The organism is Sphingopyxis sp. (assembly GCF_965227415.1).
GTDB lineage: Bacteria > Pseudomonadota > Alphaproteobacteria > Sphingomonadales > Sphingomonadaceae > Sphingopyxis.
Window position 1 is genome coordinate 3,982,053 of sequence record NZ_OZ245749.1, and the last position, 57,671, is coordinate 4,039,723.

Consider the following 57,671-nt stretch of genomic DNA (forward strand, 5'->3'; position numbering starts at 1 on the left):
ATCCCGCGCAAATCGTTGACGGTAGCGACGCTCTCCCGTTCCAGCCTATCGATTGCATTCCGATGCCATTCCAGCGCGGTCGTTCTTTTCCGGCTTTCGGGAACGTGCCGATCCAGCGTTTCGATGCTGGCGGCGAGTTTGCGTGTCACAAGACCGATAGCAAAGGCTTTGCGTTTGTCGTCATTATCCCGTCGCTCGATCTGCCTGTCAAACGGCGTTCAAACGGGACCCCCGATCGGCGTCGAAGAAGGACCCCCTTGCGGATATGATGGGGGTTTGTTGAGGTGAGCCTTGCGCTGCGTGCGGCGGAGGTCGGGCGTAGCCCGACCGGAGGCGCACGCAGCGCAAGATAGATTTTTGAAGGCGGCGAAGGTGGCGGTCAGCTGCGGTTTTTGAAGCGCCAGCTATCGTTGCCCGTCTCGACGATATCGCAGTGGTGGGTGACGCGGTCGAGCAGCGCCGTGGTCATCTTGGGATCGCCGAAGACGGTAGGCCACTCGCCGAACGCGAGGTTCGTGGTGATGATGACGCTGGTGCGCTCATAAAGCTTGCTGATGAGGTGGAACAGCAACTGCCCTCCCGAGCGTGCGAACGGCAGATATCCAAGCTCGTCGAGCACGATCAGGTCGAGCCGCGACAGCTGCGCCGCCAGGGTCCCGCCCTTGCCGATCCGGGTCTCCTCTTCGAGGCGTGTCACCAGGCATTAGAAGTCATTGCAGAGAGCGACCCAATGTTGCGCCGCACCCGCGAATGGCAACGACTTTTCGAGCTGACCATATGAACGGAATTACGTTCCTGTGGTCAAAGTTTCGTAGTTCGCCGACGATAACTATACCCCCCTGCAAAAGCAGGGGCGGCGAGTTTTGGTCAGGCGAGTGCCTCTTCAACCTGACCGAGCCGATCCTTGCCGAAGAATATTTCGTCGCCGACGAAGAAGGTCGGAATGCCGAACACGCCGCGCGCAACCGCGGCTTCGGTGTTGGCGACGAGCTTCGCCTTGATTTCGGGCTCCTGCGTCCGCGCAAGCAGCGCGGGGCCATCGAAGCCGTTCGCCGAGAGGAACGTCGCGACGACTTCGGGGTCATCCATCTTCAGGCCATCCTCCCACATCGCGCGGTTCACGGCATCGACATAGTCGTCGAGGTTGCCTTCATCGCTGGCGACAATTGCGCCGCGCATGATGAGCAGCGTGTTGACGGGGAAATGCGGATTGATGCGGAACCTGGTCAAGCCGTGCTTTTCTATGAAGCGCTGCATCTCCAGATTTTCATAAGCAAGCTTGGCAGGCGCCTCGGCATATTGGATCATCGGCGCCTTGTTGCCCGTCGCCTTGAAGATGCCGCCGAGCAGGCAGGGCGTGATAATCAGGTCGGCGCCGGTGCGGTCGAGCAGCTCGGGCAGTGCCTTCAGCGTGAGATAGGCGTTGGGGCTGCCGAAGTCGAAGATGAGTTCGAGGGTTTTGCTCACCATTTCTCTCCCCAGGGCCGAAGGTCCATCTCGTGCGTCCACGCGCTCTTCGGCTGTTTGTGGAGCATCACATAATTGGCAGCGATGGCATCGGGGTTCAGGATCAGGTCCTGCGCCTTGGCATTGTCGAAATCGGGGTGGCGACCCTTGATGAATTCGGTGTCGATCGCGCCGTCGATGATCGTGTGCGCGACATGGATGCCCTGCGGCCCCAGTTCGCGCGCCATCGACTGCGCCAGCATCCGCAGCGCGCCCTTCGCGCCCGAGAAGGCCGAAAAGCCCGATCCGCCGCGCAGACTTGCGGTAGCACCGGTGAAGATGATCGTGCCGCGGCCGCGCGGGGTCATGCGTTTCGCCGCCTCACGCCCCATCAGAAAGCCCCCGAGGCAGGCCATTTCCCAGACCTTGGTGTAAACGCGCACCGTTGTCTCGGCGATCGGGAAATTGACGTTGGCGCCGATGTTGAACACGGCGACTTCGATCGAGCCGACCTCGGCCTCGATCCGGTCGAACAAGGCGATCATCGCCTCTTCGTCGCGGGCATCGCCGGCGAAGGCGCGGGCGTAATGTCCGTCGTCACGGATCGATTGGGCGAGCGCTTCGAGCGCGTCGGCGTTGCGTTCACGGCGATTGACGCAAGCGGTGAGGCCTTCCGCCGCGAAAGCGCGTGCGATCGCGCCGCCCGTGGCGTCGCCGGCGCCGATGATGACAGCTGCGGGGTTGGGCATTTGCGACTCTCCTCTTGCGATCGATAGTAACTATGATAATCATAGTGACAAGCGATTTTTGCGAGGAGGCGAAAGCGTGCCCAAGCGTGCCGATTTATCGGACACATTCTGTCCCGTCGGCCGGTCGGCCGAATTGCTCGGCGACCGCGCGGTGCTGCTGATCCTGCGCGACCTGTTTTTCGGGCGGCGGCGGTTCGAAGCCATTGCTGCGAACACGGGGCTCGGGCCGCAGCTTGTGTCGGCGCGGCTGAAGCGGCTGGCGGAAGAGGGCGTTGTCGAGCGACACGCCTATCAGGAGCGCCCGTCCCGCCACGAATATCGGCTCACCGCCAAAGGCAAGGATCTGTTCGATGTGCTGTATGCAATGCGCAATTGGGCCGAGCGCTGGGCGTATGAACAGGGCGAGACCGGTGATGGGCCGGCGATGCGCTATATCCACCGTGCGTGCGGCGCCGACGTCGGTACGTCGACCGTCTGTCCGGGATGTGGCGCGCCATTGCGCTATGGCGATCTGAAGGGAGAGCCGTCGCCGGCGCTCAGCGCCGAGCAGGCGGCGAGGGCGCGTTAGGGTTTCGTCATTGCGAGGAGCCGTCGGCGACGCGGCAATCTCAAGCTATCGGCCCCGCACAGGGTCGATAGCTTGAGATTGCTTCGCTTCGCTCGCCATGACGACGAAAGTTATGCCTTTTCCAGCGTGCACTGCAGCGGGTGCTGGTTCTGCCGCGCGGCATCCATCACCTGATTGACCTTGGTCTCCGCCACCTCATAGCTGAACACGCCGCACACGCCGACGCCCTGCTGATGCACATGCAGCATGACCTGCGTCGCCTGTTCGATGTCCATGTTGAAGAAACGCTGGAGCACCATGACGACGAATTCCATCGGCGTGTAATCGTCGTTGAGCAGCAGCACCTTGTACATCGACGGCTTCTTGGGCTTCGCGCGGGTGCGCGTGGCTATGCCGACGCCCGGCGTACCGGAAGCATCGTCATCCTTGCCCGCCATTGCGTGCACGACATGAGGGATCGAAGCAGGAAGCATCATCGTCAGGAATATCGCAAGCCGGGGCGGAATCGCAAGAGGGCGGATAGGGGCATTTTTACCGATTGTTCGCCATGCCTGTCCCGCAAAAGCAAGAACCGCCCGCTTCCGGAGGAAGCGAGCGGTCTTGTCGGCGTCGGCGCAGGCGGGGAGAGGAGGGGGAAGAGCCCGCGCCAACGAGAAGAATGAAAGCCTTAGGCTGCCTTCATCTTCGAAGTGATGACCGAAACGCGGTTCGAGATCGGCGCGAAGCTGTCGTTCGTCAGCTTGACGACGAGTTCGCTGGTCTTCGAGGTCTGCGCAACAGCGGCGTCGAACGCCTTCTTGCTGTTTTCGGCATAGAGCTTCAGGAATTCGGCGGGCGACTTGACGGCGGTGTAGCCCTTCATCGCGGCCGACGTGTCTTCGAAGCTCTTGCGAGCGAAAGCGACGCCTTCCTGGCCGAGCGATTCGATGCCCTTGGCAGCGATCTTGCCGGCTTCGACGAGCGCTTCGACGTTCGCCTTGTTAAATTCGACGGCTTCTTCAGCCAGCTTGCTCGACTTGGCGAGAGCGTCCTTCGAACGCGACTGGAAATCGGCGGTCAGGGTTTCGGCGCGGGTCTTCGCTTCGTCGGCGAACTTCTTCACGGTGTCGTTCATGGTCTTGAATCCTTTGGTGGCGAGGGCGGCCGGCTTCGGCGCAGCCTTCGTGAGCTTCGGGGCAATGGTCTTTGCAGCCGCCTTCTTGGGGGCGACCTTCTTGGCAACTGCCTTGGGAGCAGCGGCCTTTTTCGCAGCCGGCTTGGCTTTTGCCTTAACCGTCTTGATCTTTGCAGGGGCCGGGGCCTTCACTGCCGCAGGGGCAGCAACCGGAGCCGGCGCGGCAGGAGCAGCCACCGGCTTGGGGGCGGTTTCCAGCGTCGCGGCTTCAAAAGCCTTTTCGGCACTATCCATCTTGGTAGCCATGGGGAACTCCTTTATGTTGCAGTGCACAATATAGGAGTGGTTCGGCGATTTCAAGGGAAAAATGGTGCAGTGCACAAAAATTGTCGGAGCGCGCTGCGAGAGGCGTTATATTCGCGCGATATTACCGCAGTTTGACATAGCGACCGGGCGCATCCTCGATCGCCTTTTTATCGCCCTTTCCGGGTATACGCGAGCCCTTGGCAGGGGTTTTTGCGCTGTCCTGTGCCGAAATCCAGCCGATCCAGTGCGGCCACCAGCTGCCCTTTGTCTCGGTGGCACCAGCGACGAAATCGTCCAGCGTCGCGGCCTTGTTGTCGCCGGTCCAATATTGATATTTGCCCGCCGCGGGGGGATTGACGACCCCGGCGATATGTCCTGATCCCGCCAGCACAAAGCTGTTCGGGCCCGCGAGATGATCCATCAGCCGCCAGACGCTGGCGAGCGGGGCGATATGATCCTCGCGTCCCGCCTGGATATAGGCGGGAGTCGTGATCTTCTTGAGATCGATCGGGGTGCCAAGAACCGACAGGCTGTTCGGGATGACCAGACGGTTGTCGCGATAAAGGTCGACCAGATATTGCCGGTGCCACTTTGCGGGCAGGTTGGTCGTATCGCCATTCCAATAGAGCAGGTCGAACGGCGGATAGTCGTTGCCGAGCAGATAATTGCTCACGACATAATTCCAGATCAGATCGCGTCCGCGCAGCGAATTGAAGGTCGCCGCCATATAGCGCCCGTCGAGGAAGCCCGGCGCCGACAATTGCTGCAACAGGGTCAGATAGCTTTCGTCGACGAACAGCTTGAGCTCGCCCGCCTGTTCGAAATCGACTTGCGCGGTGAAGAAGGTCACCGACTTCACCTTGTCCGCCTCGCCCTTCGCAGCGAGCATCGCGAGCGTCGCGGCGAGCGTGGTGCCGGCCACGCAATAGCCGATCGTATGGACGGCAGGGACGTCGACCAGCTGTCGCACCGTATCGATCGCGTCGACCTGTGCGGCGATATAATCGTCCCAGACGACATCCTTCATCGACGCGTCGGCCGACCGCCACGACACCATGAACACCGTAAGACCCTGTTCGACTGCCCAGGCGACGAAGCTTTTCGCCGGGTTGAGATCGAGGATGTAGAAGCGGTTGATCCACGGCGGGAAGATGACGAGCGGGACCGCGAAGACGTCCTTCGTTGTCGGCTCATATTGAATGAGCTGGTAGAGATCGGTTTCGTGGATCACCTTGCCGGGGGTCGTCGCGATGTTCACGCCGACCTCGAACGCGTCGGGGTCGACATGGCTGAGCTGCCCGCGCGACAGGTCGGTCAGCATATGCTTCAGGCCCTTGAGCAGGCTTTCGCCGCGCGTTTCGACGGCGCGCTTGATCACTTCGGGATTGGTGATCGCGAGGTTCGAGGGCGACAGCGCCTCGGCCATGCCCTTTGCCGCGAACTCCATCTTCGCGCGCGCGACATCGTCGAGGCCCTGCATCGTGCGCGTTGTCGTCAGCAGTTGGTCGGACAACAGGCCATAGGTCTGGCGGATCAGCGCGAAGGCCGGGTTGGCGTTCCAATCGGGATCGGCGAAACGCCGGTCATTGGGTGCGTCGGCGGCCGCCTCGAAGGGCGGTTTCAACGTGGCGATCGAAGTCCAGAAGGCAACGCCCTGTTCCCACATCTTCGACGATTGCTCGGCCCACGCCTGCGTCGTCGGATTTTGCAGCCAGCTTGCCGGGTCGAACATTCCTGCGGCGGCGCTGTTGCCCTGGTTCGCCTGACCCAGTGCATATTCGAGCATCATCTGCTGTGCACGGCCCATGACGCTGGCCCAATGTTGCAGATCATCGGGCGAAGGCAGGAAGGGATTCGGCGCTTCGGTAGTGTTGTTTTCGCCTGCGTCGGTCATGTTCGTTCCTGCTGGTCAGTGCCGTCAATATGCCTATAACAAGCCGCGGTGCGGCTGGCGAGGCTGCCGCTCGCGTCAATCTGCAAGTAACGAAAAGGAGTTGTTCTAGTTTCCCATGCCCGAAGATGAATTCTATCGCATCAAGCGCCTGCCGCCCTATGTCATCGCCGAAGTCAATGCGATGCGTGCGGCCGCGCGTGCCGCGGGCGAAGACATCATCGACCTGGGAATGGGCAACCCCGACCTGCCGCCGCCGCAGCATGTGATCGACAAGCTGTGCGAAGTCGCGGCGAAGCCCGATGCGCATGGCTATTCGCAGTCGAAGGGCATTCCGGGCCTTCGCCGCGCGCAGGCCAATTATTACGCACGCCGCTTCAACGTTGAACTCGATCCCGAGAGCGAGGTTGTCGTGACGATGGGGTCGAAAGAAGGGCTTGCGAGCCTTGCGACCGCGATCACCGGCCCCGGCGACGTCGTGCTGGCACCGAACCCGAGCTACCCCATCCATACCTTCGGTTTCATCATCGCCGGCGCGACGATCCGCAGCGTGCCGACGACGCCCGACGAGAACTACTGGCGCGCACTCGACCGCGCGATGGCGTTCACCGTGCCGCGGCCGTCGATCCTCGTCGTCAACTATCCATCGAACCCGACCGCCGAAGCCGTCGACCTGGCGTTCTATGAGCGGCTCGTCGCCTGGGCTAAGGAGAACAAGGTCTGGGTCCTGAGCGACCTTGCCTATTCGGAACTCTATTACGACGGCAATCCCACCCCTTCGATCCTGCAAGTGCCGGGCGCGAAGGATGTCGCGGTCGAATTCACCTCGATGTCGAAGACCTATTCGATGGCGGGATGGCGGATGGGCTTTGCGGTTGGCAACAAGCGGCTGATCGCGGCGATGACGCGCGTGAAATCCTACCTCGATTATGGCGCGTTCACGCCGATCCAGGCCGCCGCCTGCGCGGCGCTCAACGGGCCGCAGGATATCGTCCAGAAGAATCGCGAACTCTATCAGAAGCGCCGCGACGTGATGGTGGAAAGCTTTGCCCGCGCCGGCTGGGACATCCCGAGCCCGCCGGCGTCGATGTTCGCCTGGGCGCCGCTGCCCCCCGCGCTGAGGGAAATGGGCAGTCTGGAGTTTTCGAAGCAGTTGCTGACGCATGCCAAGGTCGCGGTCGCGCCGGGTGTCGGCTATGGCGAAGACGGCGAAGGCTATGTCCGCATCGCGATGGTCGAGAATGAGCAGCGCATCCGTCAGGCCGCGCGCAACGTCCGCAAATTCCTTCAGATGCACGGCGTGAACACGCCGTCGGTCGCGGCCGGCGGCTGATGGCCACCGGGCTCGGCGCGATTGCCGAGACGATCCAGCTGTCGGTCACACCGGTGTTCCTGCTGGTGGCGACCGGCAGCCTTCTCAACGTCTTTACCGGCCGGCTGGCGCGCGTGATCGACCGGTCGCGTGCGTTGATGGAACTTTGGTCGAAGACCGAAGGGCAGGAGCATGAGCGCGTCGTCGCCGAATTGCGCGTCGTCGACCGGCGGATCGACGTCATCAACAATTCGATCGCCGCCGCCGTTGCGTGCGGGATCGTCGTCTGCCTGCTCGTCGCGTTGCTGTTCACACAGGCGGTCGCGGGTTTCGACCTCGGGCTCGCGGCGGCATGGGTTTTTGCGGTCGCGATGCTGCTGTTGCTTCTGTCACTGGCGCTGTTCCTGATCGAGGTGCGGCTGGCGATCCGGACAATCCATGTGCCGATGGAATTGCTCGAGTTGGAGGAAATGGGCTGGAAGAAGCGGCGCGACCGCCGCTGATCAGTGCGGCCTATAGGTCGGCGTCACGCGCTTCCTGCTCGCCTGTTCATAAACATAGCCCGCGGCGAGAACGTCGGCGTCGCTCCACTTCGACCCGATGATCGACAGTCCGATGGGCAGTCCCTCGACCGCGCCCATCGGTACCGTCAGGTGCGGATAGCCCGCGACCGCGGGCATCTGGCTGACGCTGGGGCCGGTATAATGGTCGCCGTTGACGAGGTCGGTCGTCCAGGCGGGGCCATTGGTCACGCCGACGAGAAAGTCGGCTGTGTTGGCGGCCAAAAGCCGGTCGATCCCCTCGGCGCCGGCCAGCCGTGCTGCCTTGGCCTTCGCTTCGATATAGGCAGGGCTGTCGAGTCCGCCCTTGGTTTCGGCAAGCTCGAACAGCGACTGGTCGAACCAGCGCAATTCCTCTGGCTGCGCCTTGTTGAAGGCGATCAGGTCGGCGAGCGTCTTGGGACCGTCCTTTGCGGGAAGCGAAGCGAGATAGGTCGCCATGTCGGCCTTGAGTTCGGTCATCAGCACTTCGAGTTCGGCGCCGCCGAGTTCGTCCTGCCCCGCCTTGCTGCCCTTGATCTCGACGATCGTCGCGCCGGCGCCTTCCATCGCTTTCAGCGCTGCGTCGAACAGCGCGGCGATGTCGGCGCGCCCGCCGATGCGATCGCGCAGCACGCCGATACGCTTGCCCTTGAGGGCATCGGGCCGCAGCTTCGCCGCATAATCGACCTTGCGAGCGTCGGCCTCTGCGGTTGCCGGATCGGCGGGGTCGCTGCCCGCGATCACGCCCAGCAGCACCGCAGCATCGCGCACCGTCAGCGCCATCGGTCCGGCCGTGTCCTGGCTGTGGCTGATCGGAACGATGAAGGTGCGGCTGACCAGTCCCACAGTCGGTTTGAACCCGACGATGCCGTTGATCGCGGCGGGGCAGGTGATCGATCCGTCGGTCTCGGTCCCGATGGCCAGCGGCGCGAGACTTGCCGCAACGGCAGCGCCGCTGCCCGCCGAGGAGCCGCAGCTATTGCGGTCGAGCGCATGGGGATTTCTGGTCAATCCGCCGACCGCGCTCCATCCGCTCGTCGAATCGCCCGAGCGGATGTTCGCCCATTCGCTGAGATTCGTTTTACCAAGGATTACGGCGCCCGCGTCGCGCAGCCGCGCCACGATAGGTGCATCGCGGCCGGTGATATTATCCTTGAGCGCCAGCGAGCCCGCCGTGGTCGGAACCGGACCTTTCGCCTCGATATTGTCCTTGATCAGGATGGGGATGCCGTGAAGCGGCCCGCGCAGTTTGCCCGCTGCGCGTTCGTCATACAGCCGCTTCGCCTCGCTCATGGCATCGGGAAAGGTCGCGATGACAGCGCCCAGCGTCGGCCCATAATCGTCGAGCTTGGTGATCCGGTCGAGATACAGGGTGGTCACCAACTCGTCGTGCAGCGCGCCCGCCTGCATCTCGGCCTGCAAGGTCGCGGCGTCCTTGTCCTCGACGGGCGGCAGCGGCGGCGGCATCGCTGCGGCGGGGGCGAGCGCGAGGAGCGACACGGCGGTCGCCAGGAAAATTTTCTTCATGGACAGCAGGCTGCCAGCCGTAGCGGCAATTGCAAGTCCGGAATTTCGGTTTGCCGCCACGGCGTTGACAGCCTGCGCGCCGGTCTGCACTTTCTCCGCCTGGGAGAGAAAAATGACTGAAAAGCCAGCGCTTGCCACCGGCATCGCGTCGCCCCCCGCCGACAGCGCCGAAAACGCCGCTGCACGCACGCGGACGATGCTGTGGATCCTGCTGGTCGTCTATATCTTCAACTTTCTCGACCGGCAGATCGTCAACATCCTGGCCGAACCGATCAAGACCGACCTTGGCCTCAGTGACACGCAGCTCGGCCTGCTCGCGGGGCCGGCTTTTGCTGTCTTCTATGCTCTGCTGGGCATCCCGATCGCGCGTTATGCCGACAAGGAAGGGTCGAACCGCGTCCGCCTGATCGCGGTCGCGCTCGCCATCTGGTCGGCGATGACCGCCGTGTGCGGGCTGGCGCAAAATTTTGTGCAGCTGCTGTTCGCGCGGATCGGCGTCGGTGTCGGCGAAGCGGGCTGCACGCCCGCGGCACACTCGCTGATTTCGGACGCCGTGGCGCCGGAGAAGCGTTCGTCGGCGATCGCTTTCTATGGGCTCGGGGTCCCGATCGGGTCGCTGCTAGGGCTGATCATCGGCGGCGTCGTCAACGACCTTTACGGCTGGCGCGTCGCGCTGATGCTCGTTGGCGCGCCCGGGCTGCTGCTCGCGCTCGTCGTGCTCTTTTTCCTGCGCGAGCCGCGCCACTTCCGGCCTGCCGAAGCCCATGCCGTCGCCGCGCCGACGCAACTTTCGACGGGCGCAGCGATGCGCGAAATCTTTGCCTCGCGCGCGTTCGTCCATATCCTGATCGCGTCGTCGGTCGTTGCTTTCCTCGGTTATGGCAAGGCGCTGTGGACGATCAGCTTCTTCATCCGCAGCCACGGCCTGTCGACGACCGAAGCCGGGCTGTCGATGGCGGTGGTGTTGGGGCTGGCAGGGGTGTTCGGCACCTGGCTCGGCGGGAAGATGGCGGACAAGTTCGGCCCGCGCGACCGGAAGCATCTGCTGACCTTTCCGGCTTATGGCATGGCGGTCGCGGCGCCGATCCTGTTCCTGGGCTATTATATGGAGGATTGGCGCGTTGCCGTTGCGTTGCTGATCATTCCGACGATCCTGAATTCGGCCTATTACGGTCCGGCCTATGGCTGCGTGCAGGGGCTGGTCCGCCCTCAGGCGCGCGCGATCGCGGCGTCGATCATGCTGTTCGGGCAGAATTTGATCGGGTTGGGCTTTGGCCCCTTCCTGTTCGGCGTCTTGTCCGACGCCTTGCAACCTGTAGCAGGGCAGGAGAGCGTGCGCTGGGTGCTGTACGGCGCGGCGTGGCTTGGATTGATCCCGGCCTTTTTCTTCTGGCGCGCCAGCCTGCGGCTGAAGGCGGAATTGAAGTCGGGCTAATAAGGCGGGTCCTGCCGGTCGCGCTGCGCTTTCGCGGCATCGATCCACCAGTTGAGGTCGTCGGCAAAGCGCGGGAAGCTTTTTTCCAGCCGCGCACCATCCTCGCCCGCCGGCTTGCCATCGCCGCCAAATGCGCCGCCGATCCGTCCGACCGGCAGGATTGACGAGATGACCGCCATGCCCATCTCGCCGAGCGTGTCGCGCCAGCCCATCATCGCGCGCACCCCCGACCAGGGGCCGGCCGAGTAACAGGCGATCGCCGCGGGCCGCCAGAACCATTCCTCGAGATAATGGTCGGTCAGGTTCTTGAGCCCCGGCTGTGGTCCCCAATTATATTCGCCGGTGACGAACAGGAATCCGTCGGCGGCGCGGATCTTGCCCGCAAGCTCGGCCATCGCGGGCGGCGCCTCGCCCTTCGGATATTCCTTGTACATGCGGTCGAGCATCGGGAGGTCGACGGCCTTTGCGTCGATCAGTTCGGCGCTGTCGCCGCGCGCCGCGATCTGTTCGACCAGCCAGTGCGCGAGCTTGATGCCCTGCCTGTCGCGGCGATAGCTGCCATATAGGACCAGGATATGCCGCGACATGGGTGTCTTCCTTTCAGGGGCGGATGGTGATCGGCGTGCCATCGGGAACGCGTGCCCACAGCTGTTCGATTTCGGCGTTGGAGAGCGCGATGCACCCGTCGGTCCAGTCGCGTGCGATCGGTGGGCCGGATTGAGCGCTCGGCTGACCGTGGATGAAGATATCGCCTCCCGGAGACCGCCCTTGCGCGGCCGCATAGGCGCGGTCGGCTTCGTTGGGATAGGAGATGCGCAGCGAGAGATGATAACGGCTGTTCGGATTGCGGCCGTTGATCCGATAGTCGCCCTCGGGCGTGCGCTCGTCACCCTCGAACCGCTTGTGCCCGACCGGCGCGTCGCCAAGGCGGATATGCGAATAGCGGACGATCTCGCGACCCTTGGCATAGCCGATCAGCACGCGCTCGCTCTTGTCGACGAGAAGGCGATCGACCTGTGTCTCGGCAGCGAATGGCTGCGACAGCGCCGGTCCGCAGGCCGCGAGCAGAAGGAAGGGCAGGGCGAACGCGATGCGCATGGCGCCATCTTAGGCCTTCGCCGCGCATGGACAAGGCCGCGGCGCGCGCTAAGCTGGCGGCGGGCGCGAATAGGGGAAAACACGATGCGGATATTTCGCACGCCGGATGCGCGCTTTGACGGGCTGCCCGACTGGCCCTACGCACCGAAATATGCCGACATCGCGGACGGGCTTCGCGTGCATTATGTCGACGAGGGCGCGGTCGATGCGCAGCCGGTGCTGATGCTGCACGGCGAGCCGACCTGGTCCTATCTCTATCGCCACATGATCGGCCCTGCGACCGCGTCGGGTTTTCGCGTCGTCGCGCCCGACCTGATCGGTTTCGGGCGATCGGACAAGCCGCTCGATCGTTCGGCGTACAGCTATGCGGCGCAGGTTGCGTGGATGCGGCAATGGATCGAGGCGCTCGACCTGCGGAACATGATCCTTGCGTGCCAGGACTGGGGTTCGCTGATCGGCCTGCGCCTGGTCGCCGAAATGCCCGAGCGGTTCGCGGGCGTCGCCTTGTCGAACGGCGGGCTGCCCGAGGGCCAGCCGGCGCCGCGTGCCTTTGCGATCTGGCGCGCCTTTTCGCGTTACAGCCCGGTCTTCCCGATCGGCAAGATCGTCAAGGCCGGTGCAAAGCGCGAGCTGAGCGCCGAAGAAATCGCCGCCTATGACGCGCCCTTTCCGACGCGGGCGTCAAAGGTCGCGGCACGCGTCTTTCCGTCGTTCGTGCCGCTGGGCGACAATGTCGCGGTTCCCGACCAGAAGCGCGCATGGGCGGTGCTGGAGCGCTTCGACAAACCCTTCCTCTGTTGCTTTTCGGACGGCGATCCGATCACGCGCGGCGGTGATGCCCTGTTCCGCGGGCGCGTGCCGGGGACGCAGGGCATGGCGCACCGCACCCTGAAGGGCGGCCATTTCATCCAGGAGGATGATCCCGCGGGCTTCGTCGCGGCGATCCGCGATACCGCTGCGATCAGTCGCTAAACGGATCGCGGATCAGGATCGTGTCCTCGCGCTCGGGGCTGGTCGACACGAGCGCGATCGGGGTTTCGATCAATTCCTGCACGCGCTGGATATATTTGATCGCCTGCGCCGGCAGGTCGGCATAGCTGCGCGCGCCTGCGGTCGTTTCCTGCCAGCCGTCCATTTCCTCATAGATCGGCTCGACTTCGGCCTGGTCGGCCGAATGCGCCGGGAAATAATCGAGGATCTTGCCGCGGAGACGATAGCCGGTGCAGATGCGGATCGTATCGAAGCCGTCGAGCACGTCGAGCTTGGTGAGCGCGATGCCGGTGACGCCCGATACTGCGCAGCTCTGGCGCACGAGCACGGCGTCGAACCAGCCGCAGCGGCGCTTGCGCCCGGTGACGGTGCCGAATTCATGCCCGCGCTCGCCGAGTTTCTGGCCGATTGCGTCATCGAGCTCGGTGGGGAACGGGCCGCTGCCGACGCGGGTCGTGTACGCCTTGGCGATGCCGAGCACGAAGCCGACGGCGCTGGGACCCAGCCCCGAGCCCGACGCTGCGGTGCCGCTGACGGTGTTCGAGCTGGTGACGAAAGGATAGGTGCCGTGGTCGACGTCGAGCAGCACGCCCTGCGCGCCTTCGAACAAGATCCGCGCGCCGGCCTTGCGGACCTTCTTCAGGCGCTTCCACACCGGCTGCGCATATTCGAGGACATAGTCGGCGATTTCGGTGAGGTCGGCGATCAGCCGCTCGCGGTCGATCGGCGGCTCGCCGAAACCGGCGCGCAGCGCGTCATGGTGCGCGGTGAGGCGGTCGAGCTGCGGGTCGAGCTTGTCGAGGTGCGCGAGGTCGCAGACGCGGATCGCGCGGCGGCCGACCTTGTCTTCATAGGCCGGACCGATGCCGCGGCCGGTGGTGCCGATCTTGCCTGCGCCCGCGGCGGTTTCGCGCAGCGCGTCGAGGTCGCGGTGAAAGGGCAGGATCAGCGCGCAATTGTCCGCGATCGCGAAATTCTCGGGATTGATGGCAACACCCTGGCCGCGCAGCTTGGTGATCTCGTCGCGCAGCGCCCACGGATCGAGCACGACGCCATTGCCGATGATCGACAACGTACCGGTGACGATGCCCGAGGGGAGCAGCGACAGTTTGTAGACCTGCTCGCCAACGACGAGCGTATGGCCGGCATTATGACCGCCCTGAAAGCGCACGACCGCGTCGGCGCGGCTTGCGAGCCAGTCGACGATCTTGCCCTTGCCCTCGTCGCCCCATTGCGACCCGATGACGGTGACATTTGCCATGATGCTGTCCTGCTGAAAGAGGCCGCTTCGGCCCGGCGCGGCCTTAGCGGATTTGGCCGGAGAGGCAAGGTGCGCTGGGATGAATTTGCGACATTTGACCGGCAAATCTGCGATGCCGGGGCAGATGGAGATGCGGTATGAACAAGCGAACCTACATCGGCATGAGCGCGGCGGCCGCATTCGTCATCGGCGGCATGACCGCAGGCGACGCACGCGAGAAGATGCGCGACCGATTCCGCGATCGTCTCGCCGAACGGATGGGCGCCGACGAAGGCGCGAAGGTGCCGGGCGGCGAGACGATGTCCTATGGCAGCAACGCGCTGCAAACCCTTGATGTCTGGCGCGCCAAAAATGCAAAGGGGCGGGCGCCGCTGATCGTCTTCGTCCATGGCGGCGGCTGGAAACGCGGCAGCAAGGACAATGCGACGGGCCAGTTCAAACCGCAGCATTACCCCGCCGAAGGCTTTGCCTTTGCTTCGATCAACTATCGCCTCGTTCCCGATGCGACGGTCGAGGAGCAGGCGTCCGACGTCGCCGCGGCGGTGAAGGCGCTGATCGAGCGCGCCGACAGCCTTGGCATCGACCGGCGGCGGATCGTGCTGATGGGGCATAGCGCGGGCGCGCATCTGGTCGCGCTTGTCGGCACCGAGGAACGATATTTGCGCGGCGCGGGGCTGAGCTTCGCCAACATCTCGGGCGTCATTCCGATCGACGGCGCGGCCTATGACGTACCCGCGCAGATGAAGGACGGGCCGCCGATCATGCAAAAGACATATGCTCAAGCCTTTGGCGACGATCCGGCGCGGCAGAAGGCGCTTTCGCCGACCTTGCAGGCGGCGGCGCCGAATGCCTCGCAATTCCTGTTGCTCTATGTCCAGCGCCCCGACGGGGTGCGGCAGGCCGAAGCGCTCGACAAGGCGCTGACGGCGGCAGGCAGCCGGGTCGAACGCGGCAGCTTTCCCGGCGAGGGGCTGCAAGGGCACGCCGAGATCAACCGGCGCCTGGGCGATCCGGCCTATGCGCCGACGGCGACGGTCGACGCGTGGTTGAAGCGGGTGTTTGGCGTTTAGGTCCGCTTTGCCGTGAGAAGCGGACGGTCATGCCTTCGTCATCCCGGACCCTTCGACAGGGTCAGGACAGGCTGGACCCGGGGTCCACTGCAACGCTGACGTCATGGACCCCGGATCAAGTCCGGGGTGACGATCGATTGGGCGTCCGGTTGGGGGTGAGGAGCGCTCATAGCTCCCTTCGTCATTCCCGCGAAAGCGGGAACCTAGCGACCCAGCGTGTTCCCCGGCGAAAGCCGGGGCCCTGACCCAGCGTGTTCCCCGGCGAAAGCCGGGGCCCAGGGCGATCGAGGGCCGACGTTGCGTGCACACGCTCGGGACCCCGGCCTTCGCGGGGGAACACATAGGCATCGTCCGCAATTGGTCGCGCGCCGCCGTTTCGTCATCCCGGGCTTGACCCGGGGCTCGCCTTTGACGTCAAGATAGCCAGGCTCCGGATCAAATCCGGGGTGACGAGGAATGGATACTTGCATGACCGACCCTGATGCGCCCTATCACGCTCATATCTATTACGATCCCGCCGAGCGGCCGGCCGCCGTCGCGTTGCGTCATGATTTCGGCAAAGACCCGGCGATCCTGTTCGTCGGCGCGCTGACCGACGGCCCGGCGGGGCCGCACCCGATCGCGCAATATGAAGTGCATTTTCTGGCAAAGCACCGAGCAGCCGTGGTCGCGGCGATCGAGGCGACCGGGCTGCGTGCGCTCGTCCATCCGCTCACCGACGACGATCTTGCCGACCATACCAGCCTTGCGCACTGGCTCGGCGAGGCGGTCGACCTCGACGTGACGGTGCTCGATCCGCCCGGCATCAACCAAGGCATCCCGCGCTTTGGCGTGTCGGATTTCTGAACGATTCGATCAGCAAAAAAGCCGCTCCCCCGCAAAGGCGAGGGCCCATCTCCGGTCGGTGCCATGTCGGGCCAGTAGGTGATGGATCCCTGCCTTTGCGGGGAAACATTATTGGGCAAATAGCGCGTCAGACCTCGACCGGGCCGTCGGGGCCGAGCGTGAAGCCGCAGCCGAGCGCGCGCGCATCGTCGCTTTCGGACAGCGCCGCGATCGTCTGCCAGTCGTCGGCGCGCAGGCTTGCCGCGAGTGCGGGATCGTGGCCAAGCGGCAGGAAGATTCGGCGGTCGGCTTCATCCTCGACGCCGAGACCGTCATCAATCAGCGGGTCGGGATAGAGCGAGAACCCGACGGCGGGCTCTTCCTGTTCGTCGCCGACCGGTATGGCATAGCCGCCGCCGCGACCGATTGCGTCGCCTTGGCCGGGGACGAAAATCTGGAAGCCGAACCAGCTTTGATAGGCAAAGCCATGCCGCTCGGTCGGATCGAGCGTCAGGTCGGCGCGGTTGCGGATCGGCGCGGCAATTTCCTCAAGCGCATCGATACGGCTCGTCAACACGCCCGATGTGTCGAAGGCGCGCAGATCGGCGATCGCGCGGTCGAACGGGCCGGTCGCACGAAGCAGCGGCAGATAGGCTTCGGCGCCGAGCTGCACGAGCGCGCCGGCGTCCTTCGCGTCGAGTTCGTCGCGCAGGCTCTCGATATCGGCGGCGACCGGCAGCGGTCCGCCGGCGAGCAGGCCGACGGCGTCGGGCAGGGTGAAGTCGATCGTCACCTGACCGATCCCCGCCGCCTCGAGAGCATCGATCGCGACGGTCACGATCTCGCGCGCCGCGGCGACACTGTCGCTGCCGATCAGTTCGGCGCCGACCTGGAGCATTTCGCGCGCGGGACGAAGCTGGCTTGCCCGCAATTTGACGATCTGCCCCGCGTAGCAAAGCCGCAGCGGGCGCGGCGCCTTTGCGAGCAGCGAGGTTGCGATGCGGCCGACCTGACGCGTGATGTCGGGGCGCAGGGCGAGCGTGCGCTGCGACACGGGATCGGTGAAGCGGAGCAGGTCGCGCGCCGAGCGGTCGTCATCGGTGCCAAGCGTCTCGCGGAATTCGGCAAGCGGCGGTGATACACGGCCATAGCCATGCGCGCGCATCGCATCGACGAGCGCGCGCGTGACGCGCGATGCGGCCTCGGCCTGTACGGGCAGGCGGTCGCGGAGGCCTTCGGGCAGCAGGGCAGGGGCCTTGGTCATGGGTGCGGCCTTAGGGCTGTAGGTGCGGGAGTCAACTTCTCCCCTCCCGCTTGCAGGAGGGGGCGGGGAGGGCCTGTTTCGGTCGAGCTGCCCGCGACACGCTCTCCCCTGACCCCTCCCGCAAGCGGGAGGGAGACTAAGATCAGAACTTCAGACCTTTCACCGTCTTCACGCCGGGAAGTTGGCAAAGTTGCCACAGAAGCGGTTCAGGCATGGGCGAGTCGAGGCTGAGCAGCAGCACCGCTTCGCCGCCTGCGGCACGGCGGCCGAGGTGGAAGGTGCCGATGTTGAGGCCCGCTTCGCCGAGCGCGGTTCCGATGCGGCCGATGAAGCCCGGCGCATCCTCGTTGACGATATAGAGCATATGGCCGTCGAGATCGGCCTCGACCTTGATGCCGAACATCTCGACGAGGCGCGGGTCGCCATTGCTGAACAGCGTGCCCGCAACCGAGCGATCGCCGTCGCTGGTCGACACCGTAACGCGGATCAGCGTGTGATAATCGCCGTCGCGATCATGCCGCACCTCGCGCACGTCGAGGCCTCTTTCACGCGCCAGATGCGGCGCGTTGACCATGTTCACGCTGTCCGAATAGCGGCGCATCAGGCCGGTCAGCACCGCGGCAGTGATCGGTTTGAGGTTGAGATCGGCGGCTGCGCCCTCGGCTTCGACCGAAATCTTGGTGAGATTGTCATGCGCCAGCTGGCCGACGAGGCTGCCGAGCTTTTCGGCGAGCGCCATATAGGGGCGCAGCTTGGGGGCTTCCTCGGCCGACAGGCTCGGCACGTTGAGCGCGTTGGTGATGCCGCCGGTGAGGAGATAATCCGAAATCTGCTCGGCGACCTGGATCGCGACATTGACCTGCGCTTCGTCGGTCGATGCGCCGAGGTGCGGCGTGCAGATGAAATTGGGCGCGCCGAACAGCGGATGGTCGGCCGCCGGCGGCTCCTGCGCGAACACGTCGAGCGCCGCGCCTGCGACCTGGCCGCTTTCCAGCGCGTCTTTCAGCGCCGCTTCGTCGATCAGCCCGCCGCGCGCGCAGTTGATGATGCGCACGCCCTTTTTCGCCTTGGCGATATTTTCGGCCGACAGGATGTTGCGCGTCTGGTCGGTCAGCGGCGTGTGCAGCGTGATGAAGTCGGCCTTGGCGAGCAAGGTGTCGAGATCGGCCTTTTCGACGCCAAGCTCGATCGCGCGCTCGGGGGTCAGGAAGGGGTCGAAGGCGACGACCTTCATACGCAGGCCGATCGCGCGTTCGGCGACGATGCTGCCGATGTTGCCGCAGCCGATCAGGCCGAGCGTCTTCGAAGTAAGTTCGACACCCATGAAGTCGTTCTTCGGCCATTTGCCCGCCTGCGTCAGCGTGTTCGCTTCGGGAATCTGGCGGGCGAGCGCGAACATCATCGCGACCGCATGTTCGGCGGTGGTGATGCTGTTGCCGAAGGGGGTGTTCATCACGATGACGCCCTTCTTCGACGCCTCCGGGATGTCCACATTGTCGACACCGATGCCGGCGCGGCCGACGACCTTCAGGTTCGTTGCGGCGGCCAGGACGTCGGCGGTGACTTTCGTGGCCGACCGGATGGCGAGGCCGTCATAGTCGCCAATCATCGCGATCAGCTCGTCCTTGGTCTTGCCGGTGATTTCATCGACCTGGATACCGCGTTCCTTGAAGATTGCGGCGGCTTTGGGGTCCATCTTGTCGCTGATGAGGACTTTGGGAGCGGTCATGTCATTGTTCCTTTGCTCTCGTCATCCCCGCGAAAGCGGGGGCCCAGTTCCAGCGTTAGCGATGGCAGCACTGGGTTCCGGCTTCCGCGGGAATGACGATGGAAATTATTTGCGAAGTTCGGCGTAGGCCCAGTCGAGCCACGGGCCGAGCGCCTCGATATCGGCGGTGTCGACGGTCGCGCCGCACCAGATACGAAGCCCCGGCGGCGCGTCGCGATAGCCCGCGATGTCATAGGCCGCGCCTTCGGCTTCGAGCAGCCCGGCGAACGTCTTGATGAAGCCCTCGTCGGCGCCGGCTACCGACAGGCAGACCGACGTCTTCGAGCGGCTGGCGGCATCGGCGGCGAGATGGCTCAGCCACTCGCGTTCCGTCACGATCTTGTCGAGCGCCGCGGCGTTGGCATCGCTGCGCGCCTTCAGCCCGTCGAGACCGCCCAGCGACTTCGCCCATTCGAGCGCGAAGATCGCATCCTCGACGGCAAGCATCGACGGGGTGTTGATCGTCTCGCCCTTGAACACGCCCTCGGCGAGCGCGCCTTTGCTGACGAGGCGGAACACTTTGGGGAGCGGCCAGGCGGGGGTATGATTCTCGAGCCGTTCGACCGCGCGCGGGCCAAGGATCAGCACGCCATGGCCGCCTTCGCCGCCGAGCACTTTCTGCCAGCTGAAGGTCGCGACGTCGATCTTGTCCCACGGCAGGTCATAAGCGAACACCGCGCTGGTCGCGTCGGCGAAGCTCAGGCCCTCGCGATCGTCGGCGATCCAGTCGCCGTCGGGGACGCGGACGCCGCTGGTCGTGCCGTTCCAGGTGAAGAGCACGTCGTTCGACCAGTCGACCTGCGTCAGGTCGGGCAGCGCGCCATAGTCGGCGCGAAGGACGGTCGGGTCGAGCTTGAGCTGTTTCGCGGCATCGGTGACCCAGCCCTCGCCGAAGCTCTCCCATGCGAGCGTCGTGACGGGGCGGGCGCCGAGCATCGTCCACATCGCCATCTCGAAAGCGCCGGTGTCGGAGCCCGGAACGATGCCGATGCGATGGGTGTCGGGCAGCTGCAGCATCTCGCGCATCAGGTCGATGCAATATTGCAGACGCGTCTTGCCGATCTTGGCGCGATGCGAGCGGCCCAGCGATTCGGTGTGGAGTTTTTCGGGGGACCAGACCGGCGGTTTGGCGCAGGGTCCGGAAGAGAAAAACGGGCGCGCAGGGCGCAATTGTGGCGTCGGTACTTCACTCATCATAGTCTCTCCTTGCAGAGAGCTCGCGCGGCGTTGGGACCGCGTGGCCCGGCGCCGCGTTTAGGGTCGGGCGCGCAACTGTCAAACAAATTGCGTCGGCCGCGCGAAATTTCGGACGAGCCGAAGCAAAGGTATACGGCTTGTTAACCATAACTTCGGTAAATTACCGGCCATGCCGATCCCGTCTTTCCTGCGGCCCCGGGTCCTGATCGCCGCCACTGCGGCGCTGGCGCTTTCGGGCTGTTTCGGTGCGCCCGAAGTGATGAAGCAGGGCGGCGGCAAGCGCGCGACGACAAGCACGCCGAACCGTCCGCAGGTCGTCGGTACGCCATCCTTTACCAGCCCCGAAGCCCAGCAATGTGCTTTCGACCTCAAACAGGCGGGCGTGCGCTTCACGCCGCTGCCGAATCAGGATCATGGCGGCGGGTGCAGTTCGATCGATTCGGTAAAGCTGCTCGACATCGGCACGCCGGTGACGAACCTCGGTGCAATGACCTGCCCGCTGGCCAAGACGTTCGCGGCCTGGGCGCAGTTCGCCGTGAAGCCGGCAGCGCTGAAATATCTCGGGTCGGAGGTCGTGAAGATCGAGACGTTCGGCACCTATAGTTGCCGCAACATCTATGGTGGCCGCTCGGGGCGGCTGTCGCAGCATGCCTATTCCAACGCGATCGACGTGGCGGGCTTCGTGCTCGCCGATGGGCGCCGCATCATGCTCGACGGCGGATGGAAGGGCGACAAGCCGTCGCAGGATTTCCTTCGCGCGCTCCACAAATCGGCGTGCCGCCGCTTTGGCACCGTGCTCAGCCCCGACTATAACGCCGCGCATTACAATCACTTCCACATGGACATGAGCGGCAACGGTTACTGCCGATAAGGCCGGTGACTTGGCAAAGTCACGCGAAACGGCTAGCCGCTCGCACATGGCCCAGGACAAACAACCCCATCGTTCGCGTTTCCACAAAGCCAAGGATGACGCGCAGTTCGCCAAGCAGGCGACGACCACCCCGCAGACTGCCGATCCGGCCTATAAGCTCGCCTTTCAGGACAATGACTTCCTGTTGCGCGAAGATCTGCGCCCGGTGCGTTTCCAGCTCGAGCTGCTGAAGCCCGAACTGCTGCTCGACGAAGCGAAGATCGAGTCGACGCTTGTCATCTATGGTTCGGCGCGCATTCCTGAACCCGATGCCGCCGACGCGCTGGAAACCGCGGCGACCGACGACGTCCAGCGCAACATTGCGCGTCATCTGAAGGCCAAGGCCAAATATTATGACGAAGCGCGCAGCCTTGCTCGGATTGCGAGCCAGGTGCCGTGCGACGACGACGGCTGTCGCCATTTCGTCGTGTGTTCGGGCGGCGGGCCGTCGATCATGGAAGCCGCGAACCGCGGCGCCGCCGACGAAGGGCGCGAATCGATCGGGCTCAACATCGTCCTGCCGCACGAGCAGGCGCCGAACCGCTTTGTCACGCCGTCGCTCAGCTTCCAGTTCCACTATTTCGCGCTGCGCAAGATGCACTTCCTGCTGCGCGCGCGCGCGGTTGCCGTTTTTCCAGGCGGATTCGGCACTTTTGACGAGATGTTCGAACTGCTGACCCTGATCCAGACCGGCAAGATCAAGCCGATCCCCATCGTGCTGTTCGGCAAGGAATTCTGGCAGCGCGTGGTCAATTTCGAGGCGCTCGTCGAGGAAGGCGTCGTCAGCGCGCGCGACCTTGGCCTGTTCAAGTTCGTCGAGACCGCCGAGGAAGGCTGGAAGATCATCCAGGACTTTTACGCGAACGCCGAACATCATTGATCGTTAGGTCATCCCTGTCGCGTTGCGACGGGGAGGGGGCCACCAAAGGATGGTGGAGCGGCGAAGCGCGGATTATTTCGACTGCGATTCCAGATACAGGATCAGCGCCTTGCGATCCGCGGCGTCGATGACGCCCGCAAAGGCCATCCGCGTGCCCGGCGCATATTTCATCGGGCTTTCCAGGAAATGGTCGAGATGCGGGGCATCCCAATTGCCGCCCTTTGCCTGCAACGCCGACGAATAGCTGAAGCCCGCATGAGATGCGACCGCGCGGCCGACGACGCCGTGGAGGTTCGGGCCGATGCCGTTCGCGCCGTCCTTGGTGATCGTGTGGCAGGCGACGCAGCGCTTGAAGACCTGCTCGCCCATCGCCGCTGTCGGTGCGACCGTCGGTGCCGGTTCGGTCGTCGTGGCGACATCGGTCGGCGTTTCGGCCTGCTCGGCCTTGCCGCAGCCGGCGAGCAGCAGCGCGCCCGCCAGAACGACGGGCGCGAACCGCATTATTTTTTGGCTTCGGCCGGTGCCGGCGCCGCAGCGGCGCCTGCCGCCGGAACCGCGGCACCCTTCGCCGCTTCGGCCGGAGCCGCGCCCTTGTCGGCGCCTGCCGCCGGAGCGGCAGCGGCAGCGGCGTCGGCCGGAGCGGCCTCGGCCTTCGGCAGCGGCAGGTTCGAACCCTGGGCGTTCAGATAGACGATCAGGTTCGCACGATCTTCGGCGCTCGACAGGCCCGCGAACGACATCTTCGTGCCGGGGGCGAACTTGCGCGGGCTGGTCAGCCAATGGTCCATCTTGTCGAAGTCCCAGTTGCCGCCGACAGTCTTGAGCGCGTCGGAGAAAGCGAAGCCCGCTTTGCCCTGGCCGATCGGCTCGCCCATCGTCGCATACAGGTTCGGGCCGATGCCGTTGGCGCCGCCCGAGTTGATCGTGTGGCACGCCGCACATTTCGCAAAAACGGCTTCACCCTTGGCCGGGTCGGCCGCAGCGAGCAAATTGGGCAGGGGAACAGCGGGCTTGCCGCTGTCCGCGCCGCCCTCGGCATCCTCGATCGGATAGCCCGGCTTTTCGGGATTGTGGCTGGCGAACAACATGCCGGAGCCGATCGACAGGCCCAGTGCGCAAATGCCGGCGAACAATACCCAGCCGGCAATAGTGTTGTTGCGATTGTCCATGCTTGCAGCCCCGTTCGCTGGCGCCCGCCTTTGGGACGCGTGATATGATTTGGTCGCTCCCTTACTGGCGCGCGAAGCGCCGCGCAAGGGGATGAAATCGCACGCCGCGCCGGTTGCGTCGATGGCGCCGTGTCGCTATGCGCCGCGGCTCTGGCGCGGGAAGGCAAACATGGGCAGTTATTCGGCTTCGGCACAGCGGTTGGTGGACGCAATGAAGGCGGCAGCGCTTGCCGATCCGGCGCGCGGGCTCGCCTTTCAGGGCGCGCCGGGCGCGAACAGCGACCTTGCTGCACGCGAATATGACGGCGGCTCGCTGCCGCTGCCCTGCTATTCGTTCGAGGATGCGATCGAGGCGGTGCGCGACGGCAGCGTCGCCCGCGCGATCATCCCGATCGAAAACAGCCTGCACGGCCGTGTCGCCGACATTCATTTCCTGCTCCCCGAATCCGGGCTGCATATCATCGGCGAGCATTTCCTGCCGATCCGCTATGGCCTGATGAGTCGCGATCTTGGCCCGGTCACCCGCGCAATGAGCCACGAGCAGGCGCTCGGCCAGTGCCGGAAATGGCTGCGCGCCAACAATATTTCGCCCGTCGCGCACAGCGACACGGCCGGTGCCGCGGCGTGGGTCGCCGACAGCGAAGAGGTCGGACTTGCCGCGCTGGCGCCGCCGCATGCCGCCGAACTCTATCGGCTGACGCTGCATGGTACGGGGATGGAGGACGCCGATCACAATATGACGCGCTTCGTCGTGCTCGCACGCGAACCGCTCGCCGCGCCGCCGCAGGATGTGCCGTTGATGACGACCTTCATCTTCGAGGTGAAGAATATTCCCGCTGCGCTCTACAAGGCGCTTGGCGGTTTCGCGACCAATGGCGTCAACATGACCAAGCTCGAAAGCTATCAGGTCGGCGGCAGCTTTGCCGCGACGACCTTTTACGCCGACATCGTCGGTGCGCCAGGTGACGAGCGGATTGACCGTGCGCTCGAGGAGCTCGATTTCCAGACCAAGTCGTTGCGCGTGCTCGGCACCTATCCGCAGGCGCGCTTGCGGCCCTAGGGTCCTGACCCTAGACCCCGCGGGCGTGGAGCATGCGCGCGGTTGCGAAGCTCTGGACGACGAACAAGGTCACCAGAATGCTTGCGATGACGATCGCGAACAGGTCGAAGCCGGAAAAATTGGTGCCGAGGACGTCATGCCCGCCGACGAGCGGCATGAGCGCGGTCATCGCCATCAGCATCAGCCGCAATTCGGTGGGTCCGCCCGCCATATAGGACAGGCGAAATTCGCCGGCGACCTTCGCCGCAATGAAGGTGTGGATCGACAGCAGGAAATATCCGATCACGGCCATCAACGCGACGTCGAGCCGCATGAAGGGGCTCATTCCGATCGACCCGACCATCAGCAAGGTCGCGACCGCATCGACGCTATGGTCGACGAAATAGCCGTAATTCGGCCGCTCGATCCGCCGCCAGCGCGCCAGGCTGCCGTCGAGCGAGTCGCCGAACCAGTTCACGATATAGCCGACGAGGCACAGGCCGAGCCATTCGTCGTCGATCCAGCTCAACATATATCCCGCCGCGACGATCACCGCGCCGATGAAGCCGAGAGTCGTCAGCTGGTCGGGCGTCGTCCAGGCCGGGAGGCGGGGGCATATCCAGTTGAGCAGGCGACGCTCGTGGCGCGCCAGGAAATTCTGCTGGATGCGGGTCGGCGCGCTGGCTGCCGGAGAGGTTGTCATGAAAGCCTTTCGTCGCCGCTGTCGGAAAAGTGCCGGCGGGATGTCATCGACCTGTCATAGAGAGAAAGTGCGCCGCGCGAAAGAGCGATGCCATCGGCCCGGCGCGTCAGGGCGCCGCTTTGCCCAAAGCCTCGAAATGTGTGGCGGGTTCGGCGCCGCGCGTCGTCACCAGATAATCGGCCCCCAGCAGCAGGAATTTGGCATAGGCGGGCAGCTCGCGCAGCGCCTTGCCGGCAAGATTGTGACGCAGCGCGGCGAGCGGGATCAGGACATGCGCGTCGGCGGGAATGCGTTCGCGTGCGATCCCTGCGGCGTCGAGGATCGGGCCGATCATCTCGTCCTCATAAGGGGCGACCTTGGTAAAGGCGGTGGGCGAAGGGCTGATCTGGCGCACCGACCCGCCGAGCGGGACATAGGCGACCGTCAACGCCGTCTTGCCGTTTGCGGCCGCCAGTCCAGGCAGGATCGAGCCAAGGTCGACGATCGACGTCGGCGTCGTGCCGCGGCCGATATGGTTGAGCCCCATTTTGAAGAGGACGCGCGGCGCTTTGACGGGCGCGGCGCGATAGGCCGCCAGGAAATAGCGCTGCATCAACGCCGAACGTTCTTCATTGTTTTGAAGATATTGGCCGCTGTTGTTGAGTTGATAGATATGGGTGCTCTCGGCCAGGTCGTCGATCATCTTCAGCGCTTCGCTATCGCCTTTGAAGCGGGTTCGAAGGTCGGCAAAATCTTTGTCCGTCGCGATGGCCGTGAAGATCGTATCGAATTTTCCGGCAACGAGCGCGCTGTCGTCCTTGTGGCGCCATCCCGCCAGCAGCGCCTTTGTCGCCCTGTCCTTGGTGCGCCCGGCGAGGACGTCGAAGAGCAGCGAGGGCGAACCGACGAACTCCTGGTCGATCCCCCACAAGCGTCCTTCGGCAGCGAAGGGGGCGGCGAGTTTGGCATCCTCGACATTCGACAGGAACGGCATCGCCCACGGCCGTCCGTTCAACCCCATGCCAAGCGCGTCGAGCCCGCCGATTTCAAGCTGGGCCGCGACCCAAGTGACGGTGTCCGGTCCGACTTCGACGGCATGATACAGCGGCCCTGCGTCCTGCCGTTCGGAGATTGCCGTGGCGTCGTGCGCGAGCGCTTCGGCAAGTTGCGGCGACCCCGCGAACCCGTGATCCTCGCCAAGCGCAATAAATTGCGCCTGCTCCATCGCGGTGCGCAGCCGTTCGCCGCCGGGTCCCGACAGGCCGTCGGGCGAAAAGGCTATGGGCAGGATTTCGACGGGCTCGACCGGCGGAGAAGGCGGCGCCGGTTCGGCAGCGAAGCCGGCCTGCGAAAACAGAGCGGCGGCGGCCAGGGCCACAATCAGCGTGCGCACCATAGATTCTCCCTCGGTTCCGACCCTGCTGTATTATAATAATAATACAGTCAAGCGCGAATGTGAGACTATGCTAGTCCTGCCAGGGCCCAATCTCGCCGACATCGCCGATCGCGCGATAGCGCACCGCATCGTCGACCCATGCAACCTCCCACATCGGCGCGGGGCGTGCCCATTCGCCGATCACGAAGAGCGGCATCCTGTTCGCTGCCACGAACGCCAGGTCGTCGGCGGTCGGGCCGGGGACGGTCGTTTCCGACCGCTGGTGCAGGCGGACGATGGCCAGCGTGCCTGCGGGCGGGGCGGGCAGCGACTGGCGCACCGGAAAACCGATGCTCGCCGCGACGACCGGATAGCCTTTGCCATCGCGCGCGAGCAGCAGCACCTTGTCGGCGTCGGGATAGGGACCGCCGACGGGGCGCCCGGCAACCTTTCGCCCGGCGACCGCCGCATATTCGCGCACGTCGGTGTCGGCGACGACGGGCGTCGCGGCTTCGGTTGCCGGAGCGGAAGGCACGGTAACGGGATCGGCGGCAAGCGCTGCGACGAACAGCAGGACGGCGATCAATGCGCTTCGCCCCAGCTCTTGCCCGTGCCGATCTCGACCTCCAGCGGAACCGACAGCGTCAGCACCGGTTCGGCGGCGCCCGACATCACGCGGCGGATCACTTCGCCGGCGGCGGCGGCCTGGTCCTCCGGCGCTTCGAAGACGAGTTCGTCGTGGACCTGCAGCAGCATCTTCACGTCGGACAGACCCGCGTCGGCCAGCGCCCCCGGCATCCGCGCCATCGCGCGTTTGATCAGGTCGGCGCTCGTGCCCTGGATCGGCGCGTTGATCGCGGCGCGTTCGCTGCCCGCGCGCTCGTTCTGGCTCGCGGCCTTGATACGCGGAAACCAGGTTTTCCGCCCGAACAAGGTCTCGGTATAGCCCTTGGCGCGCACGCTCTCGAGCGTGTCGGTGATATAATCCGAAATACCGGGAAAGCGCTCGAAATAGCGCGCGATCAACGCCTGCGCTTCGTCGGGTGTGACCTCGAGGCGGCCGGCAAGCCCCCACCGCGAAATGCCATAGAGGATCGAGAAATTGACCGTCTTGGCCTTGCCGCGGGTGTCGCGATTGACCTCGCCGAACAGCTCGATTGCGGTCGCGGCGTGAATGTCCTGTCCCTGCGCGAAAGCTTCCTTGAGTTCGGGGACGTCGGCCATATGCGCGGCGAGGCGCAGCTCGATCTGGCTGTAATCGGCGGCGATCAGCACATGGCCGGGCGCCGCGATGAAGGCGTCGCGGATCTGGCGCCCCGTCTCGGTGCGGATCGGGATGTTCTGGAGGTTCGGATCGGTCGAGGACAGGCGCCCGGTCTGCGCGCCGACGAGGCTATAGCTCGTGTGGACGCGGCCGGTCTTCGCGTTGATCTGTTGTTGCAGCGCGTCGGTATAGGTCGATTTCAGTTTCGCAAGCTGGCGCCATTCCAGGATCTTGCGCGCAATCGGCACGCCGTCGCGTTCGAGCCGTTCAAGCTCGCTCTGGTCGGTCGACCAGTCGCCGGACTTGCCCTTGCGTCCGCCCTTGAGGCCGAGCTTGTCGAACAGGATCTCGCCCAGCTGCTTGGGGCTGCCGATGGTGAAGGGCTGGCCCGCGAGGCCATGAATTTCGCCCTCGATGCGCAGCATCTCGGTCGCGAACTCGCCCGACAGCCGCGCCAGATAGTCGCGGTTCACCATGATGCCCGCGCGCTCCATCGTCTCGACGGTCGCGACGAGCGGGCGGTCGACCATCTCGTACACGCGCGTGCCGCCCTCGACGGGCAGGCGAAGCCTCAGCAGTTTCCAAAGGCGCAGCGCGACGTCGGCGTCTTCGGCCGCATATTCGGTCGCGCGGTCGAGTTGCACCTCGGCGAAACTGATCTGCGATTTGCCGGTGCCGCACATTTCCTTGAAGGTCAGGCAGGTGTGATCGAGGTGGAGCTTCGCCAGCTCGTCGAGGCCGTGCTGATGCTTGCCCGCGTCCAGCGCGAAGCTCATCACCAGCGTGTCGTCATAGGGTGCGACGATCACGCCATGCTGCGCGAGCACGCCGATGTCATATTTCAGATTGTGCCCGACCTTGAGCACCGCATCGTCAGCGAACAGGGCGCGGAGGCGGTCGATCGCGGCGTCCATCGCGATCTGGTCGGGCTTCTCGGCGAACATATCGGTGCCGCCATGGCCGAGCGGGATATAGCAGGCCTTGCCCGGCGCGACCGCCATGCTGACGCCGACAAGGTCGCCGGTGACGCTGTCGAGGCTGGCGGTTTCGGTATCGATTGCCACGACATGCGCGGCACGCGCCTCGGCGATCCAGCGGTCGAGCGCTTCGATCGTGGTGACGCATTCATAGGTCGAGCGGTCGATAGCGGGCATCGCGGGCAGGGTCGGCGTCGACGGGGCGTCGCCGGAGGCAGCCACGGGCGACGCAGCCGCGCGCGGAAACGTCGGCGGGCCGCCCGGCGTCGTACCCAGGTCGAGCTTGGCCGACAGCGAGCGGAAGCCGTGTTCGTCGAGGAATATCTTCAGCGGCGCCGGCGGGATTGCACCGAGTTTCAGCGCGTCGAGCGGGTCGGGCAGCGCAACGTCACGCTTCAGATCGACCAGAATACGCGACAGTTCGGCCATCGCGCGATGCTCGATCAAATTGTCGCGCAGCTTGCTGGGCTTCATCGTGTCGGCGCCGTCGAGCGCCGCAGTCAGATTGCCATATTCCTGGATCAGCTTGGTTGCGGTCTTGGGACCGACGCCGCGCACGCCGGGAACATTGTCGACGCTGTCGCCCATCAGCGCGAGGACGTCGCCGACCAGATCGGGCACGACCCCGAATTTCTCGTCTACCGCTTCCAGGCCGAGGCGGACATTCTTCATCGTGTCGAGCATGTCGACATGCGGGCCTTCGGCGGGCTCGCGGATCAACTGCATCAGATCCTTGTCGCTGCTGACGATCGTGACGTCCCAGCCTTCGCGCACCGCGGCTTCGGCATAGCTGGCGATCAGGTCGTCGGCCTCGAACCCCTCCATTTCGATGCACGGCAGCGAAAAGGCGCGCGTCGCGTCGCGGATCAGCGGGAATTGCGGTCGCAGATCTTCGGGCGGCTCGGGCCGGTTCGCCTTATACTGGTCATAGATGTCGTTGCGGAACGAATGGCTGCTATGATCGAGGATCACCGCAAGGTGCGTCGGCCCGTCGGCGTCGTGCAGATCCTTCGCCAGCTTCCACAGCATGGTGGTGTAGCCGTAAACCGCGCCGACGGGCACACCCTTCGGGTTCGTCAGTGGCGGCAGGCGGTGATAGGCGCGGAAGATGTAGCTGGAGCCATCGACCAGATAGAGATGATTCTTCTCGGACATCGGGCGGATGTAGCAGGGGCCGCGAGGCCTAGCGATAGTCGATGATGAGTTTCGCCGCCGCCGCGACTGCCGCGACGCGGGCATCGTCGGTCGTGCCGCCTGCAACCTTTGCGAGCGCCACGCCCATGCGCCGGTAAGGGCGCGTTACCGGCTTGCCGAAGATGCGGGCATCGACGGCGGTTTCGGCATTCGGCGGGGTCAGCGCTTCGGCGAGACCGGAGATGGCGAAATCGGTTGCATCGCGATCGGCGAGCAGGACCGCGCTGGCGCTTGGATCGGGCACGGCAATATCCGGGATCGGCAGGCCCAGGATCGCGCGGGCGTGCAGGTCGAATTCGGACAGCGCCTGCGAGATCAGCGTCACCATCCCGGTATCGTGCGGACGCGGCGAGAGTTCGGAGAAAATGACGTCGTCGCCCTTCACGAAAAACTCGACGCCGAAAATGCCGTGCCCGCCAAGCGCGTCGACGACCTTCGTCGCCATGTCCTGCGCCGACGCCAGGGCCGCATCCGACATTGCGGCGGGCTGCCAGCTCTCGCGATAATCGCCGCGTTCCTGCCGGTGGCCGATCGGCGGGCAGAACGCGACGCCGTCCTTGTGGCGCACCGTCAGCAGCGTGATCTCGTAATCAAAGTCGATGAACGCCTCGGCGATCACGCGCAGCCGGTCGCCGCGCATTCCGGCGGCGGCATAGTCCCACGCCGCGTCAATGTCCGACATATCCCTGACCGTGCTCTGTCCCTTGCCCGACGAGGACATCACCGGCTTCACGACGAGCGGAAATCCGATGCGCGCTGCTGCTGCGGCCAGCTCGTCGCGGGTCGTTGCATATTCGAAGGTCGAGGTTTTGAGCGCCAGTTCACCTGCCGCCAGATCGCGGATCGCGTCGCGATTCATCGTCAGCTGCGCGGCGCGGGCCGAGGGCACGACATGAAAGCCTTCCGCTTCGACCTCTGCAAGAATTTCGGTGCGGATCGCCTCGACTTCGGGGACGATATAATCGGGCCGGTGCTTCGCGATCGTCGCGCGCAGCGCATCGCCGTCGAGCATCGAGAAGACCTCGAACGCATCCGCGACCTGCATCGCCGGCGCGCCGGCATAGCTGTCGCACGCGATGACATGACATCCGAGCCGCTTTGCAGCGATCACGAACTCGCGGCCCAGCTCGCCCGAACCGAGGAGCAGGATTTTGGCGGTAGGGGTCATGGCGTCGCTCCGTCGCTGGCGTATGGGGCTGCCTCTAATCGCGCGGGCGGGGATTCGCCAGTGGTTCGGTTACAGCTCGACCGTCCGGATCGTCGGGATCATCGTCCACCAAAGTAATCCGCCGAGCAGCGAGAGACCGGCCGCCGTCGCGAACGCATACCCATAGCCGCCGAGATAGTCGACGATCAGACCGGTGACGATCGGCCCGACGATCCCCGAGATATTGCCGAACGCGTTCTGGATGCCGACCCAGCTCCCGGCCGCGCGGGGACCCGCAAAAATCTGTGCGATGGCAAACAGGTTGGTGGCGATCAGCCCGGTACCGAGACCGGCGACCGCCAGCCAGAGCCCAAGCGTCACCGCATTGTCGCTCAGCGCGATCCCCGCGATGGCTGCGGCCGTCGCGGTCTGGCCACCGATCATCAACCAGCGGCGCAGTTCGCCCTCGTCGGCGCCGCGCGATACCATCCGGTCCGAAATCCAGCCTCCGCCCAGCGCGACCACGCCCTGCGTCGTGAAGCTGAGCGTCGTCAACGCCGTCATCTCGCCAATCGAATAGCCGCGCGTGTTCACGAGATAGAGCGGCAGCCACGCGAGCAGGAAATAAAAGCCGTAGTTCGACAGGAAATGGACAATCCCCATCCGCCACAGGGTGGGCACGCGCAGCAGTCGGCGGATCGACACGCGCTCGCCGGGTTCGGCGGCGATGCTCTTCGCGCGCAGGGGTGCCGAGGCGATCTGCCAGGGGATGAGCCAGATCAGCGTTCCCAGGCCGAAGATCCAGAACACCGCGCGCCAGCCCCATTCGCCCAGGATCGCGCCGCCGAACAGCACGCCCACGGCCGGTCCGAAGGCAAGCGCAGCGGACACGGAAGCGTTGGCGATGCCGCGGCGTTCGTCGGGAACCTCGGCGGCGAAAATCTTGCTGCTGCCGGGGAAGGCGATGCTTTCGCCGAGGCCGAGGAAGAGGCGAAGCAGGATCAGCGAAGCGAGACCGCCGATAAAACCGGTGAGCGCGGTGCTGACCGCCCATATTGCAACGCCCAGCGCAAAGATGCGATAGACGCAAAAGCGGTCGCAGAGCCATCCGACAAGCAGGCAGGCGGGCGCATAGACCCAGAAGAACGCCGAAACGGCGACGCCGAAGCCCGTCGCCGAAAGCTTCAGCTCTTCCTTCATCAGCGGCGCCGCGACGCCGATCGCGCCGCGGTCGACATAGTTGAGGAGCACGGACAGCGCGATCAGTCCGACGACCCAGCTCAGCCGTGCGTTGCTTGTGCGTTCGCCGATCGGTTGCGTTGCCAACGCTGTGCCTCCCCCAAAGCCCCGAGGCGGCGTATCACAGGCGGCGAGGAGCGTTTAGCGAATTATGCCGGCCAGTGATCGGTGTCATGGTCGGGATGCTGGTGGTTGCTCGCCTTGATTGCGCCGACGACACTGCGCATCGTGTCTTCGGTCGTGCCTTCGGCCTGGATCGGCAGAGCGGCGAAGGCCGGCAGCTGGCCCTCGATCCCGAACTGCATCCTGGGCGCAAAACGCGCGGGCTCGTCGAACGACCCGGTCGTTAGGTTGATGTGCTTGCTCTCGAGATAATCATAGGCAAGCGGCGTGCCGCACGTCGGGCAAAAACCGCGCGCGGCTTTGTCGGAGCTTTTGAACCACGCCGGCGCGCCGCGGGTCCAGCTGATCGCATCGCGCGGAACACCGATCAAGGCCGCGAAAAAATTGCCGGCGGCTTTCTGGCACATGCGGCAGTGGCAGATGTGCGACGTGTCGAGAACGGCAGTGACATGCCAACGCACCGCGCCGCACTGACAGCCGCCCGATGCCTCGGTTTCGATACGATCCATTCCCGCCTCCTCAGTCGACCAGGCAGACCGTTCCGGCCCATATATCGGTGACGATGCCTTCGATACCATCTTGGTCGAAGATGCCGACGAGGTCGCCGGTGCTGAACAGTAGGCCGAGCGAGGAATCGTCGACAATCGCGTCGGGATAGGCGGCATCGACCGATTGGCGCGGCGACCCGATACCGATGCCCTTGGTCGTTTTGAGCGCCGATTCGCCGCCGTTTATTGTCCAGCCGACGAACTTGCCGTCCTGAAACGCAAGCTGCAGCTCGTCTCGATATCCGGTGTAGTCGACCGTCCCGGCGCCGCATTCGGAGCTTGACCCCCGGTTGCGCTGCTTGCCCAGCACATTGCCGATCACCAGCTCCGCACTGGCACGCGGGATGCCGAACCGGACGAGCCGGCCATCGACGACCAGGCCGTCGGGCGCGAGAGTCAGCGCGGGCGCGGTCTTGGCAGGCGACGATGTTGGCGCCGAGGCTGCCGTGAGCGGCGCGGCGGCAGCATCCCTTTTTTTCGCAGGTGCCGCGACCGTGTCGGGCGACGAGCAGGCGGCCAGCGTCATCAACAGGGCAAGGCAGGCCTTTCGCATCGCGTCCCTCCCGTTCAGTTATTCAAAGCGCCATAAGTCACTGACTTATGGGATGAGACATATGTGGTCCGGATTGACCGATCGGGGTCCCGTCAGATTTCTGCGTTTCTGAAAATGTCGCTTTCGAAGACAATCAGTGGAGCCGCAGGATGAATCCGGCCCTTCGCCCGCTTCCCCGGCCAGTCGAATCGCCGATGCCGAAGTTATGCGCTTGTATCGACGAGTTCAATTCTTGCCTTATTGCCGAGTGCAGGGGCAGGGGGACCGCAAACGCCGCCAGCCGATTGGGCCGCGCCCCATCGGCGCCTTGAAGCGGCCGTTCGCCAGCTGGATCCATCGACCATCGAGATTTTCCGCCTCGCGCCGGATGGGTCCGGTTTTGGGATCCTTGCACCTTCTGAGCGCCGAGATACCCCTTAATAGCCAATAAGCGGACAGCGCCTCCAATGATAGAAAAGCCCCTTGGGCCTGAGGGGAGGATCAATCTTGGCGCAGCAGTCAACGCGAGTTGGACGGTCGGTTGCCGGCCGTGCTTCGACATCTTCGGCACTGGCCATTGCGGCTGCCAATCGCGCCGGACCGATCCGTGCGAAGACAAGCGCGCCCGCACGTCCGAGCGCGCCGGCAGCGCCGATCCTCAAGCCGATCGTGGGATCGCCCGCACCCTGGTTCAAGGCCCCGGTCCTCGACGGAAATCCCGAATATACCTTCCATACCGTTGCGGGGCGCGTCACGCTGCTCTTCTTCGTCGGATCGGCAGAGAGCGAGGCCGTCCGGGGCAAGCTTGCCGAACTTCTCGCCCATGATCTGTTCGACGATCGCGCCTGCAGCCTTTTCATCGTCACGCACGATCCTGAGGACGCGAGGAGCGGGCGTATCCAGAACCGGCTCCCGGGGGTTCGGGTCGTGCTGGACTATGACCGCGCCATTTCCGACGCCTATGGTGCCAGTCGCCTCGGCGGTGACGGTTACGATCCCTATGTCATGGTGCTCGATCGGCAACTGCGTGTGGCAGGCCGCTACTTGCTGCCGCGTGCGGATGAAAGTCTCATCCTGGCCGAGCGCCTCATCGGTGAAGCGGGAGTGGAGGACTGGGCGCCCGTCCTGTCGGTTCCGCGCGTGCTCGATCAGGCCATGTGCCGGCAACTCATGGATCTTTACGACGCCGACGGTGGAAGCGATTCAGGTTTCATGCGCGAGGTCGACGGCAAGACCGTCCAGTTGATCGACTATGGTCACAAGCGTCGATCGGACTTTACGATCGACGACAGCGAGCTTTGCCGTTCGCTTCGCGCGCGCATCGGGCATTGCGTCCGTCCTGCGATCCAGCGCGCCTTCAACTTCGATGCGACCCGCATGGAGCGCTATATCGTCGCCTGCTACGAGGCGGAACTTGGCGGGCATTTCCGTCCGCACCGCGACAATACCACCAAGGGTACGGCGCACCGCCGGTTTGCCGTCACGATCAACCTCAACGAAGACTTCGACGGCGGCGAGCTTCGTTTTCCCGAATTCGGATCGCGAACCTATCGCGCGCCGCCCGGCGGCGCGATCGTCTTTGGTTGCGGCCTGCTCCATGAAGCGACGCCGGTAACTCGCGGCCGGCGCTATGCATTCCTGCCGTTCCTGTATGACGACGCAGCGGCGGCCGAGCGGGAAGCCAACAACAAATATCTGGGAGAAGGCGTCGGCGACTATACGCGCGGCTAGTCCGCTGCGCTCTCGCGACCTGTCAAAACCGGCGCTCGCGTGACATTCCTGCCCCTGACGGCAAGTCCCGGATCAGCGGAGCCCGTTGGCGCTTATTCCGCAGCCAGGATTTCCGACAATTCCGAATTGGCCACATGCTCGACGTTGATCACGCTTGTGTTTTGCAGGTATCTCAGACGCTGGATCAACAGATCGATCGAATAGTGCGGGATCATGATCGCGTCGTCGCGGTCGCGATCCGTTCGCTTCTGCTGCCGGATGACGACGCCGTGCTGCGTCGGATAGGCTGTAATCGCCTGCACGGGATGCACGACGAGATCCGCCTCCGACCAGTTGAATTCCAAACCCCGTGCCATGCCGCAGCCTCCCAACCGAATCAGTCCCTCTTTGGTATTAAGACAAAGGAGCGGTTCGATCAGTCCCCGGTTGCGGACTAGGATCATCTTTAAGTGAGGACAGATTCAGCTGAACGACGGCCAGCGCGTCGATCGCCATTCGCGTGCGCATCGAGGGTCGTCCAACGACGCGGAAGTCGCACTCACAATTCGATGGAGATCTTCACATTCTGCGCCTTGATTCCGGCAAGCGCCGCGATGCCGAGTTTCGCGGCATATATCATGATGCGCAGCCGCTGCGGATGCGCGAGGCCGACGGGCAGTTCACCGCTTTCCCAAGCCGACGGCATGAGCACGTCCATCTCGTCGAGCGGGCCGCCGCCCAGGCTTTCCCGGCCCGCAATAAGCTCGATCTCGGAAATGCCGAGAGCTGCCGCCAGGGTCTGGAGATTGCTGTTGCGTGGCTGCGTCTTTCCCGATTCCCACGCCCAGATGGTGGGGCGGCTGAGACCCGCGCGTTCGGCGAGTTCCGACCGGCTCATCCCGCGTTCCTCGCGAAAGCGGCGAAGGCGCTCGGAGAGCTGTTCGGCAGGGCTACTGCCGACGGGTTCCGCCGAGGCGCTCATCGGAGGTCAGCGACGTGGATCGTGGACGTGCCGCTCCATCTGAAATGAACGTAACCCATCAGCGCCCCCTTTAGCACGCGTGACCCGCGGGAAAGATATGCTGAGGCGCTCGATTTGCCGCCAGTCCCCGATGGGGACACGGTTAGTGCCACAATCTAAAATGCTGTGCCGAAACTAATCGAGAGGATCTTCGAGCGGTCGCCATTCTGCCGTTTTACCGGCTGAGCGACATTGAAACGGAGCTTTCCGGGCGCGACATTGAACGATAGTCCAAGCCCGACCGCGACGCGCGGAGTCGCGCTGTTTCCGATCAAGGCCTCTCCCGGCGCGAGTTCCGATTTGCGCGCGCCGAAGACCGATCCCGCGTCGACGAAGATGCTGGGCGTAACGGCGAACCGGTTGACGTCGCCGCTGAGGTGGAAGGAAAGTTCGACGCGCCCGACATAATAGGCTCGGCCTCCGATGGCGGTGGCCTGTCCGGGCGCCGCCCCTACCGGTACGACCTTCGGACCGAGACCGCGAAGGTCGAACCCGCGCATGGTGTTGCCGCCGATATAGAAGCGGTCGAAGAGGGGGACGTCGCGCCCGTCGTATCCCTTCATATATCCGCCTTCGAGACCGGCGGAGAGATCGATATTGCCGCTGAGGCGCCGGTAATAGGTGCCTCCGGCGCGGTAGCGGACGAAGCGCGTGGTGCCTCCCGGCCCGGCGATGTCCTGCGAAACCCTCAGTTGAAAGCCGCGCTTCGGATCGAGTGCGCTGTCACGCCGGTCGAGGCTGAGTGCGAGGCTCAACACCGAGCCGGTCGAGTGGCCGAGGGCATTGCAGAAAACGCTGCCGTGGACGCTGGCGTCGCAGGCCGCGTTCTTTCGGCGAATGACAAAATCTTCGTCCGAATAACGGTAGTTGGCTGCGAAGCGGAGACCGCGCTTCAGCGGGCGCCCGAGATAGAAATTTCCGCCGCGTGCCGTTTGAACGAACAGCGAAGAATTGACGTCGTCGTCGAAACCGACGGCCTTGGATCGGGAGTAGAAAAAGGTCGGCGCGATGGCAAAGCCGCTGCCTGCGAAATTGGTGTCGGAGGCGCCAAGCTCCATCAGCGCCTGAACCTTTGAATAGCGCCCCGAAAGCGTGATGTCGCGGCCGGGCTTGCCGATATTGGTCCTGGAAAGCTTGACCGACCCGACCGGCCCCTCGATCGACGAATAGCCGCCCGACACAGCCAAGCCGCCGCGCGACAGTGTCTGGAGCGTGAGAAGGTCGCCCTCCTTCGCCTGGCCCGAAGCCGGGTCCGCCTCCAGGCCTTCCGCGCCCGCGCCGCCCGCATCCGCGCCGACGTCCGCAGTCGCCGTTTCGTCCTTGGCGGGTGCCATCGCGGCGGTCGGTGCGCCCATACGCTGGCCAAGATCGGCAAGAGCGAGCAGCGCCTGCCGCCTTGGCGGAGCCGCGGCAATCATTTCGACATCGAGCGCATCCCCGAAGATCGTCATTGCGGAGGAGTTTGCCGCATTGTCAGCATGCGCCAGCGCAGAGCCGACCGCGGAAGCGTCGGCTGGAGTCCCCGACACATCGCTGGACGATGTGTCATGTCCGCCGCCCGTACCGAGGAGGAGCGGCTCCGGCGACTCAATCGCAGTCGGTGCACCGCGCGTGGGAGACGCAAATGGAAGCGCGAAATTGGAAACGCCCAGAGCGAGCGCGTCGGTCCTGGCAAGCGACACCGGTCCGTCGCCGTCTGTAGCCGGCGCTGCCTCGCCGCCCATCGCGATCAGTCCCCCGACGGCTCGTGCGGATAGATCCGCATCGGGATCGCGCACCGCCGCCGAGGCGGTCATCGGAATTTCGATGGCGAGGGGTGATTTGCGACGCGACCAGCGCTTTCGCCGCGGTGTGGGCTCGAGGATCGCAGGCTCCGGCGCCTCGATCGTGGCGTTATCACTGAGGCCGCAGCCGGCCGCGACGCCCAGTGCAGTTCCCTGCACAGCTTGCTGGATTCCCCGGAGAAGTAATCCGTAGCCAGGCAATTCCATCCCCCTCATCGGGGCGGGCTAGTCGGCCCGCCTCGACACTCCCCCGAGCGGTCCGACGATCAGGATTCCCTGAATGACCGGTTGAAGCTGTCGATCATCGGCTGGAAGAACATGCTCACGAGCGAACTCGATCCGAGGTCGATAAAGACTTCCGCCGGCATGCCGGACATCAGCCGGACCGAAGGATAACGCTTTAACTGTTCGGGCGAAATTTCCACGATGACCTTGTAGTAGATCTGGCCGCTTTCCTTGTCGAAAATGGCGTCGGGGCTCACTTCGCGGACGGTCCCGAACAGGTTCGGGATCACGCGCGCCTTGTAAGGCGTGAGTTTGACTTCTGCCTTGAGGCCATCATGAACCATGTCGATGTCGTTGGGCTTCAGCCGCGCCGAGACGACGATCTTTTCCGAAGAGGGCACGATGTCGAGAATGGGTTGGCCGGCGCCGACCACACCGCCCGGCGTGATGAAGCGAAGGTTCGAGACGCGTCCATCGATCGGTGCAACGATCTGCTGGCGGCTGCGGATGTCGCTGCTCACCTTCATCTTCTCGCGGGTTTCGGCGATTCTAAGCTGTACTTCAGGCTGCTTCGTCGCCGCCTCCGCCGCCATTTGGCTGCGCAGCGAGGACATCTGCGCGCGCGACTCGCCGATCGTATTCCGCAAGCGATCGAGGTTGTTCGTCAGCTTGCCATGCTCGCCTTCGACATAGGCGCGCTGGCGTTGCAGCGAAAGGAGCCGAGATTTCCGTTCAAGCCCCTCATCGACAAGCATATCGACGCCCATCTCTTCATCGGCGAGCAACTTCGCCTGGTCCGAGAGCGCGGCAATCTGAGCGTCCGAACTGCGGATGTCGGCATTGGTCTGCCCGATCCGCTGCGAATAGATTTGTGACTGCTCGGAAAGGCCGCGCTGGCGCGAGGCGAATTCGTCGTTCGAGGTTGCGATAATCTCTTGAATCTCGGGATCGCCGGCCTGCGCCATCAACTCCGCCGGATAGGCGACCGAGCGAAGACCGCGCCGTTCGGCATCGAGCCGGGCATCCTGCGCAAGGAGGCCGTAGAAGGTCGACCGTAGGGCCGCGTCCGACGCATCGCTTTGCGTCGCATCGAGCAAAAGCAGCGGCTGGCCCGCTTTCACAAGCTGGCCTTCCTGGACCAGAAACCTGCTGACAATTCCGCCCTCGAGGTGCTGCACAGTGCGCCGTCCGCCGCCGGCCGCTTCCAGATAACCGCTGGCAATCGCTGCGCTGTTGAGCGGCGCCGCCCACGCCCATACCGAGAAAGCGGCCACGAACAGCGTGATCGCGACGAAGGCGAGCCGGAACGAACTTTTGACCTTCGGTGCTGCGCCTATGTCACCCGCGGGAGCGGGAAGGGCGAGCGGAGCGCCTTCGCCGTCGGGGCTCATCCGGAGCGGAACGTTCATGCACCCATCCCCTTGTCACCGAACATGGCCGGCTTTTGTTTGGCGGCGTTTTCCTCCTGCGGAGAAATCGCGCGGCGGTTACCCGACATTTGTTCGACCACCGTCCGGGCGTCGCCGAATTTTGCGATCTGGCCGTTCATCATCAGCAGAATCTTGTCCGACAGTTCGAGCAGGTTCGAGCGGTGCGAGACGATGATAGTCGTCATGTTGAGCGCCTTCAGCTTCTTGATCGTGGCGAGAAGCGCCGCGTCGCCGCGTGCGTCAAGGCTGGCATTGGGCTCGTCGAGAACGACGAGCGGGGGCAGGCCAAAGAGGGCACGCGCCAGGCCGACCCGCTGCCTTTGTCCGCCCGACAGCTGATGACCGCCATCGGTCAGAACGCAGTCATAGCCGCCATCGATCTGGAGGATCATGTCATGGCAGTCCGCAAGCTTCGCGGCGGCGATGATGTCGGCATCGCGGGCGTCGGGGCGGAAGCGCGCGATATTCTGGCGGATCGTTCCCGACAGAAGCTCGACATCCTGCGGCAGGTATCCGACATTCTGCCCAAAATCGCTGCGCTTCCATTCAAAGGTATCGGCGCCGTCGAGGCGGACATGGCCCGAAGTGGGCTTCAGCACGCCGACGAGAAGGCGCGAGAGCGTCGTCTTCCCCGAAGCCGAGGGGCCGACGATCGCGAGCGATGTGCCGGCTTCGATCTGGAACGTCACATTCCGAAGGATGGCGCCCTTCATGCCCGGCGCCGCGTAGCTCAGCCCTTCGATCGACATCCGGCCCGAGGGTTTCGGATATTCCATTTCGGAGATGCGGGCGGGCGGCAGGTCGCAAAAGCGCGTCAGTTTCTCGAGGCTTTCGCGCGCCACGACGAATTGTTTCCAGTAACTCATCGCGGCCTCGATCGGCGCGAGCAATCGCGCGATCAGGATCGATCCGGCGATCATAGCCCCGCCGGTGAGCTGCTGATCCAGAACGAGCAACGCGCCCACGCCCAGAAGTACGACTTGAACGAGGTTGCGGACGAATTTCATCCACGCGAGGATCTTGCTCGACTGGAACTGAGTCTGATCGACCGAGGTGGTCTCGGCGATATAGCGATCGCTCCAGTGCGCGACCGTGTCCTTCGCCATGCCCATGGCATCGATGACCTCGCTGTTGCGGACGAGCGACTCGGCATATTGCATGTTGCTCGCCGCCAGCGCCTGCGTGTCCTTGATCGCGTCGCGGGTCAGGCGCTCATTGTACCATGTCAGCCCGAACAGGAGGACGGCACCGATTCCCGAAATCATTCCGAAGATCGGGTGGAGCATGAATACGATGAGGAGATAGAAAGGCACCCAGAGCATGTCGACGACGCTGAAGACGGTTGGCGTCGAGATAAAATTCTTGATCTGTGCCAGTTCGCGCAGCGCCTCGAGACGCATGTTCGGGTGGATCAGCCGTTGCTCGAGCGTCCGAACGAGAAGCACTGGCGCGAGCCGCTGGGCAAGCCAGGTGCCGACGCGGTTCGCGACCTGCTGTCTGATGCCGTCCAGAAGCGCTGCGAGCCCGATCACCATGACGATCGCGATCGCGAGGAAATAGAGCGTGTCTTTGCTCTGGCTTGTCAGCACGCGGTCGAACAGCTGCATCATGTACAGCGACATGGCGAGCGCCGCCGTGTTCGTGATGGCGGAAAAGAGGATGAGGCGGACCGCGATCGAACGCTGTAGCCGCAGGCTTTCCGTCAGCAGATTGCCGCCTTTTGCGGTCCGGCGACCGGCCACCAGGGCGTTAGCCATCCCGGCCGTCCAGCATCGGCGCGCTGTCGGCGGCGCGAAGCGGAAGTACCAGCCCCGATATGAGGCCCGCCAACTCCATCTGCCGATGCACGCCCAGCTTGGCGCGGACACGCTTCAGATATGTGCGCGCGGTCTCCTCCGAGAGGCCGCATCCTTCCGCTGCGTTGCCGAGGCTGCTCGATTTCAGGAACTGGCCTAGAAAGCGCTGTTCCGACGGGAGCAGGCCGAGCGCTTCGAGTAGCGAACTCGGTGCATCGACCTTGCCGGGCCCCATGATGATGAGCATCGCACAACGCGCCATTTCGCCGCCCGTGCGGGACTTGGCCGAAACAACATAGGCGAGGCGCCAGTCGCCGTCGCGGCAATCGAGGCGAAAGACCTCCTCGACCGGATCCACGGCGGTCGCGGCCCGCGCGATCGCATCGCGAAGGCCCTTTGCCTGCGCCGGATTAGCGGCGACGAGCGTGCCGTCCACCGCAGGAATGAGCCAACGGCGCTGCGCGACGAGCGCGCCGGCCGCGCTGTTCAGGAATAGCGGTTGCCCCTCCGCCGACAGCAAAGCCATCGACATCGAGACGCGGTCGAACATCGCCTCGAGCATTGCGGTATGCCGCGACTGATGCGCGAGCTGCGAGACGCGCGTTGCGGACTCGGCAAGGATGGGCGCGATCAATTGCAACGACAGCGCATCGCGGTCGCTGAACTTGCCCGCCTCCTCGCGCCGGAAGAAAAGCGCTCGGATGATCTCGGTGCCCTGCTTCATCCGGACCATGATGCCCCAGTCGAACCGGCCCGACAGATCGCTGGCGAGCGGCGAGGCGGGTGCGAGGTCGGTGCGCGCCAGCTGGAAATGGTGAACCGGCGGCTCGCCGCCGCGCTCGACGAGGTCGTCCATCGAAGCGAGCAGGCTCTTGGTTGCCGCGGGGTTGCCGCGCACATGATCAAAGCCGATCAGAAACGCGCGGCGCTGGGCGCTCGCTGACGAAGCAAGCACCGTGAGGATGGCCGAGCTGATGTCGAACTGCGCGAGATAGTCGTGCCAGATCTTTCGGGTTCCGGCGGCCACATCGATTTCTGCGGCGTCGTTCGCTGCAGGGCGATGGTCCTGCCCTTCATAGACGTCGTCGGAATAGAAAGAGGCTGTTGCCGGCCCACTACAATGCACAGCCAATTCAATATCAGACGACATATGGTCCCCCATGAAACATATAGCCCGCCGCAAACATTGAAGTCTGCAACAGGAGATGCACTCGCGACCATGATGTCCAGCGCCCAACCCCAGTTCAGGAACAGAACGCATTTTCTGACCATTTTTGTTCGTATTCTTGGTCAGGTAAGTCCGTGTCGGTTGATAGGCCGGCGAAGACTCCGGATGCCGTGACAGGGCAGCCGATGGGTGCTGTCTATTTCGATTCAGCGGAACGAGTCTATTATCCCCTCGGACATATCCGTTCGGGTAGTTTCGCCGCTCGGCGCCCCCGATTAATCTGCACCCATAAGAGAATGGGTCGGCTCTCGTTCGATCGAACGATTTCCGAAGAGGGGCATATGCGCAAACAATGGATCATGCTGGCGAGCGCAATGTGCGTGCCTGTCATCGCCGCGGGGCCGGCGATCGGCCCTGTTTCCGCGCAATCGCCGTCCCCGTCGAGCACGATGGCGTCGCTCGCACGGTCGGTCGTCGACGACAATCCGGACGTCGAAACGCAGCGCGTCCAAATTCGCATCGCCCAGGCGCGACTCGAAGGCGCCGAGGCCGGCTATATGCCGACGATCGAAGCCAACGGCTCGGTACAGCGGCGCGAGATCAACGTCCGCGGCGGAACGCGCAACGACTCGAAATACACGTCGGGCCATGCGGCGATCGAGGCGCGGCTCCGCTTCTTCGACGGCAATCGCACCTATAACAGTGTCGAGATTGCGAAGGCCGAACTCTTGTCGACCGAAGCCACGCTCGACGGTGCCATCTCCGACACGCTGCTCGAACTGCTGACCAGTTCGGCGGACGTCCTGCTCAACCGCAAGATCCTGACCTTCTCGCAAATGCAGAGCGATGCGATCGCGGAGCAACTGCGCGCGACATCGCGAAAGCTGGAGTTTTCGGAAGCGACGCGGACCGACGAGGAACTGGCGCGCGCCCGTCTCGCGACATCGCAGGCGAATGTGCTCGCCGCGACCGAGGAACTCAACGTCCAGGGCTTTCGCTTCCGGACCGTCAGCGGGCAATCGGGAACGATCGTTCCGCCGCTGCCCGTTCTCGCCGAATTGCCGTCTTCCCTTCCCGCCGCGCAGAAGATCGCGGCCGAGATGTCGCCCCGTCTGCGCGCCGCACGGCTGAACGCGATCGCCGGCAAGGCTGGCGCGGCGTTTGCGTTGGGAGCGCTGTTGCCGCAGCTCGATGCGGTTGGCGGGTACGAATATCTTACGGGCGGCGTCGCCAATCTGTTCACGGGAAAGCTCCCCGATGATCGCTCGTCGGTGTATGGCGGCCTTGAACTCCGCGTGCCCGTCTTCCTGCCCAAAGACCATGCCGAAGTGCGCCGCGCCCGCGCCGTGCGCGACCAGCGACTCGCCCAGATCGAGACCGCCGAGCGCACGGTCGCCGAGGATGTTTCCAGCAGCTGGACTCGCTGGCAGTCGGCGAAGAGCACAATCGTCAGCGCCGAGGCGGCCGTCGCGGCGACCGAGCAGGCGGTTGCGGGCCTCAAGAAGGAAGCCGTCGGCGGCAACCGCACGCTCACCGAGGTTCTCGACGCGCAAAATTCTCTGCTGGCGTCGCAGGTGTCGCTCGAGCGGGCGAAGCGCAACGAGTTTGTCGCGCGCGCGCTTGTGCTGGCGGCGATCGGTCGGCTGAACGTCGACGCGATCGAGGAAGGGCGCTGTTGCGCCGCAGGTGGAACGCCGCGTCCGGGGGCGTCGCCGCTGGGGCGTCCCGCCGTCGCCGATATCGGCAAACCCACTGGCGAGACAGCGCTTGCAGCGTCACGTCCGGTAGTCGCATCGCTCGGCGGCGGAAGCGAAGTCGCGGCTGCGCCTCTGCAGGCGGTGCAAGACGAATCGTCTGCGATTCCGAACCCGTCGCGTCCGTCCGCCTCGCGCCTCGGACGAAAACCGAACTGACGGTCGAGCGGCGACCGCAAGGTACCGATTTCTGACACTGACGATTCTGCGGCGCATCGGCCGACGCACGTCGTACGCGCCGTTTGCGAAAGCGGAGACTGCCCCGAAATGGGTCAGGTTAAAAAAGTTAACACCATGTCCCCATGCAGGAATGTCGGTGTTGCCCCCCCCGCCATATTCAATCCTCAGGTCCCGTATTTTCGTGGGCCATTTGGGTGGGGCTTTAATCAAATCGTTGAAGCAGCATCCTTTGCGACCAGAATGAAGAGGATAGCGAAATGCCGAGTGTAACTCCATCTAACGCGCCGACGGCCGCGAAGAATCCGACCTCGCGAGGTCAGGTTCTCGGGACCAATTCCGTCGACTTCATCGATCTGAATGCGATCGTTTCCACCGCGACGTTGCCGTACAACGCACGCGGCAATGGCGGGAACGATACCGTTTACGGCAACAATCTCGACAACGACCTTTATGGCGATGCGGGTGATGACAATGTCATCGGTCGTAGCGGGAATGACCGCGTCGACGGCGGGGCCGGCAACGACACGCTGATCGGCGACCAAGCCACTTTCGTCGTCGTCGGACCCGGCAACGTCGTTTACACGGGCGTCGACAACGGCGGAGCTGACGGCAACGACACTCTGCTCGGCGGGGCCGGAAACGACACCGCATGGGGCGGCGGCGGAAACGACTATATCCGCGGCGACGCAGGCAATGACACGCTGAACGGGCAATCGGGCGACGACCGCGTCGAAGGCAATGCCGGCGACGACGTCATCACCGGTGGGGACGGACAGGACAACCTGTTCGGCGGCACCGAAACCGATAACGTCAGCGGCGGCAATGGCGACGACTATATTGAGGGCGGTACGAACTCGAATGGCGTCGATCAGCTTTCGGGCGGCGACGGAAACGACGTCATCTTCGGCGACAACGGCGTTGGCCGCAAAGCCGATCCCGACTTCGCCTACAACCAGAGCGGCTATAACCCGGGTAACGGCCATGCCGATAACATCACGGGCGGCGCCGGCGACGACCAGGTCTTCGGACAAGGCGGCAACGACACCATTGCCGGCAACGACGGCGATGACCTTCTCTGGGGTGACGATGGCAACGACACCATCACCGGCGGCACGGGCTATGACCAGCTCGACGGCGGCGAAGGCGACGATAACCTGGCAGGCAACGACGGCGATGACGAGCTTGACGGCGATGCCGGCAACGACGTGATCCGCGGCGGTGCAGGCTTCGACTTCGTTCAGGGCGGTGCTGACGACGATGACATTGCCGGCGGCGCCGACGATGACACGCTGAACGGCAACGACGGCAACGACCTGGTCCATGGTGACGGCGGCAACGACGTGATCTGGGGCGAAGGCGGCGACGACTCGCTCTACGGTGACGCCGGCGACGACGTGATCCGCGGCAACGGCGATCCGTTCTTCGATCCGCTCGATCCGTCGAACACCGATGCCGACTTCATCTCGGGCGGTGCAGGCGACGACGTCCTCAACGGTGACGAAGGCGACGATGTCATCGAAGGCAATGACGGCGATGACGTCATCGGCGGCGACGCCGGTAACGACAACATCTCCGGCGGAGCAGGCAGCGACAACATCCAGGGCAATGACGGCGCAGACGTCGTGTCCGGTGGTGACGACGACGACCTTATCCAGGGCAATGCCGGCGCCGACAACCTGTCGGGTGATGACGGCGACGACACCATCTATGGTGGTGCCGGCAACGATGTCGTGAATGGCAATGACGGTGACGACACGCTCGCGGGCGATGCCGGCAACGACACCATGAACGGCGGCGATGGCGACGACACCATGTATGGTGACACGTTGTTCGAAAACCTGGGTCTCCCGGGTGGCGGCAACGACACCATGAACGGTGGCGACGGCAACGACTATATGTCGGGCGGCTTCGGCAACGACGTGATGAACGGCGATGACGGCGACGACACCATCCGCGGTGACACCGGCAACGACACCATCAATGGTGGCGTCGGCGATGACAACCTCGAAGGCGAAGCTGGCAACGACAGCATCACCGGTGGTGAAGGCGACGACCATATGTCGGGCGGCGCAGGCAAGGACCTGTTCAAGTTCGACTCGACCGACTCGTCGCCGGGCTTCGGCAACGACGTAATCGGTGCACCGTTCAGCCTCGGTTCGGGACGCGACTTCAACCTCGCCAACCGTGACACCCTGGTCTTCGACGTGGATGCCGGCTTCGATCCGTCGGCCGACATGTTCGTCGTTACGGGCGACTGGGATGGCCAGGGCGACGCGCTGGACGTCTATGTCATCACCGCGGCTGGCTCGGTGCTCATCGAGGACTTCTGGGAAGGCGCTTCGGCTCCGATCCAGGCGCTCGCCGAAGCAGGTGCGTATGACTCGGTTGCGGCGATCAACGCCTACAGCCAAGGCAACGCGACCTACGACATGATCACGTTCGTCTAAGAAGGTCGGTTCGGGGACGTCCACACCCCGACAAACCTTTGCAAAAAGAGGAGGGCAGGCCTTGGTCTGCCCTCCTTTTTATTTGGATCGGCGCGATATTCGGAATGGCTTGGCTCGATCCGGCAAGAATGTCCCCATCCGGGAATTTCGGCCGTTTCCGATATTCATCAGACCAGTTCGCAGGATGGCGATCAAAGATCATCCGCTCCGGGCCCGTCTCGTCCACGCGGGTGCGCAACAACAGGATTTGAAAAAGCTGCTTCTCTGGCCGGCATCACGGCGAAGCTCGTGCAACCCGGTCTGCTCGCGGCAGCGATTCCAGCCTTGGCCGGCCCTCCAAGCTGGCCCGCCGTGCTCGCCGCCATTGCCCCCCTTGGCGGCGGCCGGCGATGGAGGCTGCAGGCCTTCCAATTTGAAACGCGATACACGTGGAAAGGATCGGTCAGCGTCAAATGCTCATGATGCTTTCCCAGATACTCGTCGCAATGACTTCGCTCGCGGGATCGGAGCCCGCCGCCGCGCCGGCGCTGCTTTTTCCAGCGGACTGCCGGCCCGGCGAAACCTGTCTCATCCAGAAACTGTTCGATCACGATCCCGGTCCCGGCCGCAGCGACTATCGCTGCGGATTGCTGACGACCGACGGGCATGACGGTATCGATATTCGCCTTCGCACGATGGCTGCGATGCGTTCGGGCGTCGCCGTCGTCGCCGCGCGCGCGGGCACCGTGCTTCGTACACGCGATGGCGAGGCGGATGCCGGCCTTGGCGGCCCCGATCGGGTGGGCGGCAAGGACGCGGGCAACGCCGTCGTGATCGATCATGGGGATGGATGGGAAACGCAGTACAGCCACCTGCTGCGAGGAAGCGTGCGCGTAAGACCTGGACAGGTCGTGACGAGCGGCGAGACGCTCGGGCTGATCGGCCTTTCGGGAAACAGCGAATTTCCGCACCTTCATTTCACGGTGCGGCATGGCGGCGTCGCGGTAGATCCCTTTGTCGGCCTTGCACCGTTTGCCGGTTGCGGAACCCGCGCGGCGCACACGCCGCTCTGGTCGCGACCAGTGGCCGCGCAACTCGGCTATGCGCCGGCGGGGGTCATTTCCGCGGGTCTCTCCTCCGAAATTCCGCCGTCGCCCGTTACGATGCGCGACCCGCCGCCCGCGCTTGCCGGGGTCCACGCACCGCTCATCCTGTGGGTCGACGCATTCGGCGCGCGAAGCGGGGATCGGCAGGAGTTTTCGATCATCGGGCCGCGCGGCGAGGCGGTGCACACGCAAGTGAGCGATGTCGACAAAGGCGGCCTCAGCTGGTTCGCGTACAGCGGCAAGCGTCCGTCAGCGGCGGGCTGGATCAAAGGTCGCTATGTCGGTCGCTACAGGATCGTTCGCGCCGGCGCAGTTGCAGCGGAGGTTGAAACCAGCGCGTTGCTTCAATAGATAAAGAGAAAATACTAATATGGAAAAATACGAGCCATATTGTAAGGTAATTGTGAACAAGATATTTTTCGACACGCCCGAAGCGTCCGGATATTTGACGATAAATGGTCAAATTGCGACAGATAAACTCGGGATTGTTGGCGTATGTTAACGAAATTTACAAAAATTTAACCCATAAGATGCTGATTTTATACAAAAGTATAGGAGCCAGTACCAGAAATTGCCATTGCAGAATCACCGGCCCGGGTTTGTATTCGGATCAAGAGTGATGAGGCGTAGGCACGGGTCGCCCACGAGATCCTAGCATAATCACAACAGTGGATAGCGCAGTCCCGGGCTGGGTTTCGCCCGGGGACGGAGGCGTTTGTCATGGCCTGGCGGCTTTGCCCGCAAAGGCTGCGGCAGAGTGTGTGACGTGCAAGGGGGGGCCTTAAGGGCGATGGATTTACATCGAAATCAGGAGTCTTCCGAAGCGGCCGAAACGGCTGCGGCTCCTGCGCCCGTACCTGCCAGCGTGCCGACCGCTGCGGCAGCGGCGCTTCTACTCGCCGCAAGCGCACAGCGAGTCCTGCCCGTGGATGGCGTCATCCAGTTGCCGCCCGGGACACGCCTTGATGCGATCAAGCTTTCCGGGAATGACCTGATCGTAACGTTGCCCGACGGCCAGATTCTCCTCATTGTGGGCGGCGCCCTCCATATTCCGCAGATCAAGATCGGCCCGATCAACATTCCAGGGCCAACCGTCGCCGCGCTTATCGCAGGCCAGGAACCCGAGCCTGCTGCAGGCGCGCTGCAAAGCTCGGGCGGTAATTTTGAACAGACCCCCGGCGACATCGGCAAGTCCTTTGCGCTCGGCGATCTGCTGCCTTCGACCGAATTTCTGCTGACGGAGCCGGAAGAGCGCGAGCTCATTCCCAATGCCGTCGACAATAAGCCGGAAATCCTGATCACGACCCCCGATCAGCCGGCGGGTGCCACCTCGGCCACCGCGACCGTGGCCGAGGTGGCGCTTCCCCAGCGCGGAACGGAGCCGGCAGGCTCGGATGCGGCATCCTCCGGAGAAACGATCACCGGCACGATCGAGATCACCGCGCTCGATGGGCCCTTTGTGGTATCGGTCGGGGGCACCGCTGTCACCGCCGTGGGGCAGACGATCACGACGCCGCTCGGTGTGCTGACGATCACGAGCATCGGGCCCAGCGCGATCGGCTACAGCTACACGCTCACCGACAACAGCATCAATCCTGATGCAAAGGACGTCGTGACGATCATCGTTACCGATGCCGACGGCGATGTATCCACCGCGACGCTGACGCTCACCATCGCCGACGACGCGCCGACGGCGCGCGCCGATATCGACGATGTCGTATCGGGCACTTATACGCCGCAGATCGGTAATGTGATCACGGGTATCGGCACCACCACCGGCGCTGCCGGAGCCGATACGCCGGGCGCCGATGGCGCGCTGGTGACGGGCATCCGGGTCGACGAAGGCGCCGAATTCACGCGCGCCGGCGTTCCGATCGCCGGGCAATACGGCCGCATCCTGATCAGCGCCGACGGCAGCTATGTGTATCTGCGCAACCCGGGAACGCCGGGCGGCGTCTCCGACACCTTCACCTATCGCATCACCGATGCCGACGGCGACACCTCGACCGCAACGCTGACCGTCAGGATCGGCGACGCCGCGGTCACCATCACGCCGCCCGCGGCCGGCGGGGAGGGGACGCAGGTCTTCGAAGCGGGGCTCTCCGAACGCGACGGCGGGGGCGCGCTCGGTTCGCGTGCGGGCGACAGTTCGGACGTGACTGCCGGGGTCATCGAGTTCAAGGCGCCCGACGGACCTGCCGTCATCACGATCAACGGTGTGCGCGTCACTGAAGAAGGGCAGACGATCGAGTTTCCGACCGGCACCTTCTATGTGATCACAATCAATTCCGATTCGATCGAATATGCGTTCGTTCTCGCGACCAACCTGATTGGCGGCCCGACCGCGCAGCCGATCAACGTGACCGTCACGGATGCCGACGGAGACACCAGCTCGGCCAGCTTCAACATCGACATCGTCGACGATGCGCCGATCGTCTTTGCCGATATCGATCGCGTGCCCGCCGGGACCTTTGGTCCCGCTACCGGCAACGTCATCACCGACTCCGAGAATGACGGTGGAGCGGACCTGACCGGCGCCGATGGGGCCGCCGTCACTCTGGTATCGGGCGCCGGCGGATCCGCCGCGGCAGGCGTTCCGGTCGCGGGGCTCTATGGCATCCTCACGCTGAACGCCAACGGCAGCTACAGCTATACCAGGAACGCAGGCACGCCCGGCGGCGTCTCGGATGTGTTCACCTATCAACTGACCGACGGCGATGGCGATACCGCGAGTACCACGCTGACGATTTCGATCGGCGACAATGGTGTGACGCTCACTCCGGCCGGCGGATCGGGCGGTCAAACCGTGGCCGAAGCGGGCCTGCCCTTCGGTTCGGATCCGGCGAGCGGGACGGCGACGACCAGCGGCTCGTTTACATTCTCGATCCTCGACGGGCCCGGCAAGGTCTCGATCGGCGGCGCCGAGATTACCGCGGTCGGCCAGACCATCGCCGGAACTTACGGCACACTGACGATCACCAGCGTCAGCAGCACCGCGATCGGCTACAACTATACGCTCAGCGACGCGGCCACCAGCGACGATGCTGCCGAAACCTTCGGCATAATCGTCACCGATGCCGACGGCGACAGCGCGACCGGCACGCTCAGCATCGCGATCGTCGACGATGTCCCGACCGCGATCGACGATGTCGACAGTCTGAAGGTCGGCGACGTCGGCGGCGCCGACGGAAATGTCCTCACCGGATCGGGCGGCACCGACACCAATGGCAGCGATGGCGCGGCGGACATCCAGGGCGCCGATGGCGCGAGCGTCAGCGCGGTGTCGTTCGAAGGCGCGAGCGGAGAGGTCGGCGGGATCACCGAGGGCGCTTATGGCCGCCTCGAACTCGCGGCGGACGGCAGCTATCGCTATGTCGTCGATCCCGACAATATCGATGTCAAAGGTCTCGACGGTGACGATGAACTCACCGAGACATTCGAATATGTCGTCACCGACGGGGACGGTGATGAAGCGACAGCGACGCTGACGGTAACGATCCACGGTCGCAACGACAGCGTTGCCATCTCGGGGCTTTCCGCGGCTGGCGCCGAACTCATGCTGTCCGAGGCCAACCTGCCGTATGGATCGGCGCCCGACGCCGACGCGCTCGTCAAGAGCGGTCACTTCGCGTTCGACGCCGCCGATGGCGTTTCTGCGATCACGATCGCAGGAGAGACTCTGTTCGACGGCAACATCGTCGCCGGGCTGACCATCACGACGGCGCTCGGCGTCCTGACGATCACCGATTTCGACGGCGTCTATGACACGAGCGGCGAACTGGTCAGTGGGACCATCAGCTACAGCTACGAACTCACCGGCAACAGCCTGCTCCATACCGGCGCGGCGAATGCAGCTCTCGGCGAGGCGTTTGCCGTGGTGATCATCGACAGCGACGGGACCGTCGCAACCGCCAGCCTCGATGTTCAGATTCTCGACGACGTCCCGCATGCGATGTCCGAGGCATTGATCACCGTCGCCGAAGATGCGGCGCCGATTACCGGCGACGTGCTGGAAAACGATGCCCAGGGCGCCGATGGCGCCACCCTGACTTCGGTCACCATCGGCGGCGTTACGATCGCGGTCGCGGCGTCGGGTGAGACGAACTATACCAACGCGAACGGAACCTATACGTTCGAGGCGAGCGGCGCGTGGAGCTTCGATCCGGTTGTCCGGACCAGCGCTTTCCCGATCCCTGCCGATTTCACCTATACGATCACCGACGGTGACGGCGACAAGTCGGCGGCGCTGCAGCAGATCCGCGTCGCCGACGGTGCCGATCCGACGGCAGGCGCTCCGATCACGCTGGTCGTCGACGACCAGCGCCTGGAAAGCGGATCGACGCCCACGGTGCAGGCCGTCGCGGCGAGCGGCACGATCAGCTTTGCGCAAGGCTCGGATGCCATCGTCTCGATCGGTTTTGGCGACACATCGCTGCTTGATGGCGGGCTGACCTGGCAAATCGAATCCGAATTCCGCATCATCGGACTCAACGCCGACCTCGACCCCGTGATCGTGCTCGAACTCATCGTCTCTGGAAATACAGCGACGGTCACTGCGACGCTGCAGTCGAATTACGGACTTCATCCCGATACCGCGATCGACGACCTAGTCGATCTCGGTTCGATCTCGATTGTCGCGACCGACGCCGACGGCGACACGGCATCGGGAACCGTCAATGTCTCGGTCTCGGACGATGTCCCCTCGATCAGCGCCGGCGGTTCGGCTGCGGGGATATTGGTGGTCGACGAGACGAACCTTGCCGTCAACGCGACCGCCGATTTCCGTACCCTGTTCAACACGATCCTCGGCGCCGACCAGGCTGGAAGCAGCACGGCCTATAGCTTTACCGTCACCACCGCGTCGGGACTCACTGACGTCGCGACGGGCTCGAAGATCATCTTGCAAACGATCGGCAACGTCGTCGAGGGTCGCCTTCTGGATGTGCCCACGACGGTTGCTTTCCGGCTGACCGTTGCACCCGACGGAACGGCCACGCTCGACCAGATGCGCGCCGTCAAACATGCCGATCACAGTAGTCCCGACGACAGCGTGTCGCTTTCGGCGACGCTGATCCGCCTGACCGCGACCGTAACTGACGGTGACGGCGACACGGCATCGGCCACGATCTCGATAGGCAACGCTCTCGTCTTCAAGGATGACGGGCCGTCTCTTCATGCGTCGAGCACCGACGCCAACACCATCCTCCTCACGACGCAGGATGGCGATACGCGCGGCGCGGCCTTCGACGCTGCGACCGCCAATTTTGCCTCGGCCTTTTCCGCCTCGGACTTGCATTTCGGTGCGGACGGTCCGCAGGGAACGGGACAGGTCAGCTGGGCATATTCGCTTGCTTTGGGCACGGCGGGAGCGACCCCCGCTATGACCAGCAACGGCGTGCCGGTCACACTGGCCCTCGTCTCGGGAGAGATCGTGGGCAGCGCGGGCGGCACGCCAATCTTTTCGATCGCGGTCAATGCGGCGACCGGGGTCGTCACGCTGACGCAGTTCGCCGAGATCGACCATCCGTTACCGGGCTCGTCCGCCAACTTTGTCGCGCAGCTCGTCGAGCTTGGCGCCAATCTCGTGGAACTTCGCGGGACGGCAACGATCACCGACCGCGACGGCGACAGCATCTCCGACACCGCCGTATTGGATCTGGGCGGCAATATCAGATTCGCCGATGACGGCCCGTCGGTCACCGCCGCCGGCACCGCGCCGAATCTGGTCGTCGACGAAAGCGATTTCTCGGTCAAAGCGAGCGAGAATCTGTCGGGACTTTTCACGCTGACGAGCGATTTTGGCGCCGATGGCCCGGGAAGCACAGTCTTTACTTTGGGCGTGAAGGCCGGGCCAAGCGGGCTCATCGACGCGCTGTCGGGCGCGCAGGTCGTGCTTTCGATCGAGGGCGGGGTGATCTTTGGGCGCGCGGGTTCGCAGGAAGTCTTCCGCATCTCGGTCGCGCCGGGAGGTACCGTAACCTTCGACCAGTCGCGCGCCGTGATCCATAATCCAGACACCGGGCCCGACCAGATCCTGTTCCTCAGCGGCTCCAATCTCGTGACCCTGACGGCGACCGTGACCGACGGCGACGGCGACACGGCAACGGCGACTGCCGACATTACCGGGCATTTCGCAATCCGCGACGACGCGCCCGTCGCCGTCAGCGACGAAGACAATGTCGCGCGCGATGCACAAAGTTTTGCCGACGGCAATGTGCTGACAGGCTCGGGCGGCATCGACGACAACGGCATGGACGGCTCCGCTGACCGCGCTGGCGCTGACGGTCATCTGCAGGTCGTGGGCGTCCAGTTCGGCACAACTGCAGGATCGCTCGGTGCGGCGCTGGCCGGCGAATATGGGTCGATCACGCTCGCGGCCGACGGCACCTATCGGTATCTGCTCGATCCGTCCGACCCCGCGGTCATCGCGCTTGGCGCAAACGAGACGCTCATCGAGACATTCCAGTACCGCGTGAGCGACGGCGACGGCGATACCTCGACCGCGACGATCCGGATCGTCATCACCGGCGCCAATGATTTTCCGATCGCGCGCGCCGATACCAACTGGGTTCTCGATGGAGCGAGCGGGACCGATCCGAGCGCGAGTGGCAACGTCCTTCAGGACATCGCGCACCCCGGCGCGCCGATGGGCGTCTTCGCCGACGCTGCCGACAATGATCCCGATCTGGAGGCGATCACCGTCGTTTCTGCCGGGACCTATGTCGGCCTGTACGGGACGCTCGTTATCGCGGCCGACGGCGGCTACACCTACACGCTCGACGAGGACAAGCCCGCGGTCAACGCGCTCGATAGCGGTGAGACGCTTGTCGACAGCTTCGCCTATACGATTAGCGACGGATCGCTGTCCGTTTCTTCGACGCTCGCGATCACCGTGTTCGGTACCAATGACGCGCCCACGGTCGGAACGGCGATCGCGCGCGTTTCGGAAGAGGGCTTGACCGGCGGGCTGCCCGACGCGGCGCCCAACGCAACGCTCGACACAACAAACAGCGCCGTGGCGTCGGGAACGCTTGCGATCGCCGACGCCGATGCGGGCGAGACGCTGACCGTCACGCTGGGCGCCCCGAGCGCGGCTCTTTCGGCGGGCGGCGTGCCGGTCACTTGGACCGGTGTGGGGACCGGGACGCTCATCGGCTCGGCTGGCGGCAGCGAAGTCATCCGCGTTACGCTGTCATCCAATGGCGCCTACACGGTCAAGCTGTCGCACGCGGTCGACCACCCGACCGTCGCGCTGGAAGACCTCAAGAACTTTACCGTTCCGGTATCGGTATTCGATGGGTCGGTAACGACGACGAACGCCGCCGCGATTCAGGTCGTCATAGAGGATGATGCGCCGAACGCAGTGGGCGAGACCGGTTCGTCCACACAGCCTGCGCAGGACGTGAACACGCTCTTCATCCTGGATTTCAGCGACAGCATCGACAACGGCGAGCTCAATACGATGATCGGCGCCGTCCAGGGCGCGCTTGCGCAACTCGATGCGGTCGGCACCGGCGCGATGGTGATCCGGTTCGTGATCTTTTCGTCGGGCTCCTTCGCTTCGCCCACCTTTGCGAGTGCGGCCGACGCCAATGAGTATCTGAATTCGCTGAACCCGCTTGCCGACGGAGAGAGGCCGTCGGCCGAGCAGATCGGCCTCAATACCAACTACACCGGTGCGATCCAGACCGCGCTCGCCAACTTCCACGCCATCGCGGGCGCAAGCAACCAGGTCTTTTTCCTGAGCGACGGCAACCCCAACCAGCAGGTTCAATTTGGCGGTACTCCGCCGGCGGTCGTGAACTCGCTCGCGGCGGCCACTGCGAGCGCATGGAACAGCTTCGTCGACAATAATCACATCAATGTCACCGCAATCGGCATCGACAACAACCCGCTCCAGCCGCTCAACATCCAGCGGCTGCGCGACGTCGATCTGAACGACGCCCCCAATAACCAGCCGATCCTCGTCGACGATTTCCAGGACCTGGTTTCGACCTTGTTGTCGGTCATCGTGCCCTCGGCGGTAACGGGCGACCTTGATGCCAATGATGGTTTTGGTGCCGATGGCGGCCGCATCCTGTCGATCACGATCGGCGGCACAACGTACAGCTGGGATGGCGCCTCGACCATCGCGGTATCGAGCGGCGGCACGATCTCGGGCTCGATGCTGAGCGCGATTGGCACACCGATGGCCGGGACGCTGACGCTGAACTTTGCGACGGGGCAATATAGCTATCAGCCGCCGACGCCGATTACAGTCACGGCGACCGAGGTCTTCACCTATGTCCTCACCGACCGCGACGGGGATACCGCGAGCGCGAACCTGTCGGTGACGATCACGGCGCTCGCGCCACCGATCGCGGTCGATCTCGACGGCGACGGCGTCGAATTCGTTTCCGGCGCTGCCGGCGTTCGCTTCGATTACGACGGCGATGGAGTCGCGGAAACCACCGCCTGGGTGGGGCGCGACGACGGCCTCCTTGCCTTCGACAAGAACGGCAACGGCAGGATCGACAACGTCCTATGTTGGGAAGCAGCGGCGGGAACAGGCCAGCAGATCTCGTTGCGCCGAATGTGATCGGCGCTGATGATTTTATGATCCAGATGGCTTCCATCGTCAAGGAAGGCGCTCTCGGCCATAGCAAACATAGGATCCATCGATCATCGGGATCGTGGTCCTCACCGTCCTTAAGATGAGATACGCATGCCAGATGGAAGGCCCGAACATTATCTACAGGGTCGCCGTAGCGCCCTCACGGCACAGCAGAGAGGGGTCCTTCCATCTGGTGTCCGCCCGTTCGACGAACGGGCGGTACTCGGTTCCCGTCTTGATGACGGCGTGCACGACGCGCGCCATCTTGGCGGTGAGAGCGGTCATCGCCTTGCGGCGGCGATCGGGGTCGTCGGCATGGCCATCGACATAGCGGGAGAGCTTGTCACGGAAGCTGTTGTTGGGTTGTCGGATCGCGACCTGCGTGGCCATCCAGAAGGTGCGTCGCAGCCGGGCATTGCCGTACTTTGATAGCTTCGTCCGCCCCCGAAATATCCCTGACTGGTAGGTAGCGAGGTCGAGGCCGCAGAACTTGAGGAACTGGCGATGGTGGCTGAACCGGCGTAGATCGCCGGCCTCGGCCAGGATCGTCAGAGCGTTGATCGGACCGATACCGGGGATCATGCGCAGGAGCTGATAATCGCTGTTCGTCGCCAGCGCGTCATGGGCGATCCGCTCGATCTCGTTACGCTGCTGAATCAGGGTGCGCGCCTGGGAGATGACCATGCGGAACATTGTGACCGCCGTGGAATCTTCGTCGATCGGCAGCGCGATCGATGCACAGGCGGTCTCGTAAATATCGTTGACCACCCGGGCCTTGGAGACCTTGCGACCGATCAGCGGCCAGGCCTGTTCGGTGAACGCCTCGCGTCCGATCGAGGTGATGCTGCCCGGCGTCGGGAAGCGTTCGATCAACGCCAGGAACCAGTCGGACCGGCTGTTGCCGGCGAAACGCTCGATCTCCGGAAAATACAGTGGCAGATAATGCGTGAGGATCCGATGCCAGGTCTGGGTCTTCGCCTTCGATATGGCTTCATGCGTCTTCGACATCTCCTGCAGATCGTTGATCCCTGCCGCC

General features: G+C 64.1%; 44 protein-coding genes and 2 pseudogenes (2 of these 46 cut by a window edge). 15 read left to right on the forward strand and 31 right to left on the reverse strand.

Features of this window, described 5'->3' with window-relative positions:
• The 4 genes and pseudogenes from cas1 to ACO055_RS19335 form a co-directional block, all read right to left on the reverse strand.
• Positions 1-149: the start of a CRISPR-associated endonuclease Cas1 gene (cas1, locus tag ACO055_RS19320; protein ID WP_422060468.1), read on the reverse strand. 460 nt of this gene lie to the left of the window's left edge; the window shows 149 of its 609 coding nt (coding positions 1-149); its start codon is at positions 147-149; the stop codon falls past the left edge of the window.
• A gap of 230 nt (positions 150-379) precedes the next feature.
• Positions 380-700 (reverse strand): annotated as a pseudogene (locus ACO055_RS19325) (ATP-binding protein); the annotation flags it as partial.
• Positions 701-867: 167 nt separating this feature from the next.
• Positions 868-1,470, reverse strand: coding sequence for a 2-hydroxychromene-2-carboxylate isomerase (locus tag ACO055_RS19330; RefSeq protein ID WP_422060469.1), 603 nt, complete (start codon positions 1,468-1,470; stop codon positions 868-870).
• Positions 1,464-2,195, reverse strand: coding sequence for an SDR family oxidoreductase (locus tag ACO055_RS19335; RefSeq protein ID WP_422060470.1), 732 nt, complete (start codon positions 2,193-2,195; stop codon positions 1,464-1,466). Before ACO055_RS19335 ends, ACO055_RS19330 begins: the two co-directional genes overlap by 7 nt.
• Before the next feature lie 76 nt (positions 2,196-2,271).
• Between ACO055_RS19335 and ACO055_RS19340 the strand changes: the two genes are divergently transcribed.
• On the forward strand, positions 2,272-2,763 hold the full coding sequence (locus ACO055_RS19340) for a winged helix-turn-helix transcriptional regulator (protein WP_422060471.1): 492 nt from the start codon (positions 2,272-2,274) through the stop codon (positions 2,761-2,763).
• A 110-nt stretch (positions 2,764-2,873) separates the two neighbouring features.
• Here ACO055_RS19340 and clpS read toward each other — a convergent pair whose 3' ends face one another.
• The 3 genes from clpS to ACO055_RS19355 all read right to left on the reverse strand — a co-directional run bounded on the left by clpS (position 2,874) and on the right by ACO055_RS19355 (position 6,077).
• Positions 2,874-3,239 carry an ATP-dependent Clp protease adapter ClpS gene (gene clpS, locus ACO055_RS19345; RefSeq protein WP_422060472.1) on the reverse strand — a complete coding sequence of 122 codons (366 nt, stop codon included), beginning with the start codon at positions 3,237-3,239 and terminating at the stop codon, positions 2,874-2,876.
• A gap of 191 nt (positions 3,240-3,430) precedes the next feature.
• Positions 3,431-4,183 carry a phasin family protein gene (locus ACO055_RS19350; protein ID WP_422060473.1) on the reverse strand — a complete coding sequence of 251 codons (753 nt, stop codon included), beginning with the start codon at positions 4,181-4,183 and terminating at the stop codon, positions 3,431-3,433.
• A 121-nt stretch (positions 4,184-4,304) separates the two neighbouring features.
• Positions 4,305-6,077: a PHA/PHB synthase family protein gene (locus tag ACO055_RS19355; RefSeq protein ID WP_422060474.1), complete on the reverse strand. Its 1,773-nt coding sequence runs from the start codon at positions 6,075-6,077 to the stop codon at positions 4,305-4,307.
• A 115-nt stretch (positions 6,078-6,192) separates the two neighbouring features.
• On the opposite strand from ACO055_RS19355, the gene ACO055_RS19360 reads away from it, so the two are divergent.
• The gene (locus ACO055_RS19360; protein ID WP_422060475.1) at positions 6,193-7,407 is read left to right on the forward strand and encodes an LL-diaminopimelate aminotransferase; all 1,215 of its coding nucleotides are present in this window, start codon (positions 6,193-6,195) and stop codon (positions 7,405-7,407) included.
• Positions 7,407-7,889: a DUF2721 domain-containing protein gene (locus tag ACO055_RS19365; RefSeq protein ID WP_422060476.1), complete on the forward strand. Its 483-nt coding sequence runs from the start codon at positions 7,407-7,409 to the stop codon at positions 7,887-7,889. The genes ACO055_RS19360 and ACO055_RS19365 overlap by 1 nt, the downstream gene beginning before the upstream one ends.
• On the opposite strand, the gene ACO055_RS19370 is transcribed toward ACO055_RS19365, so the two are convergent.
• On the reverse strand, positions 7,890-9,455 hold the full coding sequence (locus tag ACO055_RS19370; protein ID WP_422060477.1) for an amidase: 1,566 nt from the start codon (positions 9,453-9,455) through the stop codon (positions 7,890-7,892).
• 112 nt (positions 9,456-9,567) lie between these two features.
• Here ACO055_RS19370 and ACO055_RS19375 point away from each other — a divergent pair, with 112 nt between their 5' ends.
• Positions 9,568-10,890, forward strand: a complete 1,323-nt coding sequence (locus tag ACO055_RS19375) for a spinster family MFS transporter (protein ID WP_422060478.1) — start codon at positions 9,568-9,570, stop codon at positions 10,888-10,890.
• Here the strand turns inward: ACO055_RS19375 and ACO055_RS19380 are convergent.
• The gene (locus ACO055_RS19380; protein ID WP_422060479.1) at positions 10,887-11,477 is read right to left on the reverse strand and encodes an NADPH-dependent FMN reductase; all 591 of its coding nucleotides are present in this window, start codon (positions 11,475-11,477) and stop codon (positions 10,887-10,889) included. The two genes, ACO055_RS19375 and ACO055_RS19380, sit on opposite strands and share 4 nt — an antisense overlap.
• A gap of 13 nt (positions 11,478-11,490) precedes the next feature.
• A complete protein-coding gene (locus tag ACO055_RS19385) occupies positions 11,491-11,988 on the reverse strand; it encodes a L,D-transpeptidase family protein (protein ID WP_422060480.1) in 498 nt (165 codons plus the stop codon).
• An 84-nt stretch (positions 11,989-12,072) separates the two neighbouring features.
• Between ACO055_RS19385 and ACO055_RS19390 the strand changes: the two genes are divergently transcribed.
• A complete protein-coding gene (locus ACO055_RS19390) occupies positions 12,073-12,960 on the forward strand; it encodes a haloalkane dehalogenase (protein WP_422060481.1) in 888 nt (295 codons plus the stop codon).
• Here ACO055_RS19390 and ACO055_RS19395 read toward each other — a convergent pair.
• Positions 12,950-14,239 (reverse strand): adenylosuccinate synthase, encoded by a 1,290-nt coding sequence (locus ACO055_RS19395; RefSeq protein WP_422060482.1) that lies wholly within the window; start codon positions 14,237-14,239, stop codon positions 12,950-12,952. The two genes, ACO055_RS19390 and ACO055_RS19395, sit on opposite strands and share 11 nt — an antisense overlap.
• 137 nt (positions 14,240-14,376) lie before the next feature.
• Between ACO055_RS19395 and ACO055_RS19400 the strand changes: the two genes are divergently transcribed.
• Positions 14,377-15,309 carry an alpha/beta hydrolase gene (locus tag ACO055_RS19400; protein ID WP_422060483.1) on the forward strand — a complete coding sequence of 311 codons (933 nt, stop codon included), beginning with the start codon at positions 14,377-14,379 and terminating at the stop codon, positions 15,307-15,309.
• Between the two features lie 468 nt (positions 15,310-15,777).
• Positions 15,778-16,155 (forward strand): DOPA 4,5-dioxygenase family protein, encoded by a 378-nt coding sequence (locus ACO055_RS19405; RefSeq protein WP_422060484.1) that lies wholly within the window; start codon positions 15,778-15,780, stop codon positions 16,153-16,155.
• A gap of 127 nt (positions 16,156-16,282) precedes the next feature.
• Here ACO055_RS19405 and ACO055_RS19410 read toward each other — a convergent pair whose 3' ends face one another.
• The 3 genes from ACO055_RS19410 to ACO055_RS19420 all read right to left on the reverse strand — a co-directional run bounded on the left by ACO055_RS19410 (position 16,283) and on the right by ACO055_RS19420 (position 20,363).
• Positions 16,283-17,398 carry an ATP phosphoribosyltransferase regulatory subunit gene (locus ACO055_RS19410; protein WP_422060485.1) on the reverse strand — a complete coding sequence of 372 codons (1,116 nt, stop codon included), beginning with the start codon at positions 17,396-17,398 and terminating at the stop codon, positions 16,283-16,285.
• Between the two features lie 142 nt (positions 17,399-17,540).
• The gene (gene serA, locus ACO055_RS19415) at positions 17,541-19,127 is read right to left on the reverse strand and encodes a phosphoglycerate dehydrogenase (RefSeq protein ID WP_422060486.1); all 1,587 of its coding nucleotides are present in this window, start codon (positions 19,125-19,127) and stop codon (positions 17,541-17,543) included.
• A 105-nt stretch (positions 19,128-19,232) separates the two neighbouring features.
• Positions 19,233-20,363, reverse strand: coding sequence for a phosphoserine transaminase (locus tag ACO055_RS19420; protein WP_422060487.1), 1,131 nt, complete (start codon positions 20,361-20,363; stop codon positions 19,233-19,235).
• Positions 20,364-20,532: 169 nt separating this feature from the next.
• Between ACO055_RS19420 and ACO055_RS19425 the strand changes: the two genes are divergently transcribed.
• Both ACO055_RS19425 and ACO055_RS19430 read left to right on the forward strand, forming a co-directional pair.
• Positions 20,533-21,234 carry an extensin family protein gene (locus ACO055_RS19425; protein WP_422060488.1) on the forward strand — a complete coding sequence of 234 codons (702 nt, stop codon included), beginning with the start codon at positions 20,533-20,535 and terminating at the stop codon, positions 21,232-21,234.
• A gap of 46 nt (positions 21,235-21,280) precedes the next feature.
• Positions 21,281-22,153 carry an LOG family protein gene (locus tag ACO055_RS19430; RefSeq protein ID WP_422060489.1) on the forward strand — a complete coding sequence of 291 codons (873 nt, stop codon included), beginning with the start codon at positions 21,281-21,283 and terminating at the stop codon, positions 22,151-22,153.
• 72 nt (positions 22,154-22,225) lie between these two features.
• On the opposite strand, the gene ACO055_RS19435 is transcribed toward ACO055_RS19430, so the two are convergent.
• Both ACO055_RS19435 and ACO055_RS19440 read right to left on the reverse strand, forming a co-directional pair.
• Complete coding sequence (locus ACO055_RS19435; RefSeq protein WP_422060490.1) at positions 22,226-22,654, reverse strand: c-type cytochrome; 429 nt, start codon at positions 22,652-22,654, stop codon at positions 22,226-22,228.
• On the reverse strand, positions 22,654-23,322 hold the full coding sequence (locus ACO055_RS19440) for a c-type cytochrome (protein WP_422060491.1): 669 nt from the start codon (positions 23,320-23,322) through the stop codon (positions 22,654-22,656). The genes ACO055_RS19435 and ACO055_RS19440 overlap by 1 nt, the downstream gene beginning before the upstream one ends.
• Before the next feature lie 169 nt (positions 23,323-23,491).
• Between ACO055_RS19440 and ACO055_RS19445 the strand changes: the two genes are divergently transcribed.
• The gene (locus ACO055_RS19445) at positions 23,492-24,382 is read left to right on the forward strand and encodes a prephenate dehydratase (RefSeq protein ID WP_422060492.1); all 891 of its coding nucleotides are present in this window, start codon (positions 23,492-23,494) and stop codon (positions 24,380-24,382) included.
• A gap of 10 nt (positions 24,383-24,392) precedes the next feature.
• On the opposite strand, the gene ACO055_RS19450 is transcribed toward ACO055_RS19445, so the two are convergent.
• The 8 genes from ACO055_RS19450 to ACO055_RS19485 all read right to left on the reverse strand — a co-directional run bounded on the left by ACO055_RS19450 (position 24,393) and on the right by ACO055_RS19485 (position 33,463).
• On the reverse strand, positions 24,393-25,064 hold the full coding sequence (locus tag ACO055_RS19450; protein ID WP_422060493.1) for a CDP-alcohol phosphatidyltransferase family protein: 672 nt from the start codon (positions 25,062-25,064) through the stop codon (positions 24,393-24,395).
• Between the two features lie 106 nt (positions 25,065-25,170).
• Positions 25,171-26,439: a hypothetical protein gene (locus ACO055_RS19455; RefSeq protein ID WP_422060494.1), complete on the reverse strand. Its 1,269-nt coding sequence runs from the start codon at positions 26,437-26,439 to the stop codon at positions 25,171-25,173.
• A gap of 70 nt (positions 26,440-26,509) precedes the next feature.
• On the reverse strand, positions 26,510-27,004 hold the full coding sequence (locus ACO055_RS19460) for a hypothetical protein (RefSeq protein ID WP_422060495.1): 495 nt from the start codon (positions 27,002-27,004) through the stop codon (positions 26,510-26,512).
• Positions 27,001-29,814 carry a DNA polymerase I gene (gene polA, locus ACO055_RS19465; RefSeq protein WP_422060496.1) on the reverse strand — a complete coding sequence of 938 codons (2,814 nt, stop codon included), beginning with the start codon at positions 29,812-29,814 and terminating at the stop codon, positions 27,001-27,003. Before polA ends, ACO055_RS19460 begins: the two co-directional genes overlap by 4 nt.
• Before the next feature lie 28 nt (positions 29,815-29,842).
• A complete protein-coding gene (gene purT, locus ACO055_RS19470) occupies positions 29,843-31,021 on the reverse strand; it encodes a formate-dependent phosphoribosylglycinamide formyltransferase (protein ID WP_422060497.1) in 1,179 nt (392 codons plus the stop codon).
• Between the two features lie 69 nt (positions 31,022-31,090).
• Positions 31,091-32,326: an MFS transporter gene (locus ACO055_RS19475; protein ID WP_422060498.1), complete on the reverse strand. Its 1,236-nt coding sequence runs from the start codon at positions 32,324-32,326 to the stop codon at positions 31,091-31,093.
• A 62-nt stretch (positions 32,327-32,388) separates the two neighbouring features.
• A complete protein-coding gene (locus ACO055_RS19480) occupies positions 32,389-32,871 on the reverse strand; it encodes a GFA family protein (protein WP_422060499.1) in 483 nt (160 codons plus the stop codon).
• 10 nt (positions 32,872-32,881) lie between these two features.
• On the reverse strand, positions 32,882-33,463 hold the full coding sequence (locus ACO055_RS19485; RefSeq protein ID WP_422060500.1) for a hypothetical protein: 582 nt from the start codon (positions 33,461-33,463) through the stop codon (positions 32,882-32,884).
• Positions 33,464-33,949: 486 nt separating this feature from the next.
• Here ACO055_RS19485 and ACO055_RS19490 point away from each other — a divergent pair, with 486 nt between their 5' ends.
• Entirely contained in the window at positions 33,950-35,173 is a 1,224-nt protein-coding gene (locus ACO055_RS19490; RefSeq protein WP_422060501.1) for a 2OG-Fe(II) oxygenase, read from the forward strand.
• Positions 35,174-35,265: 92 nt separating this feature from the next.
• Here ACO055_RS19490 and ACO055_RS19495 read toward each other — a convergent pair whose 3' ends face one another.
• The 6 genes from ACO055_RS19495 to ACO055_RS19520 all read right to left on the reverse strand — a co-directional run bounded on the left by ACO055_RS19495 (position 35,266) and on the right by ACO055_RS19520 (position 42,558).
• Complete coding sequence (locus ACO055_RS19495) at positions 35,266-35,616, reverse strand: hypothetical protein (protein WP_422060502.1); 351 nt, start codon at positions 35,614-35,616, stop codon at positions 35,266-35,268.
• A 95-nt stretch (positions 35,617-35,711) separates the two neighbouring features.
• Positions 35,712-36,134 carry a helix-turn-helix domain-containing protein gene (locus ACO055_RS19500; protein WP_422060503.1) on the reverse strand — a complete coding sequence of 141 codons (423 nt, stop codon included), beginning with the start codon at positions 36,132-36,134 and terminating at the stop codon, positions 35,712-35,714.
• A 155-nt stretch (positions 36,135-36,289) separates the two neighbouring features.
• A complete protein-coding gene (locus tag ACO055_RS19505; RefSeq protein ID WP_422060504.1) occupies positions 36,290-38,116 on the reverse strand; it encodes a BamA/OMP85 family outer membrane protein in 1,827 nt (608 codons plus the stop codon).
• 107 nt (positions 38,117-38,223) lie between these two features.
• A complete protein-coding gene (locus ACO055_RS19510; RefSeq protein ID WP_422060505.1) occupies positions 38,224-39,591 on the reverse strand; it encodes an HlyD family type I secretion periplasmic adaptor subunit in 1,368 nt (455 codons plus the stop codon).
• Positions 39,588-41,369: a type I secretion system permease/ATPase gene (locus ACO055_RS19515; RefSeq protein ID WP_422060506.1), complete on the reverse strand. Its 1,782-nt coding sequence runs from the start codon at positions 41,367-41,369 to the stop codon at positions 39,588-39,590. Before ACO055_RS19515 ends, ACO055_RS19510 begins: the two co-directional genes overlap by 4 nt.
• Complete coding sequence (locus tag ACO055_RS19520; protein ID WP_422060507.1) at positions 41,362-42,558, reverse strand: helix-turn-helix transcriptional regulator; 1,197 nt, start codon at positions 42,556-42,558, stop codon at positions 41,362-41,364. Before ACO055_RS19520 ends, ACO055_RS19515 begins: the two co-directional genes overlap by 8 nt.
• A gap of 377 nt (positions 42,559-42,935) precedes the next feature.
• Between ACO055_RS19520 and ACO055_RS19525 the strand changes: the two genes are divergently transcribed.
• The 4 genes from ACO055_RS19525 (at position 42,936) to ACO055_RS19540 (ending at position 56,620) form a co-directional block, all read left to right on the forward strand.
• The gene (locus ACO055_RS19525; protein ID WP_422060508.1) at positions 42,936-44,489 is read left to right on the forward strand and encodes a TolC family protein; all 1,554 of its coding nucleotides are present in this window, start codon (positions 42,936-42,938) and stop codon (positions 44,487-44,489) included.
• 278 nt (positions 44,490-44,767) lie between these two features.
• Entirely contained in the window at positions 44,768-46,957 is a 2,190-nt protein-coding gene (locus tag ACO055_RS19530) for a calcium-binding protein (protein ID WP_422060509.1), read from the forward strand.
• A gap of 485 nt (positions 46,958-47,442) precedes the next feature.
• Positions 47,443-48,393, forward strand: a complete 951-nt coding sequence (locus ACO055_RS19535) for a M23 family metallopeptidase (protein WP_422060510.1) — start codon at positions 47,443-47,445, stop codon at positions 48,391-48,393.
• A gap of 439 nt (positions 48,394-48,832) precedes the next feature.
• Positions 48,833-56,620, forward strand: coding sequence for a DUF5801 repeats-in-toxin domain-containing protein (locus tag ACO055_RS19540; protein ID WP_422060511.1), 7,788 nt, complete (start codon positions 48,833-48,835; stop codon positions 56,618-56,620).
• Positions 56,621-56,769: 149 nt separating this feature from the next.
• Here ACO055_RS19540 and ACO055_RS19545 read toward each other — a convergent pair.
• Positions 56,770-57,671, reverse strand: a pseudogene (locus tag ACO055_RS19545) (IS110 family transposase) (it continues 395 nt past the right edge of the window).

Bases quoted from the DNA above. Each gene is read 5' to 3' on its own strand.
- ACO055_RS19355 (WP_422060474.1), bottom strand. From the start codon at position 6,077: ATGACCGACGCAGGCGAAAACAACACTACCGAAGCGCCGAATCCCTTC.
- ACO055_RS19365 (WP_422060476.1), top strand. From the start codon at position 7,407: ATGGCCACCGGGCTCGGCGCGATTGCCGAGACGATCCAGCTGTCGGTC.
- ACO055_RS19530 (WP_422060509.1), top strand. From the start codon at position 44,768: ATGCCGAGTGTAACTCCATCTAACGCGCCGACGGCCGCGAAGAATCCG.
- ACO055_RS19535 (WP_422060510.1), top strand. From the start codon at position 47,443: ATGACTTCGCTCGCGGGATCGGAGCCCGCCGCCGCGCCGGCGCTGCTT.
- ACO055_RS19350 (WP_422060473.1), bottom strand. From the start codon at position 4,183: ATGGCTACCAAGATGGATAGTGCCGAAAAGGCTTTTGAAGCCGCGACG.
- ACO055_RS19400 (WP_422060483.1), top strand. From the start codon at position 14,377: ATGAACAAGCGAACCTACATCGGCATGAGCGCGGCGGCCGCATTCGTC.
- ACO055_RS19500 (WP_422060503.1), bottom strand. From the start codon at position 36,134: ATGAGCGCCTCGGCGGAACCCGTCGGCAGTAGCCCTGCCGAACAGCTC.
- ACO055_RS19510 (WP_422060505.1), bottom strand. From the start codon at position 39,591: ATGAACGTTCCGCTCCGGATGAGCCCCGACGGCGAAGGCGCTCCGCTC.
- ACO055_RS19445 (WP_422060492.1), top strand. From the start codon at position 23,492: ATGGGCAGTTATTCGGCTTCGGCACAGCGGTTGGTGGACGCAATGAAG.
- ACO055_RS19420 (WP_422060487.1), bottom strand. From the start codon at position 20,363: ATGATGAGTGAAGTACCGACGCCACAATTGCGCCCTGCGCGCCCGTTT.
- polA (WP_422060496.1), bottom strand. From the start codon at position 29,814: ATGTCCGAGAAGAATCATCTCTATCTGGTCGATGGCTCCAGCTACATC.
- ACO055_RS19370 (WP_422060477.1), bottom strand. From the start codon at position 9,455: ATGAAGAAAATTTTCCTGGCGACCGCCGTGTCGCTCCTCGCGCTCGCC.
- serA (WP_422060486.1), bottom strand. From the start codon at position 19,127: ATGACCGCTCCCAAAGTCCTCATCAGCGACAAGATGGACCCCAAAGCC.
- ACO055_RS19385 (WP_422060480.1), bottom strand. From the start codon at position 11,988: ATGCGCATCGCGTTCGCCCTGCCCTTCCTTCTGCTCGCGGCCTGCGGA.
- clpS (WP_422060472.1), bottom strand. From the start codon at position 3,239: ATGATGCTTCCTGCTTCGATCCCTCATGTCGTGCACGCAATGGCGGGC.
- ACO055_RS19330 (WP_422060469.1), bottom strand. From the start codon at position 1,470: ATGGTGAGCAAAACCCTCGAACTCATCTTCGACTTCGGCAGCCCCAAC.
- ACO055_RS19395 (WP_422060482.1), bottom strand. From the start codon at position 14,239: ATGGCAAATGTCACCGTCATCGGGTCGCAATGGGGCGACGAGGGCAAG.
- ACO055_RS19360 (WP_422060475.1), top strand. From the start codon at position 6,193: ATGCCCGAAGATGAATTCTATCGCATCAAGCGCCTGCCGCCCTATGTC.
- ACO055_RS19485 (WP_422060500.1), bottom strand. From the start codon at position 33,463: ATGCGAAAGGCCTGCCTTGCCCTGTTGATGACGCTGGCCGCCTGCTCG.
- ACO055_RS19425 (WP_422060488.1), top strand. From the start codon at position 20,533: ATGCCGATCCCGTCTTTCCTGCGGCCCCGGGTCCTGATCGCCGCCACT.
- ACO055_RS19430 (WP_422060489.1), top strand. From the start codon at position 21,281: ATGGCCCAGGACAAACAACCCCATCGTTCGCGTTTCCACAAAGCCAAG.
- ACO055_RS19335 (WP_422060470.1), bottom strand. From the start codon at position 2,195: ATGCCCAACCCCGCAGCTGTCATCATCGGCGCCGGCGACGCCACGGGC.
- ACO055_RS19375 (WP_422060478.1), top strand. From the start codon at position 9,568: ATGACTGAAAAGCCAGCGCTTGCCACCGGCATCGCGTCGCCCCCCGCC.
- ACO055_RS19410 (WP_422060485.1), bottom strand. From the start codon at position 17,398: ATGACCAAGGCCCCTGCCCTGCTGCCCGAAGGCCTCCGCGACCGCCTG.
- ACO055_RS19495 (WP_422060502.1), bottom strand. From the start codon at position 35,616: ATGATCCTAGTCCGCAACCGGGGACTGATCGAACCGCTCCTTTGTCTT.
- ACO055_RS19435 (WP_422060490.1), bottom strand. From the start codon at position 22,654: ATGCGGTTCGCGCCCGTCGTTCTGGCGGGCGCGCTGCTGCTCGCCGGC.
- ACO055_RS19380 (WP_422060479.1), bottom strand. From the start codon at position 11,477: ATGTCGCGGCATATCCTGGTCCTATATGGCAGCTATCGCCGCGACAGG.
- purT (WP_422060497.1), bottom strand. From the start codon at position 31,021: ATGACCCCTACCGCCAAAATCCTGCTCCTCGGTTCGGGCGAGCTGGGC.
- ACO055_RS19515 (WP_422060506.1), bottom strand. From the start codon at position 41,369: ATGGCTAACGCCCTGGTGGCCGGTCGCCGGACCGCAAAAGGCGGCAAT.
- ACO055_RS19405 (WP_422060484.1), top strand. From the start codon at position 15,778: ATGACCGACCCTGATGCGCCCTATCACGCTCATATCTATTACGATCCC.
- ACO055_RS19520 (WP_422060507.1), bottom strand. From the start codon at position 42,558: ATGTCGTCTGATATTGAATTGGCTGTGCATTGTAGTGGGCCGGCAACA.
- ACO055_RS19390 (WP_422060481.1), top strand. From the start codon at position 12,073: ATGCGGATATTTCGCACGCCGGATGCGCGCTTTGACGGGCTGCCCGAC.
- ACO055_RS19450 (WP_422060493.1), bottom strand. From the start codon at position 25,064: ATGACAACCTCTCCGGCAGCCAGCGCGCCGACCCGCATCCAGCAGAAT.
- ACO055_RS19440 (WP_422060491.1), bottom strand. From the start codon at position 23,322: ATGGACAATCGCAACAACACTATTGCCGGCTGGGTATTGTTCGCCGGC.
- ACO055_RS19540 (WP_422060511.1), top strand. From the start codon at position 48,833: ATGGATTTACATCGAAATCAGGAGTCTTCCGAAGCGGCCGAAACGGCT.
- ACO055_RS19480 (WP_422060499.1), bottom strand. From the start codon at position 32,871: ATGGATCGTATCGAAACCGAGGCATCGGGCGGCTGTCAGTGCGGCGCG.
- ACO055_RS19525 (WP_422060508.1), top strand. From the start codon at position 42,936: ATGCTGGCGAGCGCAATGTGCGTGCCTGTCATCGCCGCGGGGCCGGCG.
- ACO055_RS19455 (WP_422060494.1), bottom strand. From the start codon at position 26,439: ATGGTGCGCACGCTGATTGTGGCCCTGGCCGCCGCCGCTCTGTTTTCG.